General features: G+C 66.1%; 43 protein-coding genes. 19 read left to right on the top strand and 24 right to left on the bottom strand.

Translation table 11 applies throughout. From position 1 onward, the window contains the following. The 6 genes from AC1DXX_RS25360 to AC1DXX_RS25335 all read right to left on the bottom strand — a co-directional run. The coding region (locus tag AC1DXX_RS25360) for an alcohol dehydrogenase catalytic domain-containing protein (RefSeq protein WP_478136978.1) at positions 1-496 on the bottom strand (496 nt) is incomplete at its 3' end. Between the two features lie 16 nt (positions 497-512). Next, complete coding sequence (locus tag AC1DXX_RS25355) at positions 513-1,091, bottom strand: amino acid synthesis family protein (RefSeq protein ID WP_478136977.1); 579 nt, start codon at positions 1,089-1,091, stop codon at positions 513-515. Positions 1,092-1,102: 11 nt separating this feature from the next. Next, positions 1,103-2,071, bottom strand: a complete 969-nt coding sequence (locus AC1DXX_RS25350) for a tripartite tricarboxylate transporter substrate binding protein (RefSeq protein ID WP_478136976.1) — start codon at positions 2,069-2,071, stop codon at positions 1,103-1,105. A 79-nt stretch (positions 2,072-2,150) separates the two neighbouring features. Continuing rightward, positions 2,151-3,014, bottom strand: a complete 864-nt coding sequence (locus AC1DXX_RS25345; RefSeq protein WP_478136975.1) for a fumarylacetoacetate hydrolase family protein — start codon at positions 3,012-3,014, stop codon at positions 2,151-2,153. A 59-nt stretch (positions 3,015-3,073) separates the two neighbouring features. Beyond that, positions 3,074-3,628, bottom strand: coding sequence for a VOC family protein (locus AC1DXX_RS25340; RefSeq protein WP_478136974.1), 555 nt, complete (start codon positions 3,626-3,628; stop codon positions 3,074-3,076). Positions 3,629-3,684: 56 nt separating this feature from the next. Then, the gene (locus AC1DXX_RS25335; protein WP_478136973.1) at positions 3,685-4,395 is read right to left on the bottom strand and encodes an FCD domain-containing protein; all 711 of its coding nucleotides are present in this window, start codon (positions 4,393-4,395) and stop codon (positions 3,685-3,687) included. Between the two features lie 143 nt (positions 4,396-4,538). On the opposite strand from AC1DXX_RS25335, the gene AC1DXX_RS25330 reads away from it, so the two are divergent. Next, positions 4,539-5,381: a class I SAM-dependent methyltransferase gene (locus AC1DXX_RS25330; RefSeq protein ID WP_478136972.1), complete on the top strand. Its 843-nt coding sequence runs from the start codon at positions 4,539-4,541 to the stop codon at positions 5,379-5,381. A gap of 200 nt (positions 5,382-5,581) precedes the next feature. Further along, positions 5,582-7,180 (top strand): OpgD/OpgG family glucan biosynthesis protein, encoded by a 1,599-nt coding sequence (locus AC1DXX_RS25325; protein ID WP_478136971.1) that lies wholly within the window; start codon positions 5,582-5,584, stop codon positions 7,178-7,180. Between the two features lie 114 nt (positions 7,181-7,294). Here the strand turns inward: AC1DXX_RS25325 and AC1DXX_RS25320 are convergent, their stop codons facing one another. Then, positions 7,295-7,807 carry a pentapeptide repeat-containing protein gene (locus AC1DXX_RS25320; RefSeq protein ID WP_478136970.1) on the bottom strand — a complete coding sequence of 171 codons (513 nt, stop codon included), beginning with the start codon at positions 7,805-7,807 and terminating at the stop codon, positions 7,295-7,297. 170 nt (positions 7,808-7,977) lie between these two features. After that, entirely contained in the window at positions 7,978-8,346 is a 369-nt protein-coding gene (locus AC1DXX_RS25315; RefSeq protein WP_478136969.1) for an FKBP-type peptidyl-prolyl cis-trans isomerase, read from the bottom strand. Between the two features lie 176 nt (positions 8,347-8,522). On the opposite strand from AC1DXX_RS25315, the gene eat reads away from it, so the two are divergent. Genes eat through AC1DXX_RS25290 form a run of 5 tightly spaced genes read left to right on the top strand, consistent with a single transcriptional unit; the run spans position 8,523 to position 13,780 of the window. Next, positions 8,523-9,947 carry an ethanolamine permease gene (gene eat, locus AC1DXX_RS25310; protein ID WP_478136968.1) on the top strand — a complete coding sequence of 475 codons (1,425 nt, stop codon included), beginning with the start codon at positions 8,523-8,525 and terminating at the stop codon, positions 9,945-9,947. Positions 9,948-9,953: 6 nt separating this feature from the next. Further along, a complete protein-coding gene (locus AC1DXX_RS25305) occupies positions 9,954-11,348 on the top strand; it encodes an ethanolamine ammonia-lyase subunit EutB (protein WP_478136967.1) in 1,395 nt (464 codons plus the stop codon). Further along, a complete protein-coding gene (gene eutC / locus AC1DXX_RS25300; protein ID WP_478136966.1) occupies positions 11,345-12,142 on the top strand; it encodes an ethanolamine ammonia-lyase subunit EutC in 798 nt (265 codons plus the stop codon). Before AC1DXX_RS25305 ends, eutC begins: the two co-directional genes overlap by 4 nt. A gap of 50 nt (positions 12,143-12,192) precedes the next feature. Then, complete coding sequence (locus AC1DXX_RS25295; RefSeq protein ID WP_478136965.1) at positions 12,193-12,537, top strand: helix-turn-helix transcriptional regulator; 345 nt, start codon at positions 12,193-12,195, stop codon at positions 12,535-12,537. After that, positions 12,527-13,780, top strand: a complete 1,254-nt coding sequence (locus AC1DXX_RS25290; RefSeq protein WP_478136964.1) for a type II toxin-antitoxin system HipA family toxin — start codon at positions 12,527-12,529, stop codon at positions 13,778-13,780. Before AC1DXX_RS25295 ends, AC1DXX_RS25290 begins: the two co-directional genes overlap by 11 nt. Before the next feature lie 171 nt (positions 13,781-13,951). Here AC1DXX_RS25290 and AC1DXX_RS25285 read toward each other — a convergent pair whose 3' ends face one another. Beyond that, the gene (locus AC1DXX_RS25285; protein ID WP_478136963.1) at positions 13,952-14,911 is read right to left on the bottom strand and encodes a LysR family transcriptional regulator; all 960 of its coding nucleotides are present in this window, start codon (positions 14,909-14,911) and stop codon (positions 13,952-13,954) included. Positions 14,912-15,048: 137 nt separating this feature from the next. Between AC1DXX_RS25285 and AC1DXX_RS25280 the strand changes: the two genes are divergently transcribed. Together AC1DXX_RS25280 and AC1DXX_RS25275 are read left to right on the top strand one after the other, a co-directional pair. Beyond that, on the top strand, positions 15,049-15,813 hold the full coding sequence (locus tag AC1DXX_RS25280) for an SDR family NAD(P)-dependent oxidoreductase (RefSeq protein ID WP_478136962.1): 765 nt from the start codon (positions 15,049-15,051) through the stop codon (positions 15,811-15,813). A gap of 65 nt (positions 15,814-15,878) precedes the next feature. Next, on the top strand, positions 15,879-16,676 hold the full coding sequence (locus tag AC1DXX_RS25275) for a nuclear transport factor 2 family protein (RefSeq protein WP_478136961.1): 798 nt from the start codon (positions 15,879-15,881) through the stop codon (positions 16,674-16,676). A 270-nt stretch (positions 16,677-16,946) separates the two neighbouring features. Here AC1DXX_RS25275 and AC1DXX_RS25270 read toward each other — a convergent pair whose 3' ends face one another. Next, positions 16,947-17,216, bottom strand: a complete 270-nt coding sequence (locus AC1DXX_RS25270; RefSeq protein WP_478136960.1) for a hypothetical protein — start codon at positions 17,214-17,216, stop codon at positions 16,947-16,949. A 427-nt stretch (positions 17,217-17,643) separates the two neighbouring features. On the opposite strand from AC1DXX_RS25270, the gene AC1DXX_RS25265 reads away from it, so the two are divergent. The 3 genes from AC1DXX_RS25265 to AC1DXX_RS25255 all read left to right on the top strand — a co-directional run bounded on the left by AC1DXX_RS25265 (position 17,644) and on the right by AC1DXX_RS25255 (position 20,386). Beyond that, entirely contained in the window at positions 17,644-18,906 is a 1,263-nt protein-coding gene (locus AC1DXX_RS25265) for an HAD family hydrolase (protein ID WP_478136959.1), read from the top strand. Positions 18,907-19,176: 270 nt separating this feature from the next. Next, the gene (locus AC1DXX_RS25260) at positions 19,177-19,686 is read left to right on the top strand and encodes a DUF2867 domain-containing protein (protein WP_478136958.1); all 510 of its coding nucleotides are present in this window, start codon (positions 19,177-19,179) and stop codon (positions 19,684-19,686) included. Between the two features lie 121 nt (positions 19,687-19,807). Beyond that, a complete protein-coding gene (locus AC1DXX_RS25255; protein ID WP_307647575.1) occupies positions 19,808-20,386 on the top strand; it encodes a peroxidase-related enzyme in 579 nt (192 codons plus the stop codon). Positions 20,387-20,394: 8 nt separating this feature from the next. Here the strand turns inward: AC1DXX_RS25255 and AC1DXX_RS25250 are convergent, their stop codons facing one another. From AC1DXX_RS25250 to AC1DXX_RS25240, 3 genes are all read right to left on the bottom strand, one after another. Next, a complete protein-coding gene (locus tag AC1DXX_RS25250; protein ID WP_478136957.1) occupies positions 20,395-22,146 on the bottom strand; it encodes a phosphoethanolamine transferase in 1,752 nt (583 codons plus the stop codon). A gap of 63 nt (positions 22,147-22,209) precedes the next feature. Further along, complete coding sequence (locus tag AC1DXX_RS25245) at positions 22,210-22,773, bottom strand: phosphatase PAP2 family protein (protein ID WP_478136956.1); 564 nt, start codon at positions 22,771-22,773, stop codon at positions 22,210-22,212. Beyond that, entirely contained in the window at positions 22,760-23,464 is a 705-nt protein-coding gene (locus AC1DXX_RS25240; protein WP_478136955.1) for a phosphatase PAP2 family protein, read from the bottom strand. The genes AC1DXX_RS25245 and AC1DXX_RS25240 overlap by 14 nt, the downstream gene beginning before the upstream one ends. A gap of 150 nt (positions 23,465-23,614) precedes the next feature. Between AC1DXX_RS25240 and AC1DXX_RS25235 the strand changes: the two genes are divergently transcribed. Beyond that, a complete protein-coding gene (locus AC1DXX_RS25235; protein ID WP_478136954.1) occupies positions 23,615-24,289 on the top strand; it encodes a response regulator in 675 nt (224 codons plus the stop codon). Continuing rightward, positions 24,286-25,644 carry a sensor histidine kinase gene (locus tag AC1DXX_RS25230; protein ID WP_478136953.1) on the top strand — a complete coding sequence of 453 codons (1,359 nt, stop codon included), beginning with the start codon at positions 24,286-24,288 and terminating at the stop codon, positions 25,642-25,644. Before AC1DXX_RS25235 ends, AC1DXX_RS25230 begins: the two co-directional genes overlap by 4 nt. Here the strand turns inward: AC1DXX_RS25230 and AC1DXX_RS25225 are convergent. The 4 genes from AC1DXX_RS25225 to AC1DXX_RS25210 all read right to left on the bottom strand — a co-directional run bounded on the left by AC1DXX_RS25225 (position 25,641) and on the right by AC1DXX_RS25210 (position 28,449). Then, complete coding sequence (locus AC1DXX_RS25225; RefSeq protein ID WP_478136952.1) at positions 25,641-26,336, bottom strand: M949_RS01915 family surface polysaccharide biosynthesis protein; 696 nt, start codon at positions 26,334-26,336, stop codon at positions 25,641-25,643. The genes AC1DXX_RS25230 and AC1DXX_RS25225 overlap by 4 nt on opposite strands. Before the next feature lie 6 nt (positions 26,337-26,342). Continuing rightward, positions 26,343-26,765: an acyl-CoA thioesterase gene (locus AC1DXX_RS25220; protein ID WP_478136951.1), complete on the bottom strand. Its 423-nt coding sequence runs from the start codon at positions 26,763-26,765 to the stop codon at positions 26,343-26,345. Next, positions 26,762-27,589: a DMT family transporter gene (locus tag AC1DXX_RS25215; protein ID WP_478136979.1), complete on the bottom strand. Its 828-nt coding sequence runs from the start codon at positions 27,587-27,589 to the stop codon at positions 26,762-26,764. Before AC1DXX_RS25215 ends, AC1DXX_RS25220 begins: the two co-directional genes overlap by 4 nt. A gap of 77 nt (positions 27,590-27,666) precedes the next feature. Then, positions 27,667-28,449 carry an SDR family oxidoreductase gene (locus AC1DXX_RS25210; RefSeq protein ID WP_478136950.1) on the bottom strand — a complete coding sequence of 261 codons (783 nt, stop codon included), beginning with the start codon at positions 28,447-28,449 and terminating at the stop codon, positions 27,667-27,669. Between the two features lie 106 nt (positions 28,450-28,555). Between AC1DXX_RS25210 and AC1DXX_RS25205 the strand changes: the two genes are divergently transcribed. Continuing rightward, complete coding sequence (locus AC1DXX_RS25205) at positions 28,556-30,253, top strand: electron transfer flavoprotein-ubiquinone oxidoreductase (RefSeq protein ID WP_478136949.1); 1,698 nt, start codon at positions 28,556-28,558, stop codon at positions 30,251-30,253. A 129-nt stretch (positions 30,254-30,382) separates the two neighbouring features. On the opposite strand, the gene AC1DXX_RS25200 is transcribed toward AC1DXX_RS25205, so the two are convergent. Both AC1DXX_RS25200 and phbB read right to left on the bottom strand, forming a co-directional pair. Then, positions 30,383-31,726: a dicarboxylate/amino acid:cation symporter gene (locus AC1DXX_RS25200; protein ID WP_478136948.1), complete on the bottom strand. Its 1,344-nt coding sequence runs from the start codon at positions 31,724-31,726 to the stop codon at positions 30,383-30,385. Between the two features lie 123 nt (positions 31,727-31,849). Next, positions 31,850-32,587 carry an acetoacetyl-CoA reductase gene (gene phbB, locus AC1DXX_RS25195; RefSeq protein ID WP_013542260.1) on the bottom strand — a complete coding sequence of 246 codons (738 nt, stop codon included), beginning with the start codon at positions 32,585-32,587 and terminating at the stop codon, positions 31,850-31,852. A gap of 195 nt (positions 32,588-32,782) precedes the next feature. Between phbB and AC1DXX_RS25190 the strand changes: the two genes are divergently transcribed. From AC1DXX_RS25190 to AC1DXX_RS25180, 3 genes are read left to right on the top strand one after another with little or no spacing between them, the layout of a single operon-like run. Then, entirely contained in the window at positions 32,783-33,430 is a 648-nt protein-coding gene (locus AC1DXX_RS25190) for a DJ-1/PfpI family protein (protein ID WP_478136947.1), read from the top strand. Continuing rightward, positions 33,427-33,933 carry a CinA family protein gene (locus tag AC1DXX_RS25185; RefSeq protein WP_478136946.1) on the top strand — a complete coding sequence of 169 codons (507 nt, stop codon included), beginning with the start codon at positions 33,427-33,429 and terminating at the stop codon, positions 33,931-33,933. The genes AC1DXX_RS25190 and AC1DXX_RS25185 overlap by 4 nt, the downstream gene beginning before the upstream one ends. A 23-nt stretch (positions 33,934-33,956) precedes the next feature. After that, entirely contained in the window at positions 33,957-34,511 is a 555-nt protein-coding gene (locus tag AC1DXX_RS25180; RefSeq protein WP_478136945.1) for a hypothetical protein, read from the top strand. A gap of 12 nt (positions 34,512-34,523) precedes the next feature. Here AC1DXX_RS25180 and AC1DXX_RS25175 read toward each other — a convergent pair whose 3' ends face one another. From AC1DXX_RS25175 to AC1DXX_RS25155, 5 genes are read right to left on the bottom strand one after another with little or no spacing between them, the layout of a single operon-like run. Next, positions 34,524-35,528 carry a tripartite tricarboxylate transporter substrate binding protein BugD gene (locus AC1DXX_RS25175; protein ID WP_478136944.1) on the bottom strand — a complete coding sequence of 335 codons (1,005 nt, stop codon included), beginning with the start codon at positions 35,526-35,528 and terminating at the stop codon, positions 34,524-34,526. Positions 35,529-35,575: 47 nt separating this feature from the next. Further along, positions 35,576-36,418, bottom strand: coding sequence for an HpcH/HpaI aldolase/citrate lyase family protein (locus tag AC1DXX_RS25170; RefSeq protein WP_478136943.1), 843 nt, complete (start codon positions 36,416-36,418; stop codon positions 35,576-35,578). Then, positions 36,415-37,596 carry a CaiB/BaiF CoA transferase family protein gene (locus AC1DXX_RS25165; protein WP_478136942.1) on the bottom strand — a complete coding sequence of 394 codons (1,182 nt, stop codon included), beginning with the start codon at positions 37,594-37,596 and terminating at the stop codon, positions 36,415-36,417. Before AC1DXX_RS25165 ends, AC1DXX_RS25170 begins: the two co-directional genes overlap by 4 nt. Positions 37,597-37,618: 22 nt before the next feature. Further along, entirely contained in the window at positions 37,619-38,518 is a 900-nt protein-coding gene (locus tag AC1DXX_RS25160; protein WP_478136941.1) for an HTD2 family dehydratase, read from the bottom strand. 7 nt (positions 38,519-38,525) lie between these two features. Further along, the gene (locus AC1DXX_RS25155) at positions 38,526-39,500 is read right to left on the bottom strand and encodes a tripartite tricarboxylate transporter substrate binding protein (protein WP_478136940.1); all 975 of its coding nucleotides are present in this window, start codon (positions 39,498-39,500) and stop codon (positions 38,526-38,528) included. Positions 39,501-39,607: 107 nt separating this feature from the next. Between AC1DXX_RS25155 and AC1DXX_RS25150 the strand changes: the two genes are divergently transcribed. Continuing rightward, entirely contained in the window at positions 39,608-40,519 is a 912-nt protein-coding gene (locus AC1DXX_RS25150; protein ID WP_478136939.1) for a LysR family transcriptional regulator, read from the top strand. Positions 40,520-40,911 lie beyond the last annotated feature (392 nt).

Below are 40,911 nucleotides of genomic sequence, written 5' to 3'. Positions count from 1 at the left end.
GCACCAGCGCCGTGGCCACGCCGCCCGCCGCACCGGGCACCAGGATGCTCTTCGCCGGCTCGCTGCCACCGCAGCCTTGCAGCATCGCCTGCGCGAGCTGGAAGTTGCCAAGGCTCACGGCGTCGTTGAAGGCGATGGATTCGGGCAGCGCGAACGGTGCATCCGAAGGGACGCGAATGTATTGTGCATAGCAGCCGCCGCGCTCGGTCAGCTCGCGCGAGCTCACCAGCACGCGCTGGCCCAYGGCCAGGTTCGTCACGCCCTCGCCCACCGCTGCGACCACGCCGGCCATTTCATTACCCGGAATGGCCGGCAGCGGCGGCATCCATTTGTAGGTGCCGTTGCGGATGAGCACATCGGGACCGCCGGCGCCGATGGCATGCGCCTTCACCAGCACCTCGCGGGGGCCGGGCACTGGCACGGGGAGTTCGGTGGCCTCGAGTGCGTCCGGCCCGCCCGGAACGCGCACCCACACGGCTTTCATCATGTCGTTCATTCGCGTTGCCGTTTTTTCAGCGCTGGCCATCGTGCACGGACACCTTGTCCTTGGTCAGCCCACCGATGCGGGAGTGAATGCGTCCGCCGGTGCCCATCACCAGGGCGTACAGGATCTCATCGGGCCGCGGCGCATCCTGGATGCCGATCTCCATGCTGTTGTAGTGGCTGCGCACATAGGCCGCGTGGATGTAGTGCAGCGGCACCATCAGCCTGTAGCCGGTGGCGGCCACCGCCTTGGCGGCCGGCACGATGGCCTTGGGCTCGCCCAGCACCTCGCGCATGGCCCAGCCCCCGGCCTCGTGCCAGACGGCCGCGTGCTCGAGCTCGCCGTTCACACCCACGATCGCGGCCTTGCTGTAGACCTCGACCTTGTCGCGCCCGAGCGTCTCGACCAGTTCCTGCGCGAGCAGCGTGCCCAGTGCGCGCAGCTCGGCCATGAAGGGCATCAGGTCGGGTTCGTAGCGCCCCGCGTAGGGGTTGCGGATCACCGCGCAGGCGGCGGCCAGCCGCAGGGGCGTATCCGCAACCGGACCGCCCTCGTGGTAGATGGTCTCGATGTTGAGGCTGCGCTTGCGGATCTGGATCAGGGACATGGGTGTGGTTCTCACTGTTTGGGAATGTTGGCTTCGGCCACGAGCGTCGCCCATTTCTGCACCTCGGAGGCCACCATGGTCTTCATTTCGTCAGGGCTGCCGCCGCGCGCCTCGCCGCCCATGTCTTCCAGCCGCGCTTTCACTGCAGGCGACTGCAGGGCCTTGAGCGTTTCGGCGTTGAGCCGCTCCACGACGGCCTGCGGCGTGCCCGCCGGTGCCATCAGCCCGGCCCAGGAGCGCACGTCGTAGCCGGGGATGCCCTGCTCCGCGACCGTCGGCACAGCGGGCAGGCCGGCCCACCGCTGCGGGCTGGTCGACGCGATCGCGCGCAGCTTGCCGGCCTTGATCTGGGGCATGGCGATGGTGGGCGGCGCGATGATGAAAGGCACTTCGCCGCCCAGCAGCGCCGTGAGCGATGCGGCATCGCCGCGGTACGGCACATGCAGCAGCTCCGTCTTCGACATGCGGCTCAGCAACTCGCCGGCCAGATGGTGCGTCGAGCCGATGCCGGCCGTGCCGTAGGACACGCTGCCCGGCGCGGCGCGCGCGGCGGCCAGCAGTTCGCGCAGGCTCTTGAAGCCGGCATCGGACCGCACCACCACGAGGAAGGGAAAGAAGGTGATGGTCGACACCATCTCGAAATCGGCCACCGAGCGGTAGGCCAGCTTGCTGTAGAGCGCGCCCGCCACCGCATGGCCGCCGGTGGCGAGCAGCAGCGTGTAGCCGTCGGGTCTGGCACGCGCCACGGTGGTTGCAGCGATGGTGCCGCCCGCTCCGGTCTGGGCCTCCACCACGAAAGGCTGGCCCAGCCCCTTGCTCATTTCCGTGCCGACCACGCGTGCAATGGTGTCGGCGTTGCCGCCGGCCGCGAAGCCCTGGTAGATCTTGATGGGCCGCTCGGGGTAGCCCTGGGCACGGGCCGGCAGCGCCAGCCCACCGGCCAGGGCGAGGCCCGCCGCCACGAAATCTCTGCGTTGCATGGTTTGTCTCCAATTTTTCTTGATGCCTGCAACCGGGTGCGACGGTACATGCCGCCGCATCTCCGGTGCCTTGCCTTGCTCAGTGCTGTGCGGCGATCGGGTTGCGCAGCGTGCCGACGCCTTCGATCTCGACCTCGCAGACGTCGCCGGGCTTCATGAACCGCTGCGGCTTGCGGCTCCAGCCCACGCCCGCCGGCGTGCCGGTGGCGATGACGTCGCCCGGCACCAGCGTGAAGATGGTGGAGGCATAGTGGATGAGCTTCGGAATGCTGAAGATCATGTGGCCGGTGTGGCTGGACTGCACCGTTTCGCCGTTCAGCCGAACCTCCAGCTTGAGCTCGCGGCCGGGTGCGATTTCGTCCGCCGTGACCATCCAAGGACCGAAGCCGCCGGTGGACTCGAAGTTCTTTCCCGACGCGATCTGCTTGGCATGGAACTGCCACTCGCGCACGCTGGCGTCGTTGTAGCAGGCGTAGCCGGCCACATGCGCATAGGCCTCGCTCTCCGGAATGTTGCGGCCAGGCTTGCCGATGATCACGGCGAGCTCGCCCTCCCAGTCGAGCGACTCCGACACGTCGGGCCGCACGATGGGCTGGTTGTGCGCGCATTGCGAGCGCCACACGCGCAGGAAGATCGGCGGCTGCTCCGACAGCTCGCGCTGCATGCCGGCGGCCAGCACCTCCTGGTGATGGTCCATGTAGTTGCGCACCGCGCAGATGATCTTTTCCGACCGCGGAATCACGGGCAGGAAGGTGATGTCGGCGAGCTTCGCGTCACCCGCCCTGCCCTCCACATGCTCGGCGGCGTGCAGGTAGTCGCCCGAGCCGATGTACTCGGCCAGCGTGGCGTGCTGCGGCATGACGCGGCCGAGATCGACCACGTCCTCGCCGACCACGGCGCCCCAGGTTTCGCGGCCAAGATGTACGAACGACAGAAGTTTCATGGGATCTCCGATGGATGGATGAATGAATGAATGGGGAACGGACAGGAAGCGGATAGGTGTCAGCCGTGCGCGGCCGGCGCGCGCGAGGCGAACTCGGCCTGCCACTGCGCGAGCGGCATGAAGGTGGGATCGCTGCGGCAGATGGCCTCGGTCTCGCGCATGATTTCTTCGTCGCTCTTCGAAAGGTCGAGCGGGTCGCCGTGCGGCTGCGCGATGTAGAACGGGGTGTCGATGTACACCTCGAGCATGTTTCCCTCGGGGTCCAGCATGTAGACCGAGAGCGCATTGCCATGGTTGAGGCCGCGAATGTCCGTCGCGCCGCGCGCCGCCGCCCGGGCCCAGATGTCGCGCATCGACTGGATGCCCGGCACGGCGAACGACAGCTGCATCACCGTGCTGAAGACGGCATCCGCGGGACGGCCCGAGGCCACGACCAGCTGGTGGTGCTGGTGCGGGCTGGCGCTCAGGAAGACCAGCTGGTTCTTGAAGGTGCGGCCCACACCCCGATCGGTCACCGTGAGGTCGAACACCTCGGTATAGAAAGCCACCATCCGTTCCAGGTCGGTCACGTAGATGCCGAAATGCGAGGGTGTCGGTCGGTCGACCTTGAGCATGGTTCTTGTCTCCTGCGATGGTTCGTTGAGGTGCGGGCGCAAAAGGCCCTCGGGCATCAGGTGTTCTGCATCCGGCGCAGCGCCGCTTCGACGTTGCGCTGCGTGCTCCGGATGTGCTCGGTGAGCAGTGCGCAAGCCGTCTCGCTGTCGCGCCGCAGGGTTGCATCCATCAACTTGCGGTGCTCGACGGACTTGCGCCGCGCCACCTGCCGGTGCCGCGCCGAGAAGCGCCGGTAGCGCTCGGCCTGGTCGAACAGGCTCGCGCTCCACATGCGTTGCCGCTCCGATGCGCAAGCGGCCAGCAAACCGAGATGGAAGTTGCGATGCACCTCGCTCCATTCGTCGTCGAGCACCAGCGCGCCGTCGCCGAAGCGGGACTCGATCTTTTCCAGCCGGTGGAAGGCGGCCACGATGCCCGCCTCCCAGGCGTCGTCGCCGTGTTCGATGGCACTGGCCAGCGCCTGCACGTCGAGCATCAAGCGCATGTGCGTGATGTCGTTGAGATCGTCCAGCGCGATCGGCGCGACGCGGAAGCCGCGGCGCTCGTCCGCACGCACCAGCCCTTCCTGGGCCAGCCGGCTCAGGGCTTCGCGCAGCGGGCTGCTCGAAAAGCCGTAGTGGCCTTGCAGCTCATCGAGCTTGAGCTTGCTGCCGGCCTCGAAGTGGCCCACGAGCACATCGCGGCGCAGGCTGCGAAAGGCCTGCTCGGAAAGCGGCGTGGCGCTGTCGGTGGCGGGAGCGTTGGTGGATGTGGAGTGATTCAGCATTCTACAAATTATGCACAAAATAATTTCTATGCACAATTCTGTTTTTCTGCCTGATTACCCTGCCCGGGCCACCGAACGAAAGATTGACTTGCCCGCCAATGCCCGAGCCGCGAGACTTTGCGCATGACCTTGCTCCAGCATCCATGACAGCCAGAAAGCCCGCACGCCACCTGTCGGCCGTCCCTTCGACCCTGAGGATCCCCCTGGCCGCGCGGGCTTCGGGCGATGCGCTCTTTCCGCATGTGGCCGTGAGGGACGCCTACGCTGCGGCGATCCTCGAGAAGATCCGCGACGACGGCCTGGCCCTGCCGGAAGACCGGGCGACCATCTACGGCATCCTCGCGCGAACGCGCCGCTTCCGCAGCCTGGCGCAGGATTTTCTGAAACAGCATCCCGGTGCCCGCGTGGTGAACATGGGCTGCGGCCTGAGCCACTACTTCCAGTGGCTCGACGACGACAAGTCCCGCATGACCGATGCCGACCTGCCCGAAGTGCTCGAACTGCGCCGTGAACTGATTCCCGAGACCCATCCGCGCCACGATGTCCGCGAGCTCGACCTGACTGCCCCCGACTGGTGGGATCAGCTCGGACTGCCACGCAAACGCAAGGCGCAGCCGGTCTTCCTTTTCACCGAGGGCGTGCTCATGTACCTGAAGCCGGAAACCGTGCAGGCCGTCTTCGCGACGTTCGGCGAGCGGGCGCCCGCAGGCTCCGTGCTGGCCTTCGATGCCATGTGCTGGATCGCCACGGGCCGGGCCAGGAACCATCCGTCCGTGCGTCCGACAGGCGCGGAGTTCCTCTGGGGCCTGCGCAAACCAGGTGACCTGACGCAGGCCCACCCACGCCTGCGGCTTCAAGCCACCTACCGCGTGATGGAAGGCCTGGGCCTCCCCTACGCGCTGTTCGGCCCGATGTTCAGGATGTTCTTCGGCGTGCCGCTCTACGCGGTGTACGCGCTGGGCGCCACGAATGCGGCCGATACATAAATGCACAATTTTCCGAAACGGCGGCTTTGTCCGGCCTGCATTGCGCGGAATGGCTGACGCGGGGAGGCCCGCCGGCTGCGTCATGCTTGCCGCTGTTTCCATCGCAGAAAATCCTGCGCTTCACGCTGCTTTAGGATGTTTTTCCGAAGCCCGCCTCGTTTTCGCCTTCCCCCCAAAGACTCGCAACCCTCAAGAAACACATGCTTGATCGCCGATCCTTCCTTGCCGCAGGTGGTGCCGCCGCCGCACTGGCCGCCCTCGGACTGCCCGCGCAAGCGCTGGCCGCCAGCGGCCTGCAACTGAGCCAGCCCTCGCCCTTCTCCTTCGACAGCCTCGTCGCGCAGGCCAGGCGCCTGGCCGCGCAACCCTATGCGGCCGCTGCGCCGCTCGCACCCGATGTGCTCGAACGCATCGACTACGACGCGCACGGCAAGATCAAGTTCGACCCCGCCAATGCCCTCTTCCGCGAGGGCCCCGGCGCCTTTCCCGTCACCTTCTTCCACCTCGGCCGTTTCTTCCAGACGCCGGTGCGCATGCACGTGCTCGAGAACACCGACGGCGATGCCTTCTCGCGCGAGGTGCTCTACAGCCCCAGCTACTTCTCGATGCCGCCCAACAGCCCGGCGCGCGCACTGCCGCCCGGCGCGGGCTTCGCGGGCTTCCGCCTGCAGGAAAGCCGGCTGGGCGACCAGAGCAAGCTGGACTGGCAGAAGAACGACTGGGTCGCCTTTCTCGGCGCCTCGTACTTCCGCGCAATCGGCGAGCTGTACCAGTACGGCCTCTCGGCACGCGGCCTCGCGCTCGACGTGGCGGTGCCCGACAAGCCGGAAGAATTTCCGACCTTCACGCGCTTCTATTTCGAGACACCGGCCGCCAACAACACCACCTCGATGACGGTCTACGCGCTGCTCGAGGGGCCGAGCGTCACGGGCGTCTTCAAGTTCGTGATGCAGCGCGGCAAGGCGGTGATCATGGACATCGATTCGCGCCTCTTCCTGCGCCGCGACGTGGCCCGCCTGGGCCTCGTGCCCCTCACCTCGATGTACTGGTACTCCGAGACCATCAAGCCCACCGCCATCGACTGGCGGCCCGAGGTGCACGACTCCGACGGCCTCGCGATCTGGAACGGCGCGGGCGAGCGCATCTGGCGCCCGCTCAACAACCCGACGCAGACGCGCGCCTCCGCGTTCGCGGACACCAGGCCACGCGGCTTCGGCCTGCTGCAGCGTGATCGATCGTTCGACCACTACCAGGACGGCGTGAACTACGAGAAGCGCCCGAGCCTCTGGATCGAACCGCGGGGCGACTGGGGTGAAGGCTCGGTGCAGCTGATCGAGATTCCGACCGACGACGAGATCCACGACAACGTCGTCGCCTTCTGGGTGCCGAAGGCCGATGCCAAGGCGGGCGCGAGCTACAGCCTGCAGTACCGGTTGCACTGGACCGACCAGGAGCCCTTCCCTTCGCCGCTTGCGCGCTGCGTGGCCACGCGCATCGGACGCGGCGGCCAGCCGGGCCAGCCGCGTCCGCAGGGTGTGCGCAAGTTCATGGTCGAGTTCATCGGCCAGCCGCTCACCACGGTGCCCTTCGGCGTGAAGCCCGAACTGGTGCTGACCGCGCCGCGCGGCAAGTTCTCGTACGTCTTCGCCGAGGCGGTGCCCAACGGCGTGCCCGGCCACTGGCGCGCGCAGTTTGACTTCACGCCTGAAGGCAACGAGCCGATCGACATGCGGCTCTACTTGAAGAACGGGGACCAGACGTTGACGGAGACCTGGCTGTATCAGTACCAGCCAGGTTGAGCCGGGACTTCAAGCCCAAGCCCGGTTCGCAGTACCCGTCGGTAGCCCATCGCGCGTGTTCACGCTGCGATGCAACGCCCGCGATCCGGCGCTGACGCTTCATTTCGTCTGCATTCAGTTGATCCGCGCGCCGATGAGATGCATGGCTTCAAACTGGCTGCCGGTGAAGTCGACCTGCTCGCCCCGCAGATAGCCCGCGCTCACCTGGTTGCCAGTGCACCCCAGCAGTTGCACCTGCGTCCAGTGGCTTGCATCAAAGTTCAGTTCCGTCCAGGTGCACTTGCTGAAAGTGCATTTGGCGAAGGTGCTTGCCTTGAACTGCGACGCGCTGAACGTGCAGTTCACGAACGTGCATCCGGTGATCTTGATTCCCTGCATGTCACATTGGCTGAACGAACAGCCGACGAACTGGCATGAAGTCCAGGCGGCCTCGCGGAACGTGGTCGACGTGAAGCTGCTGCCGCTGAAGGTGCTGGACGTGAACGTGATCAGGTCGAGGTCCAGACCTGCATAGGCACTGCCGTCGCTTTCGCCGGCAAGACCAGCCGGGGCACCGCCCGTGCCTTTGCGCCACTTGTCGTGGTCCTGGATGAGCGTGCGCGCTCGCGCAGCACTGAGTGCGGACATGTGTTCCTCCCTGAACCCGCTCCTGTGTGTCAGGAGTCGCACGGCGGATTATGGGAGGCGAATGACGACGACATCCGCAGGAAACGATCTGACAACCATCCCGCAGCAAGCAGCGTGATGGACTGCACGGACCGTGCGTCCGCCAGGCCGGCTCCAGCCGGCCGCTGCAGTTACCGCTTGGTCACCGATACCAGTTCAACTTCGAAATTCAACGTCGCGTTCGGCGGAATCACGCCGCCCGCACCGCGCGAGCCGTAGGCAATCGCCGGCGGGCAGGTCAGCTTGGCCTTGCCGCCCGGCTTCATCTTCTGCACGCCTTCGGTCCAGCATGGGATCACGCCGTTGAGCGGGAACTCGGTGGGCTCGCCGCGCTTGTAGGAGCTGTCGAACTCCTTGCCGCTGTCGGGGAAGGTGCCGCGGTAGTGCACCTTGACCACGTCCGTGGCGGCGGGCGATGCACCGGTGCCTTCCTTCAGCGACTGATAGATCAGGCCGCTGGGCGTGGTCACGGCGGCGGATTGCGCCCAGGCGGCGGGCATGGCGAAGACAGACACGAGAGCGGCACAGAAAAGAGACTTCACGAAACACCTCGGGAATTGGAAAGGCCCCGATTATGGCCAGCACGCGGACCGCGCCTGTGCGCCGATGTATCTGGTGGAACGACCCTTGCTTTGCTGGATGCGCACTGTCAACATCCGCAAAGAGAGGAAGCCCCATGCATTCCACCGAAGCCACGCCGGCCGCATTCACCGTTCAGTCCGGCACCGGTCACCTCAAGAAGGTGCTCGGCCCCGTTCAGCTCTGGGGCATTGCGGTGGGCCTCGTCATCTCGGGTGAGTACTTTGGTTGGAGCTACGGCTGGAACACGGCCGGCACGCTCGGCTTCCTGGTCGCCACGGTGCTGGTGGCCACGATGTACACCACCTTCATCTTCAGCTTCACCGAACTCTCGACCGCCATCCCGCATGCGGGCGGGCCCTTCGCCTATGCGCGGCGCGCCTTCGGCCCGAACGGCGGCTTCGTGGCGGGCTTTGCCACGCTGATCGAATTCGTCTTTGCGCCGCCGGCCATCGCGCTCGCCATCGGGGCCTACCTCAACGTGCAGTTCCCGGGCATCAACCCAAAGTGGTTCGCGCTCGGCGCCTATGTGATCTTCATCGGGCTCAACTGGGTGGGCGTGGGCATCGCGGCGGCCTTCGAACTGTTCGTGACCATCCTGGCCATCGTCGAGCTGCTGGTGTTCATGGGCGTGGTCACGCCGGGCTGGACCATGGCCAACTTCGTTGCCAACGGCTGGGCCGGCGGCAGCGTGCTCAACGGCGCGGCCATCTCGGGCATCTTCGCGTCGATCCCGTTCGCGATCTGGTTCTTCCTCGCCATCGAGGGCGCGGCCATGGCGGCCGAAGAAGCGCGCGACCCGCACCGCACCATTCCCATCGCCTACACCACCGGCATCGTCACGCTGGTGGTGCTGGCCTTCGGTGTGATGATCTTTGCGGGCGGCGTAGGCGACTGGCGCAAGCTCGCGAACATCAACGACCCGCTGCCGCAGGCCATGAAGGCCGTGGTGGGCGACAACAGCGGCTGGCTTCACATGCTGGTGTGGATCGGTCTCTTCGGGCTGATCGCCTCCTTCCACGGAATCATCATGGGCTATTCGCGGCAGATCTTCGCGCTGGCGCGTGCCGGCTACCTGCCGAGCTACTTCGCGGGGCTGAGCCCGCGCTTCGACACACCGCACCGCGCACTGCTGGCCGGTGGCGTGATCGGCGTGGCCGCGATCTTCAGCGACGAGTGGGTGCAGTTCGGCGGCCAGACGCTCACGGCCAACATCGTGACCATGGCCGTGCTCGGCGCGATCGTGATGTACCTGATCTCGATGGCGGCGCTCTTCAAGCTGCGCCGCACCGAGCCCAACCTGCTGCGCACCTACCGCGCGCCCTTCTACCCGGTGTTCCCGGCGATCGCGCTCGGCCTCGGCGTGGTGTGCCTCGGCGCCATGGTCTGGTTCAACTTCATGCTCACGGTGCTGTTCCTCGTGCTGATGGCCGCGGCCTACGGCTACTTCCTGCTGACCTCGGCGCAGCGCAAGGCGGCCGCGCCCGACGAGATGCTTTCTTCCTCGACCACCACCGCCTGAAAGACGATGCGCTATCGCACCACCATCGACCAACAGGTCTTCGCCTTCGACGACCTGCGGCAGGTCATGGCCTTTGCCAGCCCCGCGCGCTCCGGCGACTACCTCGCAGGCGTGGGGGCGGCCACCGCGCAGCAGCGCATGGCCGCGCGTTATGTGCTGGCCGAGACGCCGCTCAAGCAGTTCCTGACGGAAGCGCTGATTCCTTACGAGAGCGACAACATCACGCGGCTCATCATCGACAGCCACGATGCACAGGCCTTCGCGCCGGTCTCGCACCTCACGGTCGGCGACTTCCGCAACTGGCTGCTCTCGGAAGAAGCCACGACGGCCACGCTCACCACGCTGGCACCGGGCCTCACGCCCGAGATGGTGGCGGCCGTGTCCAAGCTCATGCGCAACCAGGACCTGGTGTCGGTCGCGAAGAAGTGCAGCGTGGTCACCCGGTTCCGCAACACCATCGGCCTGCCCGGCCATCTGGCCGTGCGCCTGCAGCCCAACCACCCCACCGACGACCTGCGCGGCGTGGCCGCGTCGACGCTCGACGGCCTGCTCTACGGCGCAGGGGATGCGGTGATCGGCCTCAACCCCGCGTCCGACAGCATGCCGGTGCTGGGCCAGCTGCTGCGCCTGCTCGACGAAGTGATCCAGCGCTTCGAGATTCCCACCCAGAGCTGCGTGCTCACGCATGTGACCAACACGCTCAAGCTCGCGGAAGCCGGGGCACCGGTCGACCTGGTGTTCCAGTCGATCGCGGGCACCGAGAAGGCGAACCTCTCCTTCGGCGTGACGCCCGAGCTGCTCGACGAGGCGTATGCCGCGGCGCTGGCGCTGAAGCGCGGCACCATCGGCAACAACGTCATGTATTTCGAAACCGGCCAGGGCAGCGCGCTCTCGGCCAACGCCAACTTCGATGTCGACCAGCAGACCTGCGAGGTGCGCGCCTATGCGCTGGCGCGGCGCTACAAGCCCTTGCTCATCAACACGGTGGTCGGCTTCATCGGACCGGAGTACCTGTACGACGGCAAGCAGATCATCCGTGCCGGCCTCGAAGATCATTTCTCCGGCAAGCTGCTCGGCCTGCCCATCGGCTGCGACATCTGCTACACCAACCACGCCGAGGCCGACCAGGACGACATGGACACCCTGCTCGTGCTGCTCGGTACCGCGGGCATCAACTTCATCATGGGCATTCCGGGCGCTGACGACGTGATGCTCAACTACCAGAGCACCTCGTTCCACGACGCGCTCTTCCTGCGCGAAACACTGGGCCTGAAGCGGGCGCCCGAGTTCGAGGCCTGGCTGCAGCGCATGCAGATCACCAATGCCGCCGGGCAGCTCGCGCCGCCGTCGGCCAACCGCCTGCTGGCCGGCATGGGCGGGCTCGCCGCACTCACGCCATGAGTGATGCAGTAACCCCCAACCCCTGGGCGCAATGGCGCTCGGCCACGCCCGCTCGCCTTGCACTCGGCCGCGCCGGCGCCGGCATGCCCACCGACGAAACCCTGCGCTTCGGCTGGGCCCATGCGATGGCGCGCGATGCCATCCATGCGGCGCTCGACGTCGATGCGCTCGAGGCCACGTTGAGCGCGCAGCACTGGGAAGTGGCGCGCGCACGCAGCCGCGCGGCAGACCGCACCACCTACCTGCGCCGCCCCGACCTGGGCCGCCAGCTCGACGACGACGATGCCGGACGCCTGCGGGGCATCGGTCGCTACGGCTGCGATGTCTGCATCGTCATCGGCGATGGCCTTTCCTCGCTCGCCGTAGCGCGCCATGCCGCACCGCTTCTCGCGGCGCTGCGCTCGCAACTGCCGGTCGACACGCGCTTTGCACCCGTGGTCATCGCCACGCAGGCGCGCGTGGCATTGGCCGACGAGGTGGGCGAGCTGTTCGGCGCGATGCTTTCGGTGATGCTGATCGGCGAGCGGCCCGGCCTGAGTTCGCCCGACAGCCTCGGCATCTACCTGACCCATTCGCCCAAACGCGGCCGGCACGATGCCGAGCGCAACTGCATCTCCAACGTGCGCCCCGAAGGCCTGCCTTACGAAGCCGCGGCATTCAAGCTGGCGTGGCTGATGCGTGAGTCCCTGAGGCGCGGGCTGACCGGCGTGGGGCTCAAGGACGAGAGCGACCTTGCCGTGCTGCAGCAGCACGACGCACCGGAGACCGGTCGGACCATCGGGCTTTCCAGATAGCCAAATACGCAATAAAATGACTCTTAAGCCGTTTAATAGTCATTTTATTGATGTCAAAAAGCAGCCGCAGCCTCTCGGCCCTGCCCTCGCAAACCGCCCTGCCCCTTGAAAGGCTTGGGCTGCGCCTTCGCGCGCACCGGGTCCATCGCGAATGGACCGTCGCCGAAATGGCCGAGCGGCTGCTGTGCTCACCCAACACCCTGCGCGCACTCGAATCCGGCAAGCCCGGCACCAGCATCGGCCTGCTGGCCCATGCGCTGTGGCTCTTCGGCGAGATCGATTCGCTCGACAGCGTGGCCCCCGCCCCCGCCGGGCTGGCCGCGAAGCGCCGCGTGCGCAGGCCGACCGCGCAAGGCGCCGCGGGCGTGATCGCGGAGGGCGAACGTGACTTCTGACGACGCCGATGTCGAGCGGCGTATCTACGTCGGCCTCGCGCACCACACCGGCGAACGGGTGCAACCGGCCGGCCTGATGAAAGTCGTTCGCCGCGGCGTGGTGGAGTCCGGCGAATTCGCCTACGGCCGGCGCTATCTCCAAGACCCGGCGGCCGCACCGCTCAACCCCGAGCACCTGCCGCTGCGCGATGCCGCTTTCGTGTTGCCCGAGCGCCGCATCCGCGATGGCGGCGCCATGCCGCTCACGCTGCGCGATGCGCTGCCCGACAGCTGGGGACGCAAGGTGCTTGAGATTCGCCAGGGCAAGCCCCTGTCCGACATCGATGCATTGCTGCTGACCAACGAGGACCGCATCGGCGCAATGGTGTTCGCCGAAACGCTGCCCATCGAAAGCGAAGAACCGCCTTCGACGCTTCTGTCGCTGGAGGAGCTCGCCGAAGCGTCACGGCGCGTCGAAGCCGGCATGGAGATCGGCCCCGACATGCATCGGCTCCTGCGCGGCGGCAGCCTGGGCGGCGCGCGACCCAAGGCAGCCTTTGTGCATGAAGGCCGGCGCTTCATCGCCAAGTTCGCGTCGCGTGGTGATGACCACGACGTGGAAGTCATCGAGGCAGCCACGCTCTGGCTGGCCGACGCCTGCGGCATCGATGTCCCGCACTTCCTGCTGCGCCCCCTTGCGTCGGGGCACGCCCTGCTGGTCGAGCGCTTCGACCGCGCGGGTCCGGTGAGCGACGAGCGGCGCTTTCACTACCTCTCGGCTTCGGCACTGCTCGATGTGCCCTACGAATCCAGCGGGGGCAGCTACGTCGAGCTGGCGCAACTGCTGCGGCGCATCTCGCGGCAGCCGCAAGAAGACCTGGCCGAGTTGTTCCGGCGCATGGTGTTCAACCTGGCGGCAGGCAACAGCGACGATCACGTCAAGAACCATGGCGCGCTGCGGAGCGAAGACGGACGGTGGCGCCTGGCCCCGGCCTTCGACCTCGTGATGCAGTTGGGCGGTCACACGGGTTATCAGGAGTTGGCCATTCTCCCGGGGCAGCACGCGTCGAGCCTTGCGCTGGTGCGCGAGGCCGCGCCGCACTTCGGGCTGACCGCTGCGGCGGCGGAAGAAGTCATCGTTGTCATTGGCGAGACAGTCGCTGTTCATGCGGCGGCCAGCGTGGCATCTGCTGGTGGGAATCAGGCGCTCGTGCGGCGCGTTGCGCGCTTCATCGAGCGGCAGGCTGAACGCATCGAGGCTTAGCAGGGCTCGTTCGCGGCTTTTGGTGAGGACGCCGGGATCGAACGGCCGCTTTCGTGAAAGTATGTACAGTCACTTTGGGCCCTGAGCGGCCAGACGACTACCCGAATGCGATGCCTGGGAGCGGTCGTTCAAGCTACCCGCAGTCAATGCCAGCACCTCTGTGTCGGTGCATCACGTCTGGTGCTGGCAAGCACGGTCGTCGAAAGGGGCAAACGTCTCCGCAATCCACTCGATGAACACACGGAGCTTGGTGCTCAAGTGTCGATTGCTCGGGTACACCACATGCAAAGGATGACGCGGCCGCGTCCAGTCGTCGAGCACGGTTCGCAGCGCATCGGTTTTCATGTGCGGAACGACCATGAACTTGAAGGCTTGCCCGAGCCCTGCTCCGGTCAGCAGTGCGCTGAGGTGGGCGGTGCTCTCGTTGACGCCCACGGCAACCTGGCCGTTCACTACCACATGCTCATCTCCCTTCCGAAAGTCCAGCGAAAACGCCTTCCCGGTGAGCGACGAAAAATACCCGACGATGGCGTGGCCTGGCACGCGCGTCTTGTCATTCGAGGTCGATTCGCGAGGCAACAGCTCGGAAGGATGCTTGGGAACGCCACGAGCGCCCAGATAGATGGGGCTGGCGCAGGTGCACCAGTCGAGGTCCGCGATGTGCCGCGCAACCAGCGAGGTGTCCGCGAGCTCGCCACCGCGGATGACACAGTCCACACCTTCTCCGATGAGGTCGATCGGGCGGTCGCTCACGCCCAGATCGACATACAGCTCCGGGTAGCGCGCGCGGAATGCGGGCAGCGCCGGAATGAGGATCATGTTCGCCAGTACCGACCCGATGTCGACTCGAATCCTGCCGCTGGGCCGGGTGCGCGTTCTCGCCGCTCGCTCGTCCATCTCGTCGAGATCTCCGAGCAAGCGCCTGGCTCTTTCGACGTACTCGGCGCCCTCGGGTGTCAGATGGACTCGACGCGTGGTTCTTTGAAGCAGCTTGACGCCCAGATGACGTTCCAGATCCTGCACGAGCTTCGTGACGGTCGCTCGCGGGATGTTCATGGCGTCCGCGGCTTTCGAGAAGCCGCCCACGTCGGCGATACGCGCGAACACGCGCAGGGCAAGCAGTTGATCCATGGTCGATCGAGTGAAGACGAGAGGAGAGTGCCAGTCATTATTCAGGCACATGGAATAAGTAGTCAAGTTCGGATACTTTATCCACACGTGTGCATTCCCTAAGCTTCGCTCACCCTTTCATCAACTGGAGCAAAGACATGGGCACAAGACTTTCGGGCAAGGTCGCAGTCATCACCGGCGCGAGCACCGGCATCGGTCTCGCAGCGGCCAAGGCGTTCGCGTCGGAAGGCGCATTCGTCTACATGACCGGCCGCCGTCAGGCGGAACTCGACGCTGCGGTCGCCGCCGTGGGACCGAACGCCATCGGCGTGCGAGGCGACTCGAGCAAGCTGGCCGATCTCGATCGCCTGTACGACAAGGTTGCGACGGAGCACGGCCGCATCGACGTGCTGTATGCCAATGCTGGTGGCGGCAGCATGCTCCCGCTCGGTGCCATCACCGAGGCGCATTTCGACGAGACCTTCAACCGCAACGTCAGGGGCGTCGTGTTCACGGTTCAAAAGGCGCTCCCGCTGCTCGACAAGGCCGTGAACGGTGCGTCGGTGATTCTGGCGGGATCGACCACCGGCATCGTCGGCACGGCGAGCTTCAGTGTGTACAGCGCGACCAAAGCCGCGGTCCGAAATCTCGCGCGCAGCTGGGTACTGGATCTCAAGGGCAAGGCGATCCGCGTGAACACGCTGTCACCGGGCCCCATCCACACGCCTGGTCTCGTGGACCTTGCAGGGCCCGATCCCGCCCAGCAGCAAGGACTGCTCGACTACATGACGACCCAGATCCCGATCGGGCGCATGGGTCAGCCGCAGGACGTCGCGCAGGCGGCGGTCTTCCTGGCATCCGAAGAGTCGTCATTCGTCACCGGCGCCGAATTGTTCGTCGACGGCGGACTCGCACAGGTCTGAGTCACGCTGCCGCCGCCACGACTGAAAAATCACTTCCAATTCCAATCACCCGACAGGACATCATCATGAAAAACGCCACCCGCCTGCTTCAAGACTATCTCGCCACCATCCAGGACCCCGCGGCCGCAGCAGCGCTGTTTGCGGACGACGGCGTCCTGGAACTCCCCACCGTGAACGCGCGCGCCCAAGGTCCGGCTGCGATCGAGAAGTTCCTCAAGGGATTTCTCGCGATGGTGCCGGGCTTCCACTTCCACAACATCCGCATCCTGATCGAGACGCCCGACCAGGCCTTCGGCGAGTACGACGTGGATGCGCGGGTGCCCGCAACGGGAAAGACCTACAAGCAACGCTATGCCGGCCGGCTCGTCGCCGAAGCCGGAAAGATCAAGCTGTTGCGCGAGGCACTGGACACCCTCGAGGCTTCAAGAGCTTTCACACCTGACTCCGAGCCGCAGCTGAAGGCTGTCGTCATGGAATACATCAAAGCCCTCGACAACGGCGGAACGACGTCCACAGGCGGCAGCGTCCTGGATCTCTTTGCCGAAGATGCTCAGGTGTACTTCCCCAAGTGGGGCGTGGCCAAAGGCAAGGAGCAGATTCTCAAGCTGTTGATGGAATTCGGTCCCTCGCTGAAGGCCATCAAGCACGACTATGACGGCTTTGTCTGGACGGTGTCGGGGTCCCGCGTCGCGGTGGAAGGCACCAGCAGCGGCGAGCACCGCGACGGCCCCTGGACTTCAGCCAAGTGGTGCGATGTATTTGAGATCAAGGAGTCGAAGATCCAGCGTCTATTCGTCTATCTCGACCCGGACTATGCGGGCAAGGACACAGACCGCTATCCGTGGCTGGCGGGCAAGAGCTAACGGAAATCCACGACTGGTGGAGTCGAACAGGATGGGCGGTCGCGTGACCATCGCCGCGACCGGGTCAATTGCTATTACCTTCACGTCCGATAGAGAGCCGTCGAGCCAATGAGCGAATCCGGCAACTTTGGTCGATTGAACATCCTTGGACCTGTCGGTCGCGACTGGCTGCTTGTGGCCGATAGTACCCATCCATGCGCTCTTCGAGTTGAACCAACTGCTCCATTGCAAATGACAGGCTGCAAAACCCGCAGCCTGCCAAACCAGCCCCTACTGGCCAGTCTCAGGCGTCTCGCGCTGCGCCTTCACACTCAACTGGAACAACTCCCCGGCCCGACGCGTCAGGTCGGCTGCGAGCCAATGCAGGTTGGCCAGCTGTCGGGGCCCGTCGCCGCTGCACCAGTCGATGTCTTCTCCGTGGCAGGTCCACATCAGCGCTTCGAGCTGCGCGAGTGTGGTCTCGAGAAGATCCGTCGGGTTCTGGTCGTTCCCGTCGGGGGATACCGGCGTGCGAGGCCGGGCTATAGTCTGGGTAGCCATTTGGTGTGCGTTCCTTTCCGAGGTGATTGCACGTCTTCTGGTTAGACGGCTGGGGTGTTTGCGCACCCCGGCCGTCGCCTTTTGATACCTCGCATTTGCATCGGTGCTTGCGCACCGACAACCCGCCGCGAGGCGAAGCGGTTCTTCATTCATTCGGCTTGTGGTGTGTTGCGCCTTGCTGCGCCCCTTGGTGGGGGTGCTGAGTGACAGGGGCATTCACTTTAGAGAAGAGCGCATGCTGTGTGGCCGCTGCGTGCGGCACGAAGTCTCGATTCGCGCCAACAAATACAGCTTCGGCCGCGCGACGCAGACGCATGCCGATCGCGCACAGCCTGGCATGGCTGATGCATAGGTCGATGCAGAAGTGTCACGGGCGTTGCATACGCTCGCTGCCTCTCATCCACAAACGCACAACAACAGGGAACGCATGCAACGCCGCCTCCTCCTCCTCACCCCGCTCGCCACCGCGCTCGTCGCCACCGGCTGCGCCAGCCTCTCGCCCGCCAAGGGCCTCACGCCCGCGCACTGGGACGCCTTCAACCGCGCACAGATCGAGGGCCTGATCGCCAGCCTCGGCAAGGGCAGCCCGGGCTACAACGCAGCCAGGCCACCCTACGTGGTGTTCGACTGGGACAACACCAGCGTGTTTCTCGACATCGAGGAAGCCTCGCTGACCTACCAGCTCGAGAACCTCGCCTTCGGCGCCACGCCCGCGCAGCTCGACGTGGCGCTGCGCAAGAACATCCCGAAGAAAGACTTCCTGCCCGCGTACAACAACACGGCGGGCAAGCCGGTCAACATCGACCTCGTGGTGCCCGACATCGTGGCCAGCTACACCTGGCTCTACCAGAACTACAGCGGCCTCAAGGGCAGCCAGCCGCTGGCGGCCGTGAAGCTGAATCCGCACTACATCGCCTTCACCACCAAGGTGCGCTATCTCTACGAAGCCATCGGCGACACCTTCGACCACGACACGGCCTACCCCTGGGTCACCTACCTTTTCGTCGGCATGACCGAGGCGCAGGTGCGCAAGCTCACGGCCGACACCGTGGCCTGGCAGTTGAAGGAGCCGGTCGTCAAGGTGAAATGGACCTCGCCCACCGCCGTGCCGGGCCAGGCGGGCGTGGTTTCGGTCAGCTGGAAGAACGGCCTGCGCCTGCAGCCCGAGATGCAAGAGCTGTATGCCGCATTCCGCAATGCCGGCTTCGATGTGTGGGTGTGCTCGGCGTCCTTCGTCGACGTGATCAAGGAAATCTCTTCGAACCCCGCCTTCGGCTACAACAACCCGCCCGAGCGCGTGCTCGCGATGGAGTTGGAGCGCGACGCCAACGGCGTGATTCAGGCCGAGTTCCGCCGCGGCTACGACCAAACCCAAGGCCCCGGCAAGACGAAGAACATCCAGCGCTTCCTGGTCAGCAAGTACGGCTACGGCCCGAGCTTCATCGCCGGCGACAGCGAGGGCGACCAGAACATGATGGCCGACTTCGCCGACACGAAAAAAGTGCTGATCGTGAACCGGCTGCGCGACCCGAAGACGGACATCGGCAAGTTCTCGGCCATCGCGGTGCAGAACTACGGCAAGCCTGACACGCGCTACCTGCTGCAGGGCCGTGACGACAACACCGGCCAGTGGGTGGCTTCGCAACTGCACACGCCTCTGGGCGCCACGCAGGGCAAGGCGCTCAAGTAGGGCAACGCAGGTGGGTGCCTATTGAGTATTTCAGGCTGATCGTGGACGACGGGGGTGGCGCGCAAGTGATTTAGCGCCCGTTCGGGTGGATGTGCTGCCAAGCGAGGCACGTCGCTCCGTGAGTCCGTTGTGCAAGGTCGTGCCGCGGCGAGTCACTCCAGCGCTGGATATGATGCAGCGCCCCCTGCAGGCTTTATCAAGAGGAGACGTCTTGATCTACCGTGCTCGCACCATTGCTACGCCTCTCCCCAGCATCCGGTACCTCAACACATGACCAAAGCGCGCGCCGTGCCCATGCCTGGCAACAGCGTGCTTGCGCCGCTTTACGCGGGCGCGGACCTCCTGGACGCCTTTGCAATTCGATTGCCGGCGCACGCCAGCGATGACCTGGAGGTGCTGGCACGCGCCGCGTTGGAGCGACAGGCCTGGTGGATTCGTGCGCTCACACGGGCCCGCGACGTGGTGATGGCGACCGTCGGCGTCAAGTCGTCGCGCGCCGTCGGTCTTGCCGCCGCGGCGCGTGGGCCGGTTATCGGCTTCTTCCCGGTGCTGTCAAAGAGCGCGACGGAGTTGGTGGTGGGCGAGGACGATCGGCATCTCGACTTCCGCGTCACCATGCAACTTCGCATCGATGCCGCAAATGGGCGCGAGCTGGTCGCGGGGACGGTGGTGCATTGCCACAACCGACTGGGGCGCATCTATCTTGCGACGATTGCACCGTTTCATCGCGTGATCGTGCGGGCGAGTCTGGAACGGGCGGTGAGAGCAATGAAGATCTAAGTAGATATGCCTGGCGCCGGGAGTCGGCATATCGGGAGCTTCAAGCGAAGGAGAGATGAGGGCCTCGGCCATCGAAATGCGCACCTATGATCCTGGCATCGAACACCAGGAGACAACAAGCATGGCCGCCCGCTACCCCCTCGCCGAACTCAAGGACCTGCCCGAAGACATCCGCACCGCGATCCTCGCCGTGCAGGAAAAGGCCGGCTTCGTGCCCAACGTGTTCCTCGCGCTGGCACGCCGGCCGGCCGAGTGGCGCGCCTTCTTCGCGTACCACGACGCGCTGATGCTCAAGGAGGAAGGCTCGCTCACCAAGGGCGACCGCGAGATGATCGTCACCACCACCAGCGCGGCCAACCAGTGCCTCTACTGCGTGGTGGCGCACGGCGCGCTGCTGCGCATCTACGAGAAGAAGCCGCTGGTGGCCGACCAGGTGGCGGTGAACTACCGCAAGGCCGACATCACGCCGCGCCAGCGCGCGATGCTCGACTTCGCGATGAAGGTCTGCGACCGCTCGCACGAGATCGACGACAGCGACTTCCCGCCGCTGCACGCCCATGGCTTCGACGACGAGGACATCTGGGACATCGCGGCCATCACCGCCTTCTTCGGCCTGAGCAACCGCCTCGCCAGCTTCAGCGGCATGCAGCCGAACAACGAGTTCTTCCTGATGGGGCGGCTGCCGCGCGAGAAGAAGTAAAGCGGTGTTCAGCCCTGGGCGCGGCAGGAGGCCAGCGCGTCGAGGGCGGGCTTGTAGGTGGGCGTGCTCACGTCCATCAGGCCCAGCACCGTGTGATAGAGGTTGTCGTGCGTGAGCGGCGCATCGAGCCCCGCTTCCATGCACTTGTGCGAGAGCTTGCGGCGCTCGCTCATGCCTTCGCTGAACCAGGTGACCATCGGCACGTGCTTCTGGGCCTCGGGCGCAAAGCTGTACGGCACGCCGTGCAGGAACAGGCCGTACTCGCCGAGCGACTCGCCATGGTCGCTGACATACAGCATCGCCGGGTCGTACTGCCTCGACTGCGCCTTCAACCAGTCGATGGTCTGGCCAAGGAAGCGGTCGGTCTGGACGATCGAGTTGTCGTAGACGTTCATCAGTTCGGCGTGGCCGCACTCGGCCAGCGCGTTGGTCTTGCACTCGGGCGTGAAGCGCTTCACCTCCGGTGCCGAGCGCTTGTAGTAGGCCGGGCCATGGCTGCCCATCTGGTGCATCACCAGCACCACGCCCTTGGCGCGGCGCTCGGCCGGCAGCGCGGCAATCCGCTCGTCGAGCCCCTTGAGCATCACGTCGTCGAGGCACTCGTCGCCGTCGCACAGCGCCTTCTTGGTGGCCGCGTCGAGGTTGTCGAAGGCCGATGCGTTCGGGATGCGCGTGCAAACGTCCTTGCAGCCGGCCTGGTTGTCGAGCCAGAGCACGGCCAGGCCGGAAGCCTGCAGCACGTCCATCAGGTTCTCGTAGTCGTCCTTGCGCGATTCGTAGCCCTGCTTGCCCAGCGGCGAGAACATGCACGGCACCGAGGCCAGCGTGTTGGTGCCGCACGAATGCACATCGCGGTAGCTCAGCACGCCGCGCTTCGCCAGCTCGGGCGTGGTGTCGCGCGCATAGCCGTTGAGGGCGAAGTGGTCGGCGCGCGCCGTCTCGCCCACCACCACCACGAACATCGGCGGGCGCACCTGCGCGGCGTAGCTCGCGCCCAGCGCCGTGCCTGCCGTGATGGGAATCAGCTTGCCGCTGCGCTTGAACATCGGCCTGATGAACACGGACCCCGTCGAGTAGAGGCTCGCAATCGGGTTCATCATGTAGCGCAGGTGGACGTTGTTGCGCATCAGCGGCGCCAGCTGCCGGTTCATGGCCACCGCCGTGCCCAGCGCCACCACCACCGCCAGCAACAGCAGCGCCGCGTTGCGCCAGAGCTTGGAGAGAAAGCGCATCGGCGCGATGCGCACGCGCCAGAGCGCCCAGCCCGCAGGCAGGGCCACCACCAGCACGTTGAAGGCCATGCGCCCGCTCAGCAGGTCGCGCGCTTCGTGCGGGTCGGTCTGCAGCGCGTTGGCGATCATGGTCGGATCCATGACGACGCGGTACTCCAGCATGTAGTGCTGCACCACCGCGGCCACCAGGACCACCGCGAACCACAGCGGCTTCATCCAGCGCGACCAGGCTGTCAACGAAAGTATTGCCACCGAGCCGCACATCGTGAGCAGGCTCATGGCCACGATCGTCGGCAGGTAGGTGCTCGGCGCCCCGCCGATGCGGGCCAGTTCGTTCCACAACGGCCAGTTGGCGGTCAGCGCCAGGTACAGGCTGAGCCAGAGCACGACCTGCCCGGCGGAACGCGGCTGCGCCAGCCACCGGTCGAAGCGCGCCCACGGCGCATTGGCTGCAGGAAGGGGTTGCGAAAAGGACTCGGAAGCGCGCGCACGGTGCGCAGGCGCGGGCTCGGTACGCGAAACAGACATGTAATTAATGTACGAACAGCGCCTGAAGGGAGTCTGAATCGATCATTCAGCCCGTGTTCAGTCTCACCCCGCGCGAGACCGCCGCCGACGAGGGACGGCCTTCGAAGCGACAAGACTCAAAGGACGGCTCACACAGCGCTCCACCATGATCGACACCAGCATGCCAAGGACCACCGCCGCCGCCACATCGGATGGAAAGTGCAGTCCCAGGAACAGGCGACTCCAGCCTACCACCGCCGCCACCGCGAGCGCAATCAGCATGGGCGAGCGCCGCGGCAGGCACCACAGCGAAAAGGCCGCAGCAAAAGTGCCGGCCGCATGCAGGCTAGGAAAGCCCGGCCGCACGCCCTGCGGCGCCCACTGGATGCCCAGGCCGTAGAACGCGGGCCTGGGAAACGGCATGGCCGAGCGAAACAGGTTCACGAGCAGCCACACCGTCAGCACGCTGACCAGCGCGGTGAAGAAGGCATGGCGCCAGCGGCGGTCGAACGTGGCGCCGAGGCCGATCGTCGCCGCCAGCAAGGCCGGCAGCGCATCGGAGGCGAAGAGCGCGAACTGGATGCTCCATGCCGGCGCCGAAGCGCCCGCGTTGAACCATCCGAACAGCGCGATATCAAGAGCCTGCATGCAGGGGCGCCGCCGGTTCGAGCAGACTCGGATTCAGGCGCGTCACCATGACGTCGATGGCGAAACCGACCACCCAGCAGACCCAGGCGGTCCAGAGCGTGTGACTCATGTAATGGGCGCCACGCAGCTGCTGGGACACCCCAAGCGCCAGGCCCGCGACCAGTGCCGTGCCCAGCCAGATGAACGCCGCACGGGACGAAACCCGGCGCAGCACGAAGTAGCCGCCGATATAGGCGAATGCGGCCGACGCATGCCCGGCCGGGAAGCACCCGCCCGCACCGCCGTCGCCCACGCCCCATGCCCAGTGCGAAACGTAGTGCGCCACGCCGCCGAACTCCTTCAGGTCCCAGGGGCAGCTCGTGCCGCTGGCATGCTTGATCAGGCTGACGGCCAGCACCGACGTCAGCACGGTCACCGCGAGCTGCACCCGGCCTGGCGTGGACAGTTTCCGCAGGACGCCCACCGGCCAGCGGATGGCGGCGAACAGGCTGATCACCAGCAGCCAGCTCAGGTTCCTGGCGCCCTCGTGCATCACATGAACCAGGAAGGCGTTCTCGCGCCAGGGAAAGCCCATCGGCGTTCCGGCCATGCGTGCCAGCCAAAGGTCGCCGCCGGAAGCGTCCCAGATCATCAACAAGGCCAGTGCGAGCAAGGTCAGGGCTGCGAGACGGAAATTCGCGGTACGTGTCATGAACAAAGGAAACAAGAGGCCTCAGGAAAGACTGGCACGAGCCTACTTTCAGGGGATGAACCCAGTCTGAAGCGACCTGAACGAAACCTGACGCAACCTTTCGGCTGCCCTGCGGGCGCTAGACTTCGTGTTTTTGGAGAGACAAACCGCGTGCGCATATTGCTGGTCGAAGATGACACTGCGTTGGCAGATGCCGTTTGCAGCTATCTGCTCGCCAAGGCTTTCGTGGTCGACGTGGCGACCAGCCTCGCCGAGGCGCGCGGCGCCCTGCTCTCGGTGCAGTACGCGGCGGTGCTGCTCGACCTGCACCTGGGCGACGGCGACGGCCTCTCGCTGCTGCCCCAGGTGCGCGCGCTGCGGGAACCGCCCATCGTCATCGTGCTGACGGCCCGCGACCAGGTCACCGACCGCATCCGCGGGCTCGATGCCGGTGCCGACGACTACCTCATCAAGCCCTACGACCCGGCGGAACTGCTGGCCAGGCTGCGCGCGGTCGAGCGGCGGCGCAGCGCCAACACCTCGCCGGTGCTGCAGCTCGGCACGCTGGAAATCGACCTCGCCCACGACCGGGTGCGCAAGGACGGAAGCCCCGTCGTGCTGACCCAGAAGGAATGGGCCCTGCTGCGCGTGATGGCCACCCGCCCCGAGCGCATTCACACCCGCGAGAACCTCGCCGACGCGCTCTACGGCTTCGGCGACGAGGCCGACAGCAACACGCTCGAAGTCTTCATCAGCCGCCTGCGGCGCAAGCTGGGCCGCAGCCACATCCAGACACTGCGCGGCCTCGGCTACCGACTGTCGTTCTCGGCGGACGACGACGAATGAGCGACGCCCTCCCCCGGAACGGCCGCGACTCGCTGGCCGGGCGCCTGACACGCACCCTCATCGTGTGGGTCGGCGGCGTGTGGCTCCTGTGCGTGCTGGCCGTGGTCTGGTACGTGGACCGCGAGATCAACCACAACTTCGACAGCGAGCTGGTGGAAGTCTCGCACCGCATGTTCGACATGGCGGTGCAGGAACTCGAGAAGCTCCGGGTCCAGCACGAGACCGGCACGCTGGACACCCCGCTGATCGCGCCCAAGCAGCTGTTCTCCGAAGACGCGGTGATGTACCAGGTGGTCGACGTCCACGAGCACGTGCTGCTGCGCTCGGCCGAGGCGCCCGTCGATGCCTTCGATGTTCCGCTGGCCGGCGGCTTCGCCAACAACCAGACCTGGCGCGTCTACACCGTGCGGCACCCGACGCTGGGGCTCTACTTCCAGGTGGCCGACCCGCTCGACGAGCGCCGCAGCGCGCTGAACCGCACGCTGTTCGGCCTGATCATTCCGCTCGGCGCGGTGCTGCCGCTGCTCGCACTGGTGCTGCGCAACGTCGCGCGCGCCGAGCTGCGTGTGCTGCAGCAGCTGGCCGGCGAGATCGAGAAGCGCAGCGGCACCGATCTGCGGCCGATCACGCTGCCGGGCCTGCCGCAGGAGCTGCGCTCGGTGGGCGACCACGTCAACAGCCTGTTGGAGCGGCTCTCGCAATCGCTGGACGTCGAGCGCGCCCTCGCCGCCAACGCGGCCCACGAGCTGCGCACGCCGCTGGCCGCGGCGCGCCTGCGGCTGCAAACCGCACTCGACCACGACCTGCATCGCAACGACGTACAGGGCGCGCTCGATGCCCTGCAGGTGCTCAGCCACCGCACCGAAAAACTGCTGCAGCTCTCGCGCGCGGAGTCGGGTGCATCGCTCGCGCGCGCACGGGTCGACCTGGTCCAGCTCGCGGGCACCGTGGCCCAGGAGTTCTGGCAAGACCCGCTGATCAACGAGCGCCTGAAGCTCAAGGTGCCCGACAGCGCGGCGCCCGTGACATTCGGCGACGTCGATGCGCTGGCGATCGCCCTGCGCAACCTCGTCGAGAACGCGCTGCGCTACGGCAGCAACGGCCGCGTGGTGATCGAAGTGGCGGCGCCCTGCACGCTGGTGGTTCGGGATTTCGGTGCCGGCGTCAGCGCGGCGCAACTCGAGACGCTGCAGCAACGCCACGTGCGGCACGGCTCGGACCGCGCAGGCTACGGACTGGGCCTTTCGATCGTCGGCACGATCGTCGAGAAGCACAACGCGAAGCTCGAGCTGGCATCGCCGCCTGCGGGTGCGGCCCAGGGCTTCGAGGCGCGGATCGTGCTGCGGCCGGCCTAACGGGCTCGCGCCTTCTTCGGCATGAAGCCGTCGGAGTTGTCGAAGCCGAACTGGCCGGCGCTTGCCATCGCGGCCATCTTCTTGACCAGGTGCTGGCGCACAGGCTTCGGCAAGGCAAAGAATTCCGCGTTGGCCCTCGTGCTGCGATCGCCGTCCAGGATGCCGGTGATGGCATGGATCACCACTTTTCGCCCTTGGTAGAACACGACGATCTTGATGCCGCCCGCGTAGTCATCGCTGTCGAAGCCATCTTTCTCATCCGGCGCGAAGAAGCGGTAGACCAGGATGGGCTCGATCAGCCCATCCGCATCGAGATCGGCGAACTCGAAGAGCCTCGACCTGAAGTTGATGCCGGCATCGTCCTTGCCGGCGAAGTCGCGAATCGACCATTGCCGCGTCAGCACGTTGTCGTTTCCCACCTTGAAAAGCGTGGCCTGGATGACCGAGGACAGCGTCTCGTTGGCAAACGGCAAGTCCTGCTTCTCGGCGAGCAGCAATGCGTAGCTGCCGGACTTGTCGGTGTAGCAATAGCGCTTGAACACCGGGAGTTCGACGCCGGCTTTCTTCACCGCATCGGCCTTCAGGAACGGCGCATTGGCGGGGCATGCATTCTTCTCGGCCTGCGTCGTCTGGGCATGGCTCGCAGCGGCGAACAGCACGAACGCGGCAAGCGTCAGTATTTTTCGCTTCATCGCGCCTTATTCGCTCACGATCTCGCGCAGCCAGTCGGGCAATGCCAACGCCTTCTGCTTCGGAAAATCCACCCAGATCGTGGTGGCCCCGCCGGCCGCGCAGATCACCTCGGGCTCTTCCTCGCGCGCCATCGTGCCCCAGCTCTCGAAGGTGGTGCGGCCGGGGTCGCTCACGTACATCTTGAGCAGCACATTGCCCGGGTACTCGATCTGCCGGTAGAAATTGCAGAAGGCGTTGACGATCACCATGCCCTCGCCGCCCGGCTCGGGCTCGAAGCCGATGGAATGCATCCAGTCGATGCGCGCGGTTTCGAGATAGCGGAAATAGGTGCCGTTGTTCAGGTGGCCCATGGCGTCCATGTCGCCCCAGCGGATGGGAATCGACGTTTCGTACACGAGCTTCTTCTTTTCGGGGATTTCGATTCTCATCGGTGGGCCTTGATGGATGCGAGGATGCCAAGGACGAACAGCAGCGCCGCCACCCACTCGGTGGCCTGCGGCCAGCGGCCGTCCCAGACGAAGGAATAGAACAGCGCGAACAGCGTCTCGCTGACGATCAGCTGCCCGCACAGGCTGGCGGACAGCCGCTGGCTCGCGACGTTCCAGAGGATGGTGGCGAGCCACGACGAGCCGAAGCCGCTGGCCAGTGCGATCCAGACGAACAGCATGCCGTCGGGCTGCGTCCGGAGCGTGGCCACGTCGCTGCCCGCGACCACCCACAGCAGCAAGGCGCCCAGGCCCGTGGCCACGCCGAGCCAGTTGGCCCAGTCGGCGGCATGGAGTTCGGTGTGGCGCTGCAGCCAGGCGGCATTGAGCAGGCCGTACACGGTCCAGCTCGCCATGGCGGCCAGCGCCAGCGCAATGCCCCAGCCGAAACGCGCCCCATCGCCGCCGCCGTGCCGCGCCGACCACGCGCCCCAGATCATCAACGCGATGCCGCCTCCCGTGAGCAGCAGTCCGGGCAGCAGCGCGCGCATGTGCAGTCCCGCAGGCCGGCCGAGCAGCATCATCCAGACGGGAATGGTGCCGATGATGAGGCTGGGCACCTCGGTGCCGGCCGCGGCGATGCCGAAGGCCAGCAGCAGGTAGTAGCCGCTGAAACCCAGCACGCTGAGCCCCAGTGCCGCCAGCGCCTGCTGTCCATTGGGCCAGCGCATCGCGGCAGGCCGCGCGAAAACCGCGAGCCCCGAGATGGCGCCGAACACGGCGAAGCGCGCAGCGGTGATGTCGACCATGCCGAAGTGGCCGACCATGCGCGGCGCCACGAACGTCAAGCCCCAGAGCGCACCCGCGCCCAGCCCGGCGGCAATGCCGACCCACGCCCGCGGTGTCAGAGCGCGAATCCGTCGTCGGCGGCAATCACCGCGCCGTTCACGAAATGGCTCTGGCCGCTGGCCAGCAGCACGATCAGGCCGTCGAGGTCTTCGGGCTTGCCCACGCGCTTGCGCGGCAGCATGTTCACCAGCTTGGCACCGCTCTCGGAGGTCCAGTGGTCCTCGTTGAGCTCGGTCGCGATGTAGCCCGGGCACAGCGCGTTCACGTTGATGCCGAAGCGGCCCCATTCGAGCGCCATGGCCTTGGTCATCTGCACCACGGCGGCCTTGCTCATGCAGTAGGTGCCGATCTGCGGCAGCACCTTGAGCGCAGCCACCGAGGCGATGTTGATGATGCGCCCGCCGATGTAGGTGCCCGGCGCCGAACCATCGGCGCGCGCCAGCATGCGCTTGCCCACTTCCTGCGCGACGAAGAACGAGCCCTTCACGTTGGTGTCGAAGATGTAGTCGTAGTCGTCGGGCGTCACATCCTGCAGGCGCTGCGTGGTGCTCACGCCCGAGTTGTTGACGAGGATGTCGATGGACCCCACCTCGGTCTCGGCGCGCGCCACGGCGGCCTTGATGCTGCCGATGTCGGTCACGTCGAGCTCGACCACGTGAGCGTCGCCGCCCTCGCCTTCGATGCGCGCGCGCAGCTCCTTGAGTTTCTCGACCCGGCGGCTCGCAAGCACCACCGCGGCGCCGGCACGTGCCAGTGTCTTGGCAAACTGGGCGCCGAGGCCGCTGGAAGCCCCGGTGATGAAGGCCACGCGGCCCGAAAGATCGATGCTGTAAGCCATGGGAAACCGGTCCTGATGAGTCGCGGAGGCGACGTGCCGCACTCCACATAAAATGTTTCGCGCCCTCGAAGCGTCCGAGCCTCAAATCATTATCGACGAGACCCACATGACCCACGACGAAATCCTCGCCCAGTTCGGGCCCCGCGAAGCCATGGAATACGACGTGGTCGTCGTCGGCGGCGGCCCGGCCGGCCTCTCGACCGCGATCCGGCTCAAGCAGCTCGCCGCCCAGCACGAGAAGGAAATCTCCGTCGTGGTGCTCGAAAAGGGCTCCGAGCCCGGCGCGCACATCCTCTCCGGCGCCATCATGGACCCGCGCGCCCTCAACGAGCTGCTGCCCGACTGGGAGGAGCTCGGTGCCCCGCTGAACCAGCCCGTCACCGACGACGCCATGGTGTTCCTCGGCGAAAAGTCCGGCCTGCGCACCCCCAACCTGTTCCTGCCGGCCTGCTTCCAGAACCACGGCAACTACATCATCAGCCTCGGCGCCTTCACCAAGTGGCTGGCCCAGCAGGCCGAAAACCTCGGCGTGGAGATTTTCCCCGGCTTCCCGGCCGCCGAGGTGCTCTACAACGAGAACGGCTCGGTGCGCGGTGTCGCCACCGGCAACATGGGCGTGGGCAAAGATGGCGAACCCACCGAGAACTTCCAGCTCGGCATGGAGCTGCTGGGCAAGTACACGGTGTTCGCCGAAGGTGCGCGCGGCCACCTGGGCCGCCAGCTGATCGCCAAATTCAAGCTCGACGAAGGCAAGGACCCGCAGACCTACGGCCTCGGCGTGAAGGAAGTATGGGAAATCGACCCCAAGCGCCACCAGCCCGGCTTCGTGCTGCACACGGCCGGCTGGCCGATGAAGAGCGACACCTACGGCGGCGCCTTCCTCTATCACATGGAAGACAACAAGGTCACCATGGGCTTCATCACGGGCCTGGACTACAGCAACCCCTACCTGAGCCCGTTCGAGGAAATGCAGCGCTGGAAGCTGCACCCCAACATCCGCTGGTACCTCGAAGGCGACGAGGCCAAGGGCATCAAGCCCGCCAAGCGCATCGGCTACGGCGCGCGCGCCATCACGGCCGGCGGCCTGATGTCGCTGCCCAAGACGGTGTTTCCGGGCGGCGCGCTGGTCGGCTGCGAAGCCGGCTACCTCAACGTGAGCCGCATCAAGGGCAGCCACGCCGCCATCAAGACCGGCATGCTGGCCGCCGAAGCCGCCTTCGATGCCGTGCAGGCGGGGCGCCAGCACGACGAACTCACGGCCTACCCGGCCGCGTTCGAGAAGAGCTGGCTCTACACCGAGCTGAACAAGGCGCGCAACTTCAAGGCCTGGTTCAAGAAGGGCCTGGGTATCGCCACCTTCATGAACGGCATCGAGCAATGGCTGTTCAAGGGCCACATTCCATGGACCCTGCACCGCAACAAGCCCGATCACCTGTACCTGAAGCCCGCAGCCGAGTGCAAGCCCATCGTCTACCCGAAGCCGGACGGCAAGCTCACCTTCGATCGGCTCTCGAGCGTGTTCATCAGCAACACGAACCATGAAGAGCAGCAACCGGCCCACCTGACGCTCAAGGATGCGACGGTGCCGGTCAACATCAACCTCGCCAAGTTCGCCGGCCCCGAAAGCCGCTACTGCCCCGCGGGCGTCTACGAGTTCGTGGACACCGAGGACGGCAAGCAGCGCCTGCAGATCAATGCGCAGAACTGCGTGCACTGCAAGACCTGCGACATCAAGGACCCGACGCAGAACATCGTCTGGGTCACGCCTGAAGGGGGCGGAGGGCCGAACTACGTGGGCATGTGAGAAGGCCTGCGCGACGAGAAAAGCCCTCTTCGGAGGGCTTTTTCATTTCTCTGCCGCGTGTTGTGTTGCGGGGGCTRTTGTTCAGGGCGCGTGCACAGGACACCTCCAACGCAACGCCTAGGCTTAGTCTCACCTAGCCATCTTGCTGTCGCGCGCGTTTTCCAGCACTTCGGGTTCCTGGGCTTCGACCCAGCTTTCGTTGTTGAGCCCGGCCTTCAGCCGCTCGGTGTCGAGCTCGTTGGTCCACTTGGCCACCACGATGGTGGCCACGCCGTTGCCGATCAGGTTGGTCAGCGCGCGCGCTTCCGACATGAAGCGGTCGATGCCGAGGATCAGCGCCAGCCCCGCCACTGGCACATGGCCCACGGCCGAGAGCGTGGCCGCCAGCACGATGAAGCCGCTGCCCGTCACGCCCGCGGCGCCCTTCGACGTGAGCAGCAGCACGGCGAGCAGCGTGATCTCCTGCGTCAGCGTCATCGGCGTGTTGGTGGCCTGCGCGATGAACACCGCCGCCATCGTCAGGTAGATCGAGGTGCCGTCGAGGTTGAACGAGTAGCCGGTCGGGATCACGAGGCCGACGCAGGTCTTGTTCGCGCCCAGGTTCTCCATCTTCTCCATCATGCGCGGCAGCACCGACTCGGACGACGAGGTGCCCAGCACGATCAGCAGTTCTTCCTTGATGTACTTGATGAACTTCCAGATGCTGAAGCCGTGGAAGCGCGCAATGAGCCCGAGCACCACGAAGATGAACAGCAGGCAGGTCAGGTAGAACGTGCCCATGAGCTTGCCCAGCGAGAACAGGCTGCCCACGCCGTACTTGCCGATGGTGAAGGCCATAGCGCCGAAGGCGCCGATGGGTGCCAGCTTCATGATGTAGTTGACGATGCCGAAGAGCACGTGCGAGCCCTTCTCGATCACGTCGAACACCAGCGTGCCGCGGCCGCCGAACTTGTGCAGCGCAAAGCCGAACAGCACCGCGATCAGCAGCACCTGCAGGATCTCGCCCTTGGCGAAGGCATCGACCACCGTGCTGGGAATGACGTTGAGCAGGAAGTCGACCGTGCCGGTCATCTTGCCCGGGCCGGTGTAGGCGGCGATGGACTTGGTGTCGAGCGTGGTCGGATCGATGTTCATGCCCACGCCGGGCTTGAGCACATTGACCAGGACCAGGCCCACCAGCAGCGCGATGCTGCTCACGATCTCGAAGTACAAGAGCGCCAGGCCGCCGGTCTTGCCGACCTTCTTCATGTCTTCCATGCCGGCGATGCCGACCACCACCGTGCAGAAGATGATCGGCGCGATGATCATCTTGATGAGCTTGATGAAGCCGTCACCCAGCGGCTTCATCGCCTCGCCGGCCGCCGGATAGAAGTAGCCGAGCAGCACGCCGATGACCACTGCGGTGATCACCTGCACGTAGAGGGAACGGTAGAGGGGGAGCTTTCTGGGGGGTGCGCTTGTTGTGTTTTCCATGGTGCCTCCGGAGGGTTCGGAACTGTAGTTCTGTCTTGGCGACTTTCCATGCGTAGAAGCCACATCCCTGGAACAAAAAAACCCGCCGTGGCGGGTTTTTTGATCAGGTCGCAGTCAGCATGCTCAATGCATGTGCAGGCCGCCATTGACCGAGAAATCGGCCCCTGTCGAATAGCCGCCTTCGTCGGTCGCCAGCCACGAGATGATCGAGGCGATTTCGCTCGGCTCGCCCAGCCGCTTGACCGGGATGGTGGCCACGATCTTGTCGAGCACTTCCTGGCGGATGGCCTTGACCATGTCGGTGCCGATGTAGCCCGGGCTCACGGTGTTGACTGTGACGCCCTTGTTCGCCAGCTCCTGCGCCAGCGCCATCGTGAAGCCGTGCATGCCGGCCTTGGCCGCCGAATAGTTGGTCTGGCCCGCCTGGCCCTTGGCGCCGTTGACCGAGCTGATGTTGATGATGCGGCCCCAGCCCTTTTCGACCATGTCGCCCACCACCTGCTTGGTGACGTTGAACATGCTGTTGAGGTTGGTCTCGATCACCGCACTCCAGTCCTCGGGCGTCATCTTGAGGAACATGCGGTCGCGCGTGATGCCGGCGTTGTTGACCAGCACGTCGATGGGACCATGCGCCGCCTTGGCAGCGGAGAAGGCCTCGACGGTGGATTGCCAGTCGCCGACATTGCCGACCGAGGCGTGGAACTCGAAGCCTTCGGCTTTCTGTTCGGCCAGCCATTTGGCATGGTCGCGCGTAGGGCCGCAACCGGCGACCACGGTGAATCCGTCTCTGTGCAGACGTTGGCAGATGGCTGTTCCGATGCCACCCATGCCTCCGGTGACATATGCAACTTTTTTGCTCATGAAATTTCCTTGATGTTCGTACCTAGCAAAAGCCTGAACGGCCGCCTTCACTCTAGCCATTTTCACGCCATCGACCTCTGAGGAAAACACTGAGCCAAGCTTGCAACCAGCTGTCACGAACGGGCTGCCGGTGCAACCTATATGCTCAACTCTGTGCACTCTTGCGCCTGCGTCGCCATCAAGGAGTTCGAAAGTATGAATTTCGGGATCATCGTCTTCCCCGAGGTCGAGGAACTCGATTTCGTCGGCCCCTGGGAAATGCTCACCATGTGGAGCAAGCTGGCAGCGGGCCCCCGAAACTGCCTGATCGTCGCCGAGAAGCGCGAGCCGGTGGTCTGCGCCAAGGGCCTTTCGGTCAACCCGCACGTGTCTTTTGCCGACTGCCCGCCGCTCGACTACCTGCTGGTGCCGGGCGGCATGGGCACCCGCCGCGAGGTCGACAACCCCGCAATGGTGCAGTTCCTGGCCGCGCAGGCGCCCGGCTGCAAGGCGCTGCTGTCGGTGTGCACCGGTGCATTCGTGCTGCACGCCGCGGGTTTGCTCTCCGGCAGGACCGCGACCACGCACTGGGGTTCGCTCGACCGCCTGCGTGCGCTGGGCGACGTGAAGGTGGTCGAGCAGCGCTTCGTGCAGGACGGGGATGTCTGGACCTCGGCCGGCGTCTCGGCGGGCACCGACCTGATGCTGGCCTTCATCGCCCACACCGCGGGCGAGGAAGCCGCGGCCCGGGTGCAGTTGCAGGCGGAGTACTACCCGGCGGATACGGTGTACGGCAGCACGGCGAGCCACGAGCGGGCGCCGGCCTACGTGCGGCAGCCGGGCAACCGTCGCAAGACGGCATGACCGGCCTCGAACCGCTTTCCGCGCTCGCCGCCCGGGTCGGCGCGACGCTGCGCGAGCGGCGCCAGACGGTGGCGGTTGCCGAGTCCTCGGCCGGCGGCCTCGTGTCGGCCGCCCTGCTCGCCATCCCCGGCGCATCGGCCTTCTTCCTCGGTGGTGCGGTCGTCTACTCTCGGCGCGCCGGCAAGGCCCTGCTGGGGCTGACGCCCGACGACATGACCGGCATGCGCGCCGAAACCGAGCCCTATGCCCGGTTCATCGCGAACCGCATCCGCGAGAGCCATCGCGCCACGTGGGGAATTTGCGAGAGTGGCGCGGCCGGCCCTTCGGGCAGCCCCTATGGCGATGCGCCGGGGCATGTGTGCGTGGCCGTCGCCGGCGCAGTCACTGCAAGCCGGACGATCGAGACCGGGGATGCGGACCGCACGTCGAACATGGATGTGTTCGCACGACAGTTGCTCTTGCTGCTCGACGAGACGCTGCGGGCGCAAGGGGCGTCGGAATGACACGGTCCCACTCATCCAGGCCAATGGACCTCCATGCCTGTCGGGCAGTACTTGAACGCGCGGGTGTCAGTTTCGCGCCCGGGCTTTCCGACACGGAAGCTCGGCGTGCCGAAAAGAAATTCGGCTTCGTCTTTCCGGATGATCTGCGTGCTTTTCTCGCCAACGGGCTGCCATGGGGCGAGCCGTTTCCGAATTGGCGCGCCATCGATGACCCTGCGCTGCTTCAGGCCATGAATCGGCCATTTGAAGGCATGTGGTTCGACGTCCGACAGAACTCGATCTGGCTCGCCGATTGGGGGCCCAGGCCCTCGAATGACGACGCGGCTTTTTCGCGGCTGCGCGCACTCGTTGACGCCGCTCCAAAGCTCATTCCCATCAGCGGTCATCGCTATATGCCGGATCGCCCGAGGCATGCAGGAAACCCGGTCATTTCAGTCCATCAGACCGACCTCATCTATTACGGGACCACCCTCGAGAACTACTTTCGCAACGAGTACCACTACTTCTTCGGAACCCCGGCCTACGCCTTGCAAGGCGAGGCCCGGCATATCGATTTCTGGTCTTCGTTGATCGAATAGTGGTGCCGGAAATCAGTCTGCCTGCACCCCCGCAGCGCGGATCACCTTCCCCCACTTTTCCATCTCCGCCGCAAGGTGCGTGCGCAGGCCTTCGGGCGTGACCTTGTCCATCGGCGCGGCCTCGGTGCTCAGTTCGGCGAAGCGCTTCTTGACCATGTCGTCCTGCAGCGCGGCGCGCAAGGCCTTGTTGAGCTTCTCCATCACCGCGGGCGGCGTGCCCTTCGGCGCATAGATGCCGTGCCACACCTTCACGTCGAAGCCCTTCAAGCCCTGCTCGTCGAGCGTCGGGATGTCGGGCATGCTGGCCAGGCGCTTGGGCGTGGTCACGCCGAACACCTTGACGCGGTTGCCGTCCTTGATGACCGGCGCGGTCTGGGTGGTCTGGTCGCACAGCAGGTCGACCTGCCCGCCCATGAGGTCGTTGAGCGCGGGGCCGGCGCCCTTGTAGGGCACGGTCGTGAGCTGCACGCCGATCTGGTGCGCGAAGAGCATGCCGCAGAGCTGCGACACGGCGCCGATGCCGGCATTGGCGAGCGTGACCTTGTCCTTGTTGGCCTTCACGTAGGCCAGCAGCTCCTGGAAGTTGTTGGCCGGGAAGTCCTTGCGCGAGAGCAGCGTCATCGGCACGTCCATCACCTGGCCGACGTATTCGAAGTCCTTCAGCGGGTCGTAGTTGAGCTTCTTGTAGAGCGCGGGCGCGGTGGCCATGCCCATGTGATGGATCAGGATGGTGTAGCCGTTGGGCGCCGCCCTGGCCACGCGCGTGGGCGCGATGGTGCCGCCCGCGCCCACGGTGTTCTCGACGATCACGGTCTGCCCGAGCGACTTGCCCATGGGAATGGCCAGCATGCGCGCCACCACGTCGGTGGGGCCGCCGGCCGAGTACGGCACGACCATGGTGATGGGCTTGTCGGGCCAGGGGGCCTGCGCCATGGCCGGCGATTGCACGGCCAGCAGGCATGCGCCGATGGATGCCGCCAGCAGGATGCGCGCTTTCCAGTTCTTCGTTGCGTTCACTTCGTTGTCTCCTTGGGTTATCGGGTATCGGTCTTGTGCGCCGCCGCTCAGGGCGGCGCCAGCCACCGTTCGGCCAGCCGCACCACCGGTGCATCGACCATGCGCCCGTCGAGGCTGACCACGCCGCCGCCTGCGGCGTGCATCGCGGCCATCACGCGGCGCGCCCACGCCAGTTCGTCGGCACTGGGGCCGAGTGCGGCATGCACCGGCGTGACCTGGTCGGGGTGAATGCAGAGCTTGGCGCCGAAGCCGCCGCGGCGCGCGCGTGCCGTGTCGGCGGCCAGGCGTTGCGCGTTGCGCCAGTCGGGCGTCACGCCGTCGATGGGTGCGGGCAGGCCGGCGCGGCGCGAGGCCAGCAGCAGCGCCAGGCGCACGGGCACCAGCTCGGCTTCGTCCGCATCGCAGGCAAGGCCGAGGTCGGCCTGGAAATCGAGGTTGCCGAAGGCGAGCCGCAGCACCTGCGGGGCGGCGGCGAGTTCATTGACCGCTGCGAGCCCGGCTGCCGATTCGACGAGCGGCACGAGCAATGCCGTCGAACCGACCGCTTCGGCCAGCCGCCGCAGATCGTCCGCATGCTCGGCCTTGGGCAGCACGACGCCGGCGATCAGGCCTTGCGCGACCAGTCCGGCCGCAGCCGCGCGGTCGGCCTCGTGCCAGGGTGTGCCGCTGGCATTGATGCGGATCAAAAGGCGTTGCCGGTCAGCGGCAGGCAGCGCGGCGAACGAGATCGCGAGCGCTTCGCGCGCCGACGCCTTGCGCTCGGGTGCCACCGCGTCTTCCAGATCGACGATCACGCCGCCCGCACCGGTGGCCAGCGCCCGCGCGTGGCGCTCGGGCCGGTCGGCGGGCACGAAGAGAAAGGTGCGCGCCAGCGCGAGCGGCGTGCTCACACCGCCCTCGCTTCGCGCAAGGCGGCAATGTCCGCCTCGCTGCGCCCGAGGCTGCGCAGGATGGCTTCGGTGTGCTCGCCAACGGCCGGTATGGCGTCCATGCGGTAGTCGAACGCGCTCTGGCGCCCGGCCGGCAGCAAGGCCGGAATGTCACCGGCCGGCGAGCCCACCTGCCGCCAGCGATCGCGCGCCTGCAGCTGCGGATGGGCCCAGAGGCCGGCCATGTCGTTCATGCGCGCGTTGGCGATCTGCGCCACGTCGAGGCGCTCGAGCACCTGCGCCGTGCTCAGCGCACCAAAGGCCTCGACGATGATCGCGCGCAGGGCTTCGCGGTGCTCGTTGCGCCGCGCATTACTGTCGAAGCGGGCGTCGGTGGCGAGCCCTGCCTGCAGCAGCACCTTCTCGCAGAAGGTGCGCCACTCGCGCTCGTTCTGCAGGCCCAGCATCACCGTGCCGCCATCGCCCGCGGGGAACGGCCCGTAGGGATAGATGGTCGCATGCGACGCGGCGCTGCGTGGCGGCGGCGGTGCGCCTTCGTAGGCGTAGTACATCGGGTAGCCCATCCACTCGGCGAGCGATTCGAGCATCGACACGTCGATGTGCGAGCCCTTGCCGGTCTTGCCGCGCTGGAGCAGCGCCGCAAGGATGCCGGTGTACGCATACATGCCCGCCGCGATGTCGGCGATCGAGTTGCCCGACTTGCAGGGGTCGTCGGGCGTGCCGGTGACCGAGAGAAAACCCGCCTCGCTCTGGATCAGCAGGTCGTAGGCCTTCTTGTCGCGGTACGGCCCGTCTTCGCCGTAGCCCGAGATGTCGCAGACGATGAGGCGTGGATGCTTCGCCTGTAGCACTTCGGCGCCGAGCCCCATGCGGGCGGCTGCGCCGGGCGCGAGGTTCTGCACCAGCACGTCGGCATCGGCCACCAGCTCCAGCAGCACCGCCAGCGCGGCGGGCTGCTTGAGGTCGAGCGTGAGGCTCTCCTTCGAGCGGTTGACCCAGACGAAGTGCGAGGCTTCGCCACCGACGCGCCCATCGTAGGCACGGGCGAAGTCGCCGACTTCGGGCCGCTCCACCTTGATGACGCGGGCGCCGAGGTCGGCCAGCTGCCGGGTGCAGAACGGTGCTGCGATCGCGTGTTCGAGCGACACCACGGTGATGCCATCCAGAGGTCTTGTCATTCCTTGTTCTCCCATCAATCAATCAAGCGAGCACGGCCGTGGCCTGCATCGTGAGCCAGCCGTCGGCGTCTTCGCCCCAGAGGCTGAAGGTCTTGCCATCCGCACCGGGCTTGCCGTGCGCGCGGAACGGCGCGATGTCGAAGGTCGGCCGCACGGCGCGGAACTCGAAGCGCGCGAGCTGGGCGCCCGGCACGTTGCGGCGCAGCAGGTCGACCAGCAGCGTGGCGATCAGCGGGCCGTGCACGATCAGTCCCGGATAGCCCTCGACCTGCGTGACGTAGCGCCGGTCGTAGTGGATGCGGTGGCCGTTGAAGGTCAGCGCCGAATAGCGGAACAACAGCACGTCGTCGGGCGTGATCTCGCGGCTGAAGGCGGCGTCCTTCGGCGCGGGCGTCGGTGGCGGCGTCTTCTCGCCGGGCCCGGCCGCGGCGCGGTAGACGATGTCGTGCTCCTCGGTCAGCGCCAGGCCGCGTTCGTTGCGCACCTCATGGCGCACGAGCACGAACACCAGCTCGCCGGTGCGGCCCGCCTTGTGGGCGACCGAGGCGATGGTCGAGGTGCGCTCGACCGCATCGCCGATCTGTAACGGGTTGCCCTGCTCCCAATGAAGCCGTCCACCGGCCCACATGCGGCGCGGCAGCGGCACGGGCGGCAGGAACCCGCCGCGCCTGGCATGGCCGTCGTCGCCGATCTCGGATTGGCGATGATGCGGCAGGAAGTAGAGCCAGTGCCAGAGTTCGGGCAGGCGCGTGCCGGCGGCAGGCAGCGGATCGTCACGGTCCAGCGTGGCGGACAACGCCCGCACGGGCGCGGCGGTGATCTCGTCGGCCAGCGTTTCGCTGCGGCCCTGCCAGGCCTGGAGCTTCGCCAGTGCATCGCCGTCGATCGGCGCGGAAGAGGTTTCTTGGGTGGGATGGCTCATGGTTCTTTCAGTCCACCGCGGCGCCCGATGCCTTGACGATGCGCGCCCACTTGGCGAGGTCGTCCTGCAGCAGCGCCGCGAACTGTTCGGGGGAAGTCGGCGCGGCGATCTCGACGCCTTGCTGGTCGAGCTTGTCGCGCAGGTCCTTGGCGGCCAGCGCCTTGCGCGTCGCGTCCTGCAGGGTCGCGAGCACGTCGGCCGGCACCCCGGCCGGCGCGAACAGGCCGATCCATAGCGTGCCGTTGTAGCCCGGCACCGCCTCGGCGATGGTGGGCACATCGGGCAGCACCGGCGAGCGCTTGCCGCCGCTCACGGCCAGCGCGCGCAGCTTGCCGGCCTTGATGTGCGAGAGCGCCGAAGGCAGGCTCGCGAACACGATGGGCAACTGCCCGCCCAGCACGTCGTTGAGCGCGGGTGCCACGCCCTTGTAGGGCACATGCTGCAGCGAGATGCCGGCCATGCTGTTGAGCATTTCGCCGAGCAGGTGGTTGAGCGTGCCGTTGCCGGCCGACGCGTACTGGTAGTTGGCGCCCTTCTCCCGCGAGAGCTTCAGGAACTCGCTGAAATTCTTCGCGGGAAACGAGGGGTTGACCAGCAGCACGTTGGGCACCGCGCCGATCAGGCCCACGGGCTTGAAGTCCTTCACCGGATCGAAACCCGGGTTCTTGTAGAGCGCCGGGTTGATGGCCTGGCTGCTGCTGATGGTCATGAGCAGCGTGTAGCCGTCTTTCGGTCCCTTGGCGACAAGCTGCGTGCCGATGTTGCCGCCGGCGCCGGGCCGGTTGTCGACCACCACGCTGGCGTTCAACACCTCGCCCAGCTTCTGGCCCACGAGGCGCCCCACGATGTCGTTGGTGCCACCTGCTGCCTGCGGCACGACGAGCGTGACGGGGCGCGAGGGGTACGGCTGTGCCGCTGCCGGGGCTGCGGCAACCAGGGCCGTGGCGGCGAGCGAAAGAAGCGCAACTGCGCGGAATTTCATTGTCTTTGTCTCCATGGCCGCATGGTGTTCCGCCGTGACACAGCGCGCAATCTGCGATTTCGGAACCCAGCCTTCTGAAATTCCGAAGGCTTCTGTACGATGGCACCATGCTTTTCGACCTGACGGACCTGCGCCTCTTCGTTGCCACGGCCGAGCTCGGCAACCTCACGCGGGCCGCCGAGCGCCAGCACCTGTCGCTCGCGGCGGCCAGCGCGCGCATCAAGGCGCTGGAAACCCAGGCCGGGTTGCAACTGCTGCAGCGCGAGGCTCGCGGCGTTCGCCTGCTGCCGCCGGGAGAGGCCTTCCTGCACCACGCGCGCCTCGTGCTGCACCAGACCGAGCAACTGCGTGCCGACCTGCTCGAGTACGGCGGTGGCCTGCGCGGGCACTTGCGCGTGTTCGCCAACACCACCGCGGTGACCGATTTCCTGCCCGAGATCCTGCCGGGCTTCCTGGCGCGCAACCCGCGCATCAACGTCGACCTTCAGGAAAAACCGAATGCTCAGATTCCGCGCGGCGTGCTCGACGGCCGTGCCGACATCGGCATCGTGGCGGGCCGCGTCGACACGCTGGGCCTGGAGGCCATCCACTTCAGCACCGACAGGCTGGTGCTCGTCACCTCGCGCAAGCACCGCTTCGCGAAGCGCCGCAGGATTTCATTCGCGGAGACGCTCGACGAAGACGCCATCGGCATGCAGCAGGGCAGCACGCTGCAGGCTTTTCTCGCGCAGATCACCGACAACCTCGGCAAGCGCCAGAAGCTGCGCATCCAGCTCGGCAGTTTCGACGCGATGTGCCGGATGATCKGCAGCGGCGTGGGCATCGGCGTGGTGCCCGAGTCGGCGGCGCGGCGCAACCAGGAAAGCATGCAGCTCGCGCTGATCGATCTCAGCGATGCGTGGTGCGTGCGGGAGCGGTATCTGCTGGTGCGGGACCGGGCGGCGCTGCCGATCTATGCGCAGGCGCTGGTCGATACGCTGTGCCTGCACTACGCCGGGCAGCAGGCCGCGACCGACTGAGTGCCTTCCCTCGCTCCCCTGCGTGGCGCATGAAAAACAAGGACTTGCAGGCGAATCGTGAAGAAATCAGTGCCGTCCCCATTTTCTGTGGACAACTTTGGGGGTAACTGATGTGCTTCCTTGTAAAGGCGATTTAAGTCGTTGTTTTGTATGGGGAATAATCAATTTGCTCAAAATTTGAGCGGTGAACAAAGTGGCGTGTGCCTGTCGGGGGTCGGCAGCGAGCTATTGCTTGTGTTCGGGGTGCGTGCACAGGGCACGCTGCCGGTTTGCGGCCGATCAGCAAGTGCTCTGAACGATCACGCCGATGGGGTGCCTTGCGCAGCGAAATAAAGGAGGAGGCATGCGGCCATAGGCCGCGCCGGGGGACATTCGCGGAGCAAGGTACCCCG

The sequence above is a fragment of the Variovorax sp. P4_B10 genome (genome assembly GCF_056402375.1).
The sequence above is the reverse complement of the archived record's forward strand: the minus strand, read 5'-3'. Positions and strand labels throughout refer to the sequence as shown.

What these genes read in the sequence shown, in the direction of transcription:
- AC1DXX_RS25280 (WP_478136962.1), top strand. Translation starts at nt 15,049, where the DNA reads ATGGGCACAAGACTTTCGGGCAAGGTCGCAGTCATCACCGGCGCGAGC.
- AC1DXX_RS25225 (WP_478136952.1), bottom strand. Translation starts at nt 26,336, where the DNA reads ATGAAGCGAAAAATACTGACGCTTGCCGCGTTCGTGCTGTTCGCCGCT.
- AC1DXX_RS25305 (WP_478136967.1), top strand. Translation starts at nt 9,954, where the DNA reads ATGCGCTATCGCACCACCATCGACCAACAGGTCTTCGCCTTCGACGAC.
- AC1DXX_RS25245 (WP_478136956.1), bottom strand. Translation starts at nt 22,773, where the DNA reads ATGCAGGCTCTTGATATCGCGCTGTTCGGATGGTTCAACGCGGGCGCT.
- AC1DXX_RS25180 (WP_478136945.1), top strand. Translation starts at nt 33,957, where the DNA reads ATGGACCTCCATGCCTGTCGGGCAGTACTTGAACGCGCGGGTGTCAGT.
- AC1DXX_RS25155 (WP_478136940.1), bottom strand. Translation starts at nt 39,500, where the DNA reads ATGAAATTCCGCGCAGTTGCGCTTCTTTCGCTCGCCGCCACGGCCCTG.
- AC1DXX_RS25355 (WP_478136977.1), bottom strand. Translation starts at nt 1,091, where the DNA reads ATGTCCCTGATCCAGATCCGCAAGCGCAGCCTCAACATCGAGACCATC.
- AC1DXX_RS25345 (WP_478136975.1), bottom strand. Translation starts at nt 3,014, where the DNA reads ATGAAACTTCTGTCGTTCGTACATCTTGGCCGCGAAACCTGGGGCGCC.
- AC1DXX_RS25325 (WP_478136971.1), top strand. Translation starts at nt 5,582, where the DNA reads ATGCTTGATCGCCGATCCTTCCTTGCCGCAGGTGGTGCCGCCGCCGCA.
- AC1DXX_RS25275 (WP_478136961.1), top strand. Translation starts at nt 15,879, where the DNA reads ATGAAAAACGCCACCCGCCTGCTTCAAGACTATCTCGCCACCATCCAG.
- AC1DXX_RS25160 (WP_478136941.1), bottom strand. Translation starts at nt 38,518, where the DNA reads ATGAGCCATCCCACCCAAGAAACCTCTTCCGCGCCGATCGACGGCGAT.
- AC1DXX_RS25240 (WP_478136955.1), bottom strand. Translation starts at nt 23,464, where the DNA reads ATGACACGTACCGCGAATTTCCGTCTCGCAGCCCTGACCTTGCTCGCA.
- eat (WP_478136968.1), top strand. Translation starts at nt 8,523, where the DNA reads ATGCATTCCACCGAAGCCACGCCGGCCGCATTCACCGTTCAGTCCGGC.
- AC1DXX_RS25165 (WP_478136942.1), bottom strand. Translation starts at nt 37,596, where the DNA reads ATGACAAGACCTCTGGATGGCATCACCGTGGTGTCGCTCGAACACGCG.
- AC1DXX_RS25330 (WP_478136972.1), top strand. Translation starts at nt 4,539, where the DNA reads ATGACAGCCAGAAAGCCCGCACGCCACCTGTCGGCCGTCCCTTCGACC.
- AC1DXX_RS25205 (WP_478136949.1), top strand. Translation starts at nt 28,556, where the DNA reads ATGACCCACGACGAAATCCTCGCCCAGTTCGGGCCCCGCGAAGCCATG.
- AC1DXX_RS25220 (WP_478136951.1), bottom strand. Translation starts at nt 26,765, where the DNA reads ATGAGAATCGAAATCCCCGAAAAGAAGAAGCTCGTGTACGAAACGTCG.
- AC1DXX_RS25190 (WP_478136947.1), top strand. Translation starts at nt 32,783, where the DNA reads ATGAATTTCGGGATCATCGTCTTCCCCGAGGTCGAGGAACTCGATTTC.
- AC1DXX_RS25340 (WP_478136974.1), bottom strand. Translation starts at nt 3,628, where the DNA reads ATGCTCAAGGTCGACCGACCGACACCCTCGCATTTCGGCATCTACGTG.
- AC1DXX_RS25215 (WP_478136979.1), bottom strand. Translation starts at nt 27,589, where the DNA reads ATGGTCGGCCACTTCGGCATGGTCGACATCACCGCTGCGCGCTTCGCC.
- AC1DXX_RS25255 (WP_307647575.1), top strand. Translation starts at nt 19,808, where the DNA reads ATGGCCGCCCGCTACCCCCTCGCCGAACTCAAGGACCTGCCCGAAGAC.
- AC1DXX_RS25230 (WP_478136953.1), top strand. Translation starts at nt 24,286, where the DNA reads ATGAGCGACGCCCTCCCCCGGAACGGCCGCGACTCGCTGGCCGGGCGC.
- AC1DXX_RS25315 (WP_478136969.1), bottom strand. Translation starts at nt 8,346, where the DNA reads ATGCCCGCCGCCTGGGCGCAATCCGCCGCCGTGACCACGCCCAGCGGC.
- eutC (WP_478136966.1), top strand. Translation starts at nt 11,345, where the DNA reads ATGAGTGATGCAGTAACCCCCAACCCCTGGGCGCAATGGCGCTCGGCC.
- AC1DXX_RS25200 (WP_478136948.1), bottom strand. Translation starts at nt 31,726, where the DNA reads ATGGAAAACACAACAAGCGCACCCCCCAGAAAGCTCCCCCTCTACCGT.
- AC1DXX_RS25285 (WP_478136963.1), bottom strand. Translation starts at nt 14,911, where the DNA reads ATGGATCAACTGCTTGCCCTGCGCGTGTTCGCGCGTATCGCCGACGTG.
- AC1DXX_RS25295 (WP_478136965.1), top strand. Translation starts at nt 12,193, where the DNA reads ATGTCAAAAAGCAGCCGCAGCCTCTCGGCCCTGCCCTCGCAAACCGCC.
- AC1DXX_RS25260 (WP_478136958.1), top strand. Translation starts at nt 19,177, where the DNA reads ATGACCAAAGCGCGCGCCGTGCCCATGCCTGGCAACAGCGTGCTTGCG.
- AC1DXX_RS25335 (WP_478136973.1), bottom strand. Translation starts at nt 4,395, where the DNA reads ATGCTGAATCACTCCACATCCACCAACGCTCCCGCCACCGACAGCGCC.
- AC1DXX_RS25210 (WP_478136950.1), bottom strand. Translation starts at nt 28,449, where the DNA reads ATGGCTTACAGCATCGATCTTTCGGGCCGCGTGGCCTTCATCACCGGG.
- phbB (WP_013542260.1), bottom strand. Translation starts at nt 32,587, where the DNA reads ATGAGCAAAAAAGTTGCATATGTCACCGGAGGCATGGGTGGCATCGGA.
- AC1DXX_RS25250 (WP_478136957.1), bottom strand. Translation starts at nt 22,146, where the DNA reads ATGTCTGTTTCGCGTACCGAGCCCGCGCCTGCGCACCGTGCGCGCGCT.
- AC1DXX_RS25265 (WP_478136959.1), top strand. Translation starts at nt 17,644, where the DNA reads ATGCAACGCCGCCTCCTCCTCCTCACCCCGCTCGCCACCGCGCTCGTC.
- AC1DXX_RS25320 (WP_478136970.1), bottom strand. Translation starts at nt 7,807, where the DNA reads ATGTCCGCACTCAGTGCTGCGCGAGCGCGCACGCTCATCCAGGACCAC.
- AC1DXX_RS25270 (WP_478136960.1), bottom strand. Translation starts at nt 17,216, where the DNA reads ATGGCTACCCAGACTATAGCCCGGCCTCGCACGCCGGTATCCCCCGAC.
- AC1DXX_RS25185 (WP_478136946.1), top strand. Translation starts at nt 33,427, where the DNA reads ATGACCGGCCTCGAACCGCTTTCCGCGCTCGCCGCCCGGGTCGGCGCG.
- AC1DXX_RS25350 (WP_478136976.1), bottom strand. Translation starts at nt 2,071, where the DNA reads ATGCAACGCAGAGATTTCGTGGCGGCGGGCCTCGCCCTGGCCGGTGGG.